Annotated in this window: 43 protein-coding genes and 2 pseudogenes; 29 read left to right on the forward strand and 16 right to left on the reverse strand. The window is 71.9% G+C overall.

The annotated features are described in order from the left end of the window. Together B1L11_RS31425 and B1L11_RS45800 are read left to right on the forward strand one after the other, a co-directional pair. A partial coding sequence (locus B1L11_RS31425) for a cellulose binding domain-containing protein (RefSeq protein ID WP_179155409.1) occupies positions 1-355 on the forward strand: 355 nt, incomplete at its 5' end. Positions 356-788: 433 nt separating this feature from the next. Further along, entirely contained in the window at positions 789-1,796 is a 1,008-nt protein-coding gene (locus tag B1L11_RS45800) for a hypothetical protein (protein WP_143737679.1), read from the forward strand. Positions 1,797-1,838: 42 nt separating this feature from the next. Here B1L11_RS45800 and B1L11_RS31440 read toward each other — a convergent pair whose 3' ends face one another. Beyond that, on the reverse strand, positions 1,839-2,192 hold the full coding sequence (locus B1L11_RS31440) for a hypothetical protein (RefSeq protein WP_079319020.1): 354 nt from the start codon (positions 2,190-2,192) through the stop codon (positions 1,839-1,841). A gap of 59 nt (positions 2,193-2,251) precedes the next feature. Here B1L11_RS31440 and B1L11_RS31445 point away from each other — a divergent pair, with 59 nt between their 5' ends. Together B1L11_RS31445 and B1L11_RS31450 are read left to right on the forward strand one after the other, a co-directional pair. After that, positions 2,252-2,563 (forward strand): hypothetical protein, encoded by a 312-nt coding sequence (locus tag B1L11_RS31445; RefSeq protein ID WP_179155410.1) that lies wholly within the window; start codon positions 2,252-2,254, stop codon positions 2,561-2,563. A gap of 122 nt (positions 2,564-2,685) precedes the next feature. Further along, on the forward strand, positions 2,686-3,996 hold the full coding sequence (locus B1L11_RS31450) for an MATE family efflux transporter (RefSeq protein WP_079319021.1): 1,311 nt from the start codon (positions 2,686-2,688) through the stop codon (positions 3,994-3,996). Between the two features lie 44 nt (positions 3,997-4,040). Here the strand turns inward: B1L11_RS31450 and B1L11_RS31455 are convergent, their stop codons facing one another. Beyond that, on the reverse strand, positions 4,041-4,679 hold the full coding sequence (locus B1L11_RS31455; protein ID WP_079319022.1) for a TetR/AcrR family transcriptional regulator: 639 nt from the start codon (positions 4,677-4,679) through the stop codon (positions 4,041-4,043). 381 nt (positions 4,680-5,060) lie between these two features. On the opposite strand from B1L11_RS31455, the gene B1L11_RS31460 reads away from it, so the two are divergent. Genes B1L11_RS31460 through B1L11_RS31480 form a run of 5 tightly spaced genes read left to right on the forward strand, consistent with a single transcriptional unit; the run spans position 5,061 to position 12,368 of the window. After that, complete coding sequence (locus B1L11_RS31460; protein ID WP_256863053.1) at positions 5,061-6,071, forward strand: MFS transporter; 1,011 nt, start codon at positions 5,061-5,063, stop codon at positions 6,069-6,071. Then, positions 6,061-7,692, forward strand: coding sequence for a glycoside hydrolase family 13 protein (locus B1L11_RS31465; protein ID WP_079319024.1), 1,632 nt, complete (start codon positions 6,061-6,063; stop codon positions 7,690-7,692). The genes B1L11_RS31460 and B1L11_RS31465 overlap by 11 nt, the downstream gene beginning before the upstream one ends. Then, positions 7,689-9,713 carry an alpha-galactosidase gene (locus B1L11_RS31470; protein WP_218671436.1) on the forward strand — a complete coding sequence of 675 codons (2,025 nt, stop codon included), beginning with the start codon at positions 7,689-7,691 and terminating at the stop codon, positions 9,711-9,713. Before B1L11_RS31465 ends, B1L11_RS31470 begins: the two co-directional genes overlap by 4 nt. After that, positions 9,703-11,388: a glycoside hydrolase family 2 protein gene (locus B1L11_RS31475; protein WP_079319026.1), complete on the forward strand. Its 1,686-nt coding sequence runs from the start codon at positions 9,703-9,705 to the stop codon at positions 11,386-11,388. The genes B1L11_RS31470 and B1L11_RS31475 overlap by 11 nt, the downstream gene beginning before the upstream one ends. After that, positions 11,385-12,368, forward strand: a complete 984-nt coding sequence (locus tag B1L11_RS31480) for a DUF2804 domain-containing protein (protein ID WP_079319027.1) — start codon at positions 11,385-11,387, stop codon at positions 12,366-12,368. Before B1L11_RS31475 ends, B1L11_RS31480 begins: the two co-directional genes overlap by 4 nt. A gap of 164 nt (positions 12,369-12,532) precedes the next feature. On the opposite strand, the gene B1L11_RS31485 is transcribed toward B1L11_RS31480, so the two are convergent. From B1L11_RS31485 to B1L11_RS31495, 3 genes are all read right to left on the reverse strand, one after another. Further along, on the reverse strand, positions 12,533-12,853 hold the full coding sequence (locus B1L11_RS31485) for a hypothetical protein (RefSeq protein WP_079319028.1): 321 nt from the start codon (positions 12,851-12,853) through the stop codon (positions 12,533-12,535). A gap of 226 nt (positions 12,854-13,079) precedes the next feature. Then, complete coding sequence (locus B1L11_RS31490; RefSeq protein ID WP_143737680.1) at positions 13,080-14,588, reverse strand: extracellular solute-binding protein; 1,509 nt, start codon at positions 14,586-14,588, stop codon at positions 13,080-13,082. Further along, complete coding sequence (locus tag B1L11_RS31495) at positions 14,588-16,384, reverse strand: hypothetical protein (RefSeq protein WP_143737681.1); 1,797 nt, start codon at positions 16,382-16,384, stop codon at positions 14,588-14,590. Before B1L11_RS31495 ends, B1L11_RS31490 begins: the two co-directional genes overlap by 1 nt. A 45-nt stretch (positions 16,385-16,429) precedes the next feature. Between B1L11_RS31495 and B1L11_RS45805 the strand changes: the two genes are divergently transcribed. Beyond that, complete coding sequence (locus tag B1L11_RS45805) at positions 16,430-16,801, forward strand: hypothetical protein (RefSeq protein WP_143737682.1); 372 nt, start codon at positions 16,430-16,432, stop codon at positions 16,799-16,801. A gap of 56 nt (positions 16,802-16,857) precedes the next feature. Here the strand turns inward: B1L11_RS45805 and B1L11_RS31505 are convergent, their stop codons facing one another. The 3 genes from B1L11_RS31505 to B1L11_RS31515 form a co-directional block, all read right to left on the reverse strand. Then, the gene (locus B1L11_RS31505) at positions 16,858-17,775 is read right to left on the reverse strand and encodes a TIGR03619 family F420-dependent LLM class oxidoreductase (protein ID WP_079319032.1); all 918 of its coding nucleotides are present in this window, start codon (positions 17,773-17,775) and stop codon (positions 16,858-16,860) included. 329 nt (positions 17,776-18,104) lie between these two features. Continuing rightward, positions 18,105-18,542, reverse strand: coding sequence for an Lsr2 family protein (locus tag B1L11_RS31510; RefSeq protein ID WP_079319033.1), 438 nt, complete (start codon positions 18,540-18,542; stop codon positions 18,105-18,107). Between the two features lie 191 nt (positions 18,543-18,733). After that, positions 18,734-19,222: a nucleoside deaminase gene (locus B1L11_RS31515; protein WP_256863054.1), complete on the reverse strand. Its 489-nt coding sequence runs from the start codon at positions 19,220-19,222 to the stop codon at positions 18,734-18,736. Positions 19,223-19,265: 43 nt separating this feature from the next. Here B1L11_RS31515 and B1L11_RS31520 point away from each other — a divergent pair, with 43 nt between their 5' ends. Continuing rightward, positions 19,266-20,045 (forward strand): DNA-formamidopyrimidine glycosylase family protein, encoded by a 780-nt coding sequence (locus B1L11_RS31520; RefSeq protein ID WP_079319035.1) that lies wholly within the window; start codon positions 19,266-19,268, stop codon positions 20,043-20,045. A gap of 37 nt (positions 20,046-20,082) precedes the next feature. Beyond that, entirely contained in the window at positions 20,083-21,150 is a 1,068-nt protein-coding gene (locus tag B1L11_RS31525; RefSeq protein WP_218671437.1) for a spore photoproduct lyase family protein, read from the forward strand. A 105-nt stretch (positions 21,151-21,255) separates the two neighbouring features. Here B1L11_RS31525 and B1L11_RS31530 read toward each other — a convergent pair whose 3' ends face one another. Together B1L11_RS31530 and B1L11_RS31535 are read right to left on the reverse strand one after the other, a co-directional pair. Next, positions 21,256-22,059, reverse strand: coding sequence for a glycerophosphodiester phosphodiesterase family protein (locus B1L11_RS31530; RefSeq protein ID WP_256863055.1), 804 nt, complete (start codon positions 22,057-22,059; stop codon positions 21,256-21,258). 82 nt (positions 22,060-22,141) lie between these two features. Then, positions 22,142-22,942, reverse strand: coding sequence for a class I SAM-dependent methyltransferase (locus B1L11_RS31535; protein WP_079319037.1), 801 nt, complete (start codon positions 22,940-22,942; stop codon positions 22,142-22,144). Between the two features lie 75 nt (positions 22,943-23,017). Here B1L11_RS31535 and B1L11_RS31540 point away from each other — a divergent pair, with 75 nt between their 5' ends. After that, positions 23,018-23,677, forward strand: coding sequence for a TetR/AcrR family transcriptional regulator (locus tag B1L11_RS31540; protein WP_079319038.1), 660 nt, complete (start codon positions 23,018-23,020; stop codon positions 23,675-23,677). Between the two features lie 35 nt (positions 23,678-23,712). Here B1L11_RS31540 and B1L11_RS52420 read toward each other — a convergent pair whose 3' ends face one another. Further along, positions 23,713-23,859, reverse strand: coding sequence for a hypothetical protein (locus B1L11_RS52420; protein WP_256863056.1), 147 nt, complete (start codon positions 23,857-23,859; stop codon positions 23,713-23,715). Positions 23,860-24,026: 167 nt separating this feature from the next. Between B1L11_RS52420 and B1L11_RS52425 the strand changes: the two genes are divergently transcribed. Then, a complete protein-coding gene (locus B1L11_RS52425) occupies positions 24,027-24,377 on the forward strand; it encodes an HAD family hydrolase (RefSeq protein ID WP_256863057.1) in 351 nt (116 codons plus the stop codon). Between the two features lie 242 nt (positions 24,378-24,619). On the opposite strand, the pseudogene B1L11_RS55355 reads toward B1L11_RS52425, so the two are convergent. Both B1L11_RS55355 and B1L11_RS31555 read right to left on the reverse strand, forming a co-directional pair. After that, positions 24,620-25,126: pseudogene (locus B1L11_RS55355) on the reverse strand (HAD family hydrolase); the annotation flags it as partial. Between the two features lie 81 nt (positions 25,127-25,207). Continuing rightward, positions 25,208-26,161: a Gfo/Idh/MocA family protein gene (locus B1L11_RS31555; protein WP_179155413.1), complete on the reverse strand. Its 954-nt coding sequence runs from the start codon at positions 26,159-26,161 to the stop codon at positions 25,208-25,210. Positions 26,162-26,345: 184 nt separating this feature from the next. On the opposite strand from B1L11_RS31555, the gene B1L11_RS31560 reads away from it, so the two are divergent. Next, positions 26,346-26,900 (forward strand): Ohr family peroxiredoxin, encoded by a 555-nt coding sequence (locus B1L11_RS31560; RefSeq protein ID WP_218671438.1) that lies wholly within the window; start codon positions 26,346-26,348, stop codon positions 26,898-26,900. A gap of 56 nt (positions 26,901-26,956) precedes the next feature. On the opposite strand, the gene B1L11_RS55360 is transcribed toward B1L11_RS31560, so the two are convergent. Beyond that, positions 26,957-27,706, reverse strand: coding sequence for a lytic polysaccharide monooxygenase (locus B1L11_RS55360; protein WP_079319040.1), 750 nt, complete (start codon positions 27,704-27,706; stop codon positions 26,957-26,959). A 184-nt stretch (positions 27,707-27,890) separates the two neighbouring features. Between B1L11_RS55360 and B1L11_RS31570 the strand changes: the two genes are divergently transcribed. The 7 genes from B1L11_RS31570 to B1L11_RS31600 all read left to right on the forward strand — a co-directional run bounded on the left by B1L11_RS31570 (position 27,891) and on the right by B1L11_RS31600 (position 33,357). Further along, a complete protein-coding gene (locus B1L11_RS31570; protein WP_079319041.1) occupies positions 27,891-28,964 on the forward strand; it encodes a cell wall metabolism sensor histidine kinase WalK in 1,074 nt (357 codons plus the stop codon). 117 nt (positions 28,965-29,081) lie between these two features. After that, the gene (locus tag B1L11_RS31575; protein WP_256863059.1) at positions 29,082-29,489 is read left to right on the forward strand and encodes a helix-turn-helix transcriptional regulator; all 408 of its coding nucleotides are present in this window, start codon (positions 29,082-29,084) and stop codon (positions 29,487-29,489) included. Continuing rightward, positions 29,482-30,627, forward strand: coding sequence for a cation diffusion facilitator family transporter (locus B1L11_RS31580; protein WP_079319043.1), 1,146 nt, complete (start codon positions 29,482-29,484; stop codon positions 30,625-30,627). The genes B1L11_RS31575 and B1L11_RS31580 overlap by 8 nt, the downstream gene beginning before the upstream one ends. A gap of 42 nt (positions 30,628-30,669) precedes the next feature. Beyond that, a complete protein-coding gene (locus B1L11_RS31585; RefSeq protein WP_079319044.1) occupies positions 30,670-31,503 on the forward strand; it encodes a glycosyltransferase family 2 protein in 834 nt (277 codons plus the stop codon). Beyond that, complete coding sequence (locus B1L11_RS31590) at positions 31,491-32,549, forward strand: glycosyltransferase family 9 protein (protein ID WP_079319045.1); 1,059 nt, start codon at positions 31,491-31,493, stop codon at positions 32,547-32,549. Before B1L11_RS31585 ends, B1L11_RS31590 begins: the two co-directional genes overlap by 13 nt. A gap of 45 nt (positions 32,550-32,594) precedes the next feature. Next, on the forward strand, positions 32,595-32,855 hold the full coding sequence (locus B1L11_RS31595; protein WP_079319046.1) for a hypothetical protein: 261 nt from the start codon (positions 32,595-32,597) through the stop codon (positions 32,853-32,855). Positions 32,856-32,907: 52 nt separating this feature from the next. Beyond that, positions 32,908-33,357 carry a hypothetical protein gene (locus B1L11_RS31600; protein ID WP_079319047.1) on the forward strand — a complete coding sequence of 150 codons (450 nt, stop codon included), beginning with the start codon at positions 32,908-32,910 and terminating at the stop codon, positions 33,355-33,357. Here the strand turns inward: B1L11_RS31600 and B1L11_RS31605 are convergent. Continuing rightward, complete coding sequence (locus tag B1L11_RS31605; protein WP_179155414.1) at positions 33,335-34,255, reverse strand: LysR family transcriptional regulator; 921 nt, start codon at positions 34,253-34,255, stop codon at positions 33,335-33,337. The genes B1L11_RS31600 and B1L11_RS31605 overlap by 23 nt on opposite strands. 106 nt (positions 34,256-34,361) lie before the next feature. On the opposite strand from B1L11_RS31605, the gene B1L11_RS31610 reads away from it, so the two are divergent. The 6 genes and pseudogenes from B1L11_RS31610 to B1L11_RS31630 all read left to right on the forward strand — a co-directional run bounded on the left by B1L11_RS31610 (position 34,362) and on the right by B1L11_RS31630 (position 40,213). After that, positions 34,362-35,744 carry an MFS transporter gene (locus B1L11_RS31610; protein ID WP_079319049.1) on the forward strand — a complete coding sequence of 461 codons (1,383 nt, stop codon included), beginning with the start codon at positions 34,362-34,364 and terminating at the stop codon, positions 35,742-35,744. A gap of 20 nt (positions 35,745-35,764) precedes the next feature. After that, positions 35,765-36,693, forward strand: a pseudogene (locus B1L11_RS31615) (alpha/beta hydrolase). A 257-nt stretch (positions 36,694-36,950) separates the two neighbouring features. Next, the gene (locus B1L11_RS31620; protein WP_179155415.1) at positions 36,951-37,442 is read left to right on the forward strand and encodes a DUF6220 domain-containing protein; all 492 of its coding nucleotides are present in this window, start codon (positions 36,951-36,953) and stop codon (positions 37,440-37,442) included. 330 nt (positions 37,443-37,772) lie between these two features. Next, entirely contained in the window at positions 37,773-39,104 is a 1,332-nt protein-coding gene (locus B1L11_RS31625; RefSeq protein ID WP_218671441.1) for a multicopper oxidase family protein, read from the forward strand. Next, positions 39,086-39,445: a multicopper oxidase domain-containing protein gene (locus B1L11_RS48840; RefSeq protein WP_218671442.1), complete on the forward strand. Its 360-nt coding sequence runs from the start codon at positions 39,086-39,088 to the stop codon at positions 39,443-39,445. The genes B1L11_RS31625 and B1L11_RS48840 overlap by 19 nt, the downstream gene beginning before the upstream one ends. A gap of 156 nt (positions 39,446-39,601) precedes the next feature. Then, positions 39,602-40,213 (forward strand): SH3 domain-containing protein, encoded by a 612-nt coding sequence (locus tag B1L11_RS31630; protein ID WP_143737684.1) that lies wholly within the window; start codon positions 39,602-39,604, stop codon positions 40,211-40,213. 125 nt (positions 40,214-40,338) lie between these two features. Here B1L11_RS31630 and B1L11_RS31635 read toward each other — a convergent pair whose 3' ends face one another. Beyond that, positions 40,339-41,163 (reverse strand): GNAT family N-acetyltransferase, encoded by an 825-nt coding sequence (locus B1L11_RS31635; protein ID WP_079319051.1) that lies wholly within the window; start codon positions 41,161-41,163, stop codon positions 40,339-40,341. Between the two features lie 117 nt (positions 41,164-41,280). On the opposite strand from B1L11_RS31635, the gene B1L11_RS31640 reads away from it, so the two are divergent. Then, positions 41,281-42,333 (forward strand): glycosyltransferase family 39 protein (locus B1L11_RS31640; protein ID WP_179155416.1); only part of this gene is annotated, 1,053 nt, incomplete at its 3' end.

Genomic DNA, 42,333 nt, shown 5'->3' on the forward strand with positions numbered 1-42,333 from the left:
GTCGCCGTCCCCCCAGCCCGTCACCGTCGCCCAGCCCCTCGCCGTCGCCCAGGCCCGGCGGCTGCTCGGCACCTACAAGGTGGTCGGCCAGTGGGGCGGCGGTTTCCAGGGTGAGGTCGCGGTCACCGCGGGCGGCTCGGCGATCAAGGGCTGGACCGTGACGTGGACCTACGCCGACGGCCAGACCGTCACCAACGCCTGGAACGCGACGGTCACCGGCAGCGGGGCCGGCGTCACCGCCCGCAACATGAGCTACAACGGCAGCCTCGGCGCCGGGGCCTCCACGACCTTCGGATTCCTCGGGTCGTGGAACGGCACCAACAGCGTTCCCACGCTGTCCTGCACCGCGAGCTGACCCAGAAGACAAGTGCGGGCCGGGTGCGACGCGCACCGGCCCGCGGCCGTGCTCGCGTGAGCGGTCGCGTCGTCCGGGCCGGAGCCATCCGCCGCCCGTCGCACGGCCGCATCAGATGACGTCCGAATCTCAAATCGGTTCGTCCCCCGCGACCTGCCGAAAGCGCCCACACCACCTCACGGCCGCGGATTTCCCCCGCATGGATTCGGCGGATATGGGGAAGGTCTCCTCAATCCCTCGGAAGTGACACAGTTTGGCAACAAAGTCGCTTCAGTCGGGTATCGGGGCAGAGCGCTCCGGTACGACCGCCGCCCCGTGCGGCGGAGACCATCGGATCGAACGATACGGAGGAACGGTGAAGCCGACCAACCCCCACCGCCCGAAAGGACTGTTGTCCGGACCGGGCGGGCCGCGCCGGCGCATCTCCCAACCCATGATCCTCGCGACCGCGTTCGTGCTGACGGCGTCGGGCGGCGTCGGAGTGACGGCGGCTTCCGCCGCCACCCCCGTCACCCCGCCGGACACCGCGGAGCCCGTCGTGACGGCCACCGTGACGATCACGCCGACGGCCGCCCCGACGGAGATCTCCACGGACTCCCCCACGGCGACGCCCACCACCGAGGTGCCCTTGGTGGGCCCGTTCCTCGGCGCGCTGCACGGCGAGGTGGTCGTGCCGACCAAGGACGGGTGCGGCACCGTCACGGTGTTCACCCAGACCGGGCAGGCCGTCGCCGTGGCGGACGACTCGATCACCGTTCGCAGCCAGGACGGCTTCGAGCGGTCGTACGCGATCGGCGACTCCACCCGGACGCTCACCGGGCGCCGGGGCGGCGAGATCCGGCAGGACGCCTGGATCTCCGTGATCGCGTCCGTCCAGCCCGGCACGCAGGCCCCCGCCCCCGAGAGCCCGGCTCCGGAGAGCCCGGCTCCGCCTCCGTCCACCACGCCGACCGTTCCCGAAACCACGCCGACCCCCTCGGAGAGCACGCCGACGCCTCCCGAAACCACGCCGACTCCCCCGGAGGGCACGCCGACGCCTCCCGCCGAAAGCACCCCCGCTCCTCTTCCGAGTGACACCTCGACGACCCCCGCTCCCCCCGCCGAGACGAACTCCACTCCCCCGCAGACCCAGGAGACGACACCCGCCGCCCCTCAGGGGGAGACGGCGACGGCCGCCTACGTCTTCGACCTCTCGCGGCCGAGCAAGCGGCTGTGGTATCTCGGCAAGAGCTCGCCGTACTCGCTGAAGTGGCGCTCGGGGAAGCCCACCTGGCGCGCCCCTGAGCCCTGTCCGACGCCGACGGCCGTTCCCACGGAACCGCCGGCCGCGACACCCGGCCCGGCCACGACCCCCACGGAGACCGCGCCTCCCACGGACAGCGCCGCACCCACCCCCGAGCCCACCGGCACGGACACGCCGACCCCGACTCCCACGTCCTGATCGATCGCAGGCCGGCCCTCGCCCCCTCGGCGAGGCGGCCTGTCACTGCTCCAGGCGGACGGTGACGGTCACGCGGCCCGCTTCGTCGCGTCTGGCGACGGCATGTCCGGTGCGCTCGACCCCGTCCAGTTGCAGCGATATCGGGCCGCCCTCGCCCAGGAAGTTGCGCCACCACGTCTTGGCGTCGGGGAGCTGGACGCCGATCGTGACGGTGTCACCCGCGCGCCGGAAGGCGACGGGCGTGCTGAAGGTGCGTCCCGAGCGGCGTCCCGTGTAGGTGACGACGGTGAGTCGCCTGCTGATCAGCCCGCCCCACCGGGGAGACGCGCGCAACGTCAGGACACAGGAGTTGAAACGGTCGATCGCTCGCCTCGGAAGCGGCCTCCGGTATCGCACAGAACCTCCATCACGACAGGTGTCTCTCGCCGCCAACGTAACCTGCTAAGTGGAGACCCTTGTCCACCAAGGCGGCCGGGCGGCTGCGTGCCGACTTCTCGCCGGACGACCTCGCCCTGCTGCTCATGGCCAACTGCGGCGTCGTCGCCGGCTCCGCAGGGGAGGCCGGGGTCGCGTCCCGGCGACTCGTGGCCTACCTGCTCGGCTCCTTCCGCGCCGAACAGGCCGACCCCCTCCCGCCGCCCGCCCGGCTCAGCCTGCACGACGTCCTGAACTCACCCACCTCCGCCACTCGTCCCGTACGGCGGGCCGGCGCCGGGCCGACCGCGCATCAAGGAACCACGGCGCCTCAAGGAACCGGTGACCGGTGACCGCAGCCGGGAAGCTTGTTGCGAACTATTCGCAATAGCAAGACAATTGCGTTCCTGCCGCCCGATGTCGCGGCGGGCCGATACGGCTCGCCGGGCGTCGGCCGGCCCCTTCTGGAGGACGCATGGGTGAGCACGTGGGCCGGGCCCCGCTGCGTCAGATACTCGCGCTCGCCGTGCCCGCGCTCGGGGTTCTGGCCGCCGAGCCGCTCTATCTGCTCGTCAACACGGCCATGGTGGGCCACCTCGGCGCGGTGCCGCTCGCGGGGCTGTCGGTCGGCGGGATCGTGCTGGCGCAGATCTCCTCCCAGATGACGTTCCTGTCCTTCGGCACGACCGCCCGCGCGGCCCGGCTGCACGGCGCGGGCCGCAGGGCCGACGCCGTGGCCGAGGGGGTGCAGGCGACCTGGCTCGCCGCGATCGCGGGACTGGTGATCACGGTGGCGGGACAGTTGCTCGCCGTGCCGGTCGCCGGTCTGCTCACCGGTGACGGCCGGGTCGCCGACGCGGCGGTGAGCTGGCTCAGGATCGCCCTGCTCGGCGCTCCGCTGATCCTGATCACCATGGCCGGGAACGGCTGGATGCGCGGCGTGCAGGACATGCGGCGCCCGCTGCGCTACGTGCTCGCAGGCAACGTCGTCTCCACCGCGCTGTGCCCGGTGCTGGTGTACGGGCTCGGCTGGGGGATCGACGGCTCGGCGGTCGCCAACGTGGCCGGGCAACTGATCTCCGCGGCTCTGTTCGTGCGGGCGCTGCGGGCCGAGGGCGTGCCGCTCGCTCCGGTTCCGGCCGCGATGCGCGCCCAACTCGGCCTGGCGCGCGACCTGGTGCTGCTCGGCCTGGCCTTCCAGGCGTGCTGGGTGTCGGCGACCGCGGTCGCCGCCCACACCTCCGCCGCGGCGGCCGGCGCCCACCAGGTGGTGTTCCAGCTGTGGATGTTCCTGGCCTTCGTCCTCGACGCGCTGGCCATCGCCGCCCAGGCGCTGGTCGGGGCCGCGCTCGGCGCGAACGACGCGGACCGCGCGCGCCGCCTGGCCTGGCAGGTGACCGGCTGCGGGCTGGTCTTCGGAACCCTGCTCGGCGTGGTGTTCGCGGCGCTGGCCGGATTCCTCCCCCACGTGTTCACCACCGACGCGACGGTGCTGGCCGAGTTGCCCGGCGCCTGGTGGTTCTTCGTCGCGCTGCAGCCGATCGGCGGCGTCGTGTTCACGCTGGACGGAGTGCTGCTCGGCGCCGGGGACGCGGCATACCTGCGTACGGCGACGGCGAGCGGGGCGGTGCTGGGGTTCCTGCCGGTGGTGTGGGCCTCGCTGCGATTCGGCTGGGGGCTGGTGGGGATCTGGTCGGGGTTGTCGGCCTTCCTGCTGATCCGACTGATCACCGTGCTGGCCCGGCTGAGGTCGGGCCGCTGGGCCGTGGTCGGCGCCGTACGGTGATCCGGCCGCGTACGGCCCGGTCTCCCGTCGACGTGCCAGGGGTGTCAGCCGCGCGAGGACACGTCGGCGAAGTAGGCCCTCAGGAGCCTGCGCCCCTGCTCGATCATGGCGGGGTCGCCCTCCGGTGAGGCCGTGAAGGCGAGCTGGAGGGCGGCCGCCGTGGCCTGGATGGCCAGCCGCATCACGCGGTACGGATCGGGCAGCGGCGGCAGCCCGGCCTCGTCCAGCGCGAAGTGGTAGAGCCGCTCGGCCAGCACGTCCCCGCCCTCCTTCGCCTCGCCTGGGGGCAGGAACGTCGCCCCGCCCGGCCGGGTGTCGGCGAAGTCGACCACGGTGTAGCCGGGGACCGTCCTGCGCATCTCGACCGTCTCGATCAGGACGAGCTCCGCCGCGCGCGGCCAGGTGAGCGCGCCCTCCGCGGCCTCCGCCGCCACTCGGCGGCGCAGCCGCACCAGCAGCAGCTCCAGGTTGCGCAGCGCCAGCTCGCGCAGCATGCCGGGCTTGCCGTCGAAGAACTGGTAGATGGTGCCGCTCGGCACTTCGGCCCGCCTGGCGACGTCGACGATGGTCAGCGCGTCGAGGCCCACCTCGTCCAGGAGACGGGCGCAGGCGTCGAGGATGCGCTCGACCCTGTCGATGCTGCGCTTCTGGACCGGCCGCCGCCGGACGCCGGGATTGTCCACCGATCAGTCTTAACATAACGCCCTGTCATGTTCTAACGTGGCACCCTCTCATGTTTTGGAACCTCGAAGGAACCGCATGGACGAGGTGCGCGTCACGCCCGTCGAACGGGTGACCACCGGATGGATGACCCTGCTGGCGCTCGCCCAGATGGGCGTCATCATGGCGATGACCGTCGGCAACCAGATCCTGCTGCCCTCCCATGTGGCGCACATCGACCCGGCGCACAAGGAGGCGTCGCTGGCGACCGTGTTCGCCGTCGGCGCCGTCTGCACGATCATCGCCAACCCGCTGTTCGGCGCCATGTCCGACCGCACCCGTTCCCGGTTCGGCCGGCGCGTCCGTGGATCGTGGGGGGAGCGCTGGTCTGCGCCGCGTCCCTGGTGTTCCTCGCCTGGCAGGAGTCGCTGGCCGGACTGGTCGTCGGCTGGGCGGTGGCCCAACTGGCGTTCACCGCCGCCCTGGCCGCGGCGATCGCCACCGTGCCCGACCAGGTGCCCGTCCGTCAGCGGGGCAAGGTGTCCGCGCTGGCGGGCGTGGGCCAGTTGACCGGGCCGCTGCTGGGCGGGGTCGTGGCCACCGTCCTGCTGACCGGCGCGAAGGCCGGATTCCTCTCGATGGCGGCGCTGATCCTGCTGCTCGTGCTGCCGTTCGGCCTGTTCACCCGCGAACCCGCGGAAATGCCTGCCGCCGCCCTTATCGTCGGAACCACCGCGCGCGCCGCCGCACCCGTCACCGCCGCCGCGGGCACGGCGGGGTCGCCGCCGTTCGGCCTGCGGTCCTTCCTGCGCGGCCTGTGGGTGAGCCCGCGCCGGCATCCCGACTTCGCCTGGGCCTGGACGAGCAGGCTGATGATCACCCTCACGCTCGCGATGGCGATCGGCTATCTGCAGTACTACCTGCGGGACGCCGTCCACTACGAGCGGCTCTTTCCCGGTTCGACCGTCGAACAGGGCGTCGTGGTCCTCGTGGCGGTGTTCACGCTGAGCAGCGTCGTGCCGACCCTGCTCGCGGGCTGGCTGTCCGACCGGTACGGCAGCCGCAGGCCCGCCGTCTTCGTCGGCGGCCTCACGATGGCCGCGTCGGGACTGGTGCTGACGATCCTGACGAGCTGGTCCGCCGCCATCGCGGCGTCCGTCCTGCTCGGCGCGGGCTACGGCATGTTCGCCGCCGTCGACCAGGCGATGGTCACCCAGTTGCTGCCCGCCGACGCCGACCGGGCCAAGGACCTCGGCATCGTGAGCCTGGCCAACTCCGCGTCCAACACGCTGGGCCCGGTGATCGCCGCACCCCTGGTCACCTCGGCCGGCGGTTACCCGCTCATGTACGGCGTGGCGGCGGGCTTCGCCACGCTCGGGGCCTGTCTGATCTGGAGGATCCGCGGTGTCCGCTGAAACCGAGAGCCCCACCCAGCCGTACGACCAGGGCGCCTGGTGGCGTGACGCGGTGGTCTACCAGGTGTATCCGCGCAGCTTCGCCGACGCGAACGGCGACGGCGAAGGGGACCTGCCCGGCGTGCTGTCCCGCCTCGGCCACCTGGCCGACCTGGGGGTGGACGCGATCTGGCTGAGCCCGTTCTACCCCTCGCCGCTGGCCGACGGCGGCTACGACGTGGCCGACTACTGCGACGTCGATCCCCGGTACGGCACGCTCGCGGACTTCGACGCGCTCGTGGCGGCGGCCGCGGCGAAGAACATCAAGGTGATCGTGGACATCGTCCCCAACCACTGCTCGGCCGAGCATCCGTGGTTCCGTGCGGCGCTGGCCGCCGGTCCCGGCAGCCCCGAGCGCGACCGGTTCGTCTTCCGCGACGAGCCGAACAACTGGCAGTCCGTGTTCGGCGGCCCGGCCTGGACCCGGGTGCCCGACGGGCAGTGGTATCTGCACTTGTTCGACTCCGGGCAGCCCGACTGGAACTGGCGGCACCCCGACGTGGTCGCCATGTTCGAGCGGGTGCTGCGGTTCTGGCTCGACCGGGGCGTGGCCGGGTTCCGGATCGACGTGGCCAACATGCTGTTCAAGCAGGACGGCCTGCCCGACGTGGTCCCCGGCAGCCAGGGCGGCCCGCTCACCCCGGGTCACGCGCCCGTGCCGTACGAACACCAGCCGGAGCTGCTGGACCTCTACCGGTCCTGGCGGAAGATCCTCGACTCCTACCCCGGGGCGCGCGGCACGGTGGCGGAGATGTGGTTCGGCCATCCCGACCAGGCCAGGCCCTACCTGTCCGGAGACGGGCTGGCCCAGCTCTTCGGCTTCGGCCTGATGCCGGCCCCGTGGTCGGCCGAGGAGTTCCGTACGGTCATCGACCGGTCGCACCGGCTGGCGCGTGAGACGGGCGGGTCGATCCCGTGGGTGCTGGGCAACCACGACGTGCCGCGCATGGTGACCAGGTTCGGCGTCGACCAGGACCTGGTCCGCGCGCCGACCCCGGAGGTGCTGCTCGGCCGGATGGACGTGGACGTGGAGCTGGGCACCAGGCGCGCACGTGCGGCGGCGCTGCTGCTGCTCGCCCTGCCCGGCGGGGCGTACATCTACCAAGGGGACGAACTGGGCCTGCCGGAGCATCTCACCATTCCGGACGAGGCCCGGCAGGATCCCATGTTCGAGCGCACGCTGCGCACGTTCATCGGCAGGGACGGCTGCCGGGTGCCCCTCCCCTGGTCCGGCGCCGCTCCGCCGTACGCCTTCGGGGGCGGTGACACCTGGCTGCCGCAGCCGGAGGACTGGGCGGCGCTGACCGTGGCTGCGCAGCGGGACGACCCCGGCTCGACGCTGAACCTCTACCGCGCCGCGCTCGCCATCCGGCGCGACCACCCCGCGCTCGGCGACGGCGACCTGACCTGGCTGGACACGCCTCCCGGCGTGCTGGCCTTCGCCCGCGACCCCGGCTTCACGCTCATGGTGAACTTCGGCGCCGAGCCGGTGCCGCTCGCCTGGCACCACGACGTGCTGCTCGCGAGCGGGCCGCTCGAGGGCGACCTGCTGCCGCCCGACACCGGAGTGTGGCTGTCGTGACCATCGAAACCGAACCGGGGTTGTGGCTGCTCACCACCCCGTCCAGCGCGTACGTCGTGCGGCTCGGGCCGGACGGCGCGCCGCGCTGTGCCCACTGGGGGCCGCGGCTCACGCTCGGCCAGGCCCGCGCGCTGCCCGCCGGCCCCGAGGAACTGCCCGTCGAGGGCGGCGGCCGGTTCGGCGTGGCGGGCCTGCAGGTCAGGTATGGCGACGCCGTACGCGGGGTCGAGTGGCGTCACGTCGGTCACGACATCGACGGCGGCCACCTGACGATCAGGATGGCCGACCGGCACTACCCGCTGGAGATAGACCTGCACTACCTGGTCAGGCCGGACAGCGACGCCGTCGACCGCTGGACGACCCTGCGCAACACGGGTGACGGGCCGATCACGGTCCTGCGCTGCGACTCGGCGGCCTGGGCGGTGCCGCGGCGCGAGGACTACCGGCTGACCCACGTCACGGGCGAGTGGGGCGCGGAGTTCCAGGTCAGGCGTACGGCCCTGGCCGTGGCCGATACCGTGCTGACCAGCAGGCGCGGGCACAGCGGCCACCACGCCAACCCGTGGGTGATGCTCGACGCGGGCGACGCGACCGAGGACCGCGGCGAGGTGTGGAGCGCGGCGCTGGCCTGGAGCGGAAGCTGGCGCATCACCGTCGAGCGCGACCACGACGGCCGCGCGGGCTGGAGCGGCGGGTTCGGGCACGAGGGGGTGACCTGGCGGCTCGGACCCGGCGAATCCCTGGAGACGCCGGCGTTCACCGGGATCTATTCGGCCGAGGGGTTCGGCGGGGTCAGTCACCGGTGGCACGACCACGTCCGCCGCCACGTGCTGCCCGCGCCCGGCCGGGTGAGGCCGGTGGTCTACAACTCCTGGGAGGCGACCGAGTTCGACATCTCCCAGGACCAGCAGATGGAGCTGGCCGAGCTCGCCGCGGGCATCGGCGTGGAGCTGTTCGTGATGGACGACGGCTGGTTCGGCGGGCGCGCCGGCGCCTTCGCGGGCCGTACGGGCGAGACGGCGGGCCTGGGCGACTGGTGGCCGAACCCCGACCGCTTCCCCGACGGCCTCACCCCGCTGATCGACCACGTGAAGCGGCTCGGTATGGCATTCGGCCTGTGGGTGGAGCCGGAGTCGGTCAATCCCGACAGCGAGCTCTACCGCACCCACCCCGAGTGGGTGCTGCGCCAGCCCAACCGGCGCGCGACCGAGATACGCGACCAGCTCCTGCTCGACTTCTCCCGGGACGACGTCGCCGAGTGGGCGTACGACCGGCTGGACGAGCTGGTGGCGCACAACGACATCGCGTTCCTGAAGTGGGACATGAACCGGCCGATCACCGAGGCCGGCGACGAGGTGTGGGTGCCGTACATCAGGAACGTGTACGCCGTGATGGACCGGCTGCGCGCGGCCCACCCGCACCTGACGATCGAGGGCTGCGCGAGCGGCGGGGGCCGTGCCGACCTCGGGATGCTCGCCCGCACCGAACAGATCTGGACCTCGGACAACACCGACGCCGCCCAGCGGATCGCGATCCAGCACGGCTACGGCCAGGTCTATCCGGCCTGCACGATGGGCGCCTGGGTGACCGACAGCCCCAACGCGCTCACCGGCCGGCCGACGCCGCTGGCCTTCCGCTTCCACGTCGCGATGTCCGGTGCGCTCGGCATCGGCGGCGACCTGCTGCGCTGGAGCCCGGCCGACCTGGAGCAGGCGAAGCGCCTCGTCGAGCAGTACAAGCTGATCCGCCCGGTCGTCCACGAGGGCCGGATGGACCGCCTCGCCGACTGGGCCGTGCAGTACACCCTCGATCCGCACGTCGTGGTGTTCTCCTGGCGGCCGACCACGCTGGTCCGCGTGACGGCCCCCGTACGGCTGAAGGGCCTGGACCCGGACGGCGTCTACCGCGACGAGGACACCGGGAAGACGCACCACGGCACGCTGCTGATGAGCCACGGGCTGCCCCGGCCGTGGCCGTTCGACGCCACCAGCGAACTGAAGAGGCTCACCCGTGTCGGATAACCCGATCCCGGAATACCCGCGGCCCCAGCTCGTCCGCGACAGCTACCTCAACCTCAACGGCCGCTGGGAGTACGCGATCAGGGACTACGCCCCCGAGACGTACGACGGCGAGATCCTCGTGCCGTACTCGCCTGAGGCGCCGCTGTCCGGAGTGAACCGGCAACTGCTGCCCGGGGAGACCCTCTGGTATCGGCGCCGGTTCGACCTGCCGGACGACTTCGCCGACGGGCGGGTGATCCTGCACTTCGGCGCGGTCGACCAGACCTGCCGGGTGTGGGTCAACGACGACGAGGTCGGCGGTCACACCGGCGGCTACCTGCCGTTCTCGTTCGACGTCACCGACGCGCTGCGCCCGTCGGAGAACGTCCTGGTCGTCGCCGTGCGGGACGACACCGGGAACGGCTCGCGGGGCAAGCAGCGGCTGCGGCGCGGCGGCATCTGGTACACCGCCCAGTCGGGCATCTGGCAGACGGTCTGGGCCGAGCGCGTCCCGGAGGTCCACGTCGAACGGCTCACGCTGACCCCGCTGCTCGGCGACTCCTGCGTGGAGGTGACGGTCCACGCACCCACGGGAGAGGCGCATGTCGAGATCTCGGCCGGAGGCGAAGCGGTCGCACGGGTCACGGTGCCGGCTGAGCGGCCGGTGCGGGTCCCCCTGCCCGAGGTTCGCGCCTGGAGCCCAGAAGATCCCTTTCTGTACGACGTCGCCGTGTCGCTCGGCGCGGACCGCGTGCGGAGCTATTTCGGCATGCGCTCCTTCTCGGTCGGGCCCGACGCCGACGGCGTCCCCCGGCTGCTGCTGAACGGCCGGCCGTACTTCCACGCCGGGGTGCTCGACCAGGGCTACTGGCCGGACGGCCTCTACACGCCGCCGTCCGACGAGGCGATGATCCATGACATCGCCACGATGAAGCGGCTCGGCTTCACCATGCTGCGCAAGCACATCAAGATCGAGCCGCTGCGCTGGTATCACCACTGCGACCGGCTCGGCATGCTCGTCTGGCAGGACATGGTCAACGGCGGCGAGCCGTACCGTCCGTGGGTGATCACCACACCCGCGTTCCTGCCCTTCGTACGGATGGACGACCGCCGCCACCGCCGGTTCGGCCGGGCCGACGCGGCGGGCCGTACGGCGTTCGAGGCCGAGACGCGCGCCACGGTCGAACACCTGCGCAACGTGGTGAGCCTGGCGGTCTGGGTGCCGTTCAACGAGGGCTGGGGCCAGTTCGAGGCAGCGCGGATCGCCGCGGAGGTCGCCCGGCTCGACCCGACGCGTACGGTCGACCACGCCAGCGGCTGGCACGACCAGCGCGCGGGCGACCTGCGCAGCCTGCACGTCTACTTCCGCCGGTTCCGCCCGCCGCGCCCGGACGGCCGGGTGCTCGTGTTGTCCGAGTACGGCGGATACAGCCTGCGCGTCGAGGGCCACGTCTGGGGCGAGAAGGAGTTCGGCTACCGCCGGTACCGTACGGCGGACGCGCTCGGCGAGGCGTTCGCCCGGCTGCACGAGGAGCAGATCATCCCGGCTGTCGCGCGCGGCCTGAGCGCGACCGTCTACACCCAGGTGTCCGACGTCGAGGACGAGATCAACGGCCTGCTCACCTACGACAGGGCGGTGCTCAAACTCCCCGAGGACCTCGTACGCTCGATCACGGAAAGGCTCAGGTTCGCATGACCACGCACGAGCGGGAGATCACCGAGCCGGTCGACCTGTGCCTGCCGGACGGGCGGCTCAACCCCGGCGCGGTGGGCTGGACCCGCCGTCCTCTGCACCGGGGCAACCTGCGCGGCTGGGGACGGCGCAAGCGCTGGGAATACTGGGGGATCGTCACCCCCCGCCACATCGTCGGCCTGGTCGCGTCGTCGCTGGACTACGCCGCGGTGAACGGGGTGTACGTGCTCGACCGGGACACCCGTGTGGAGCTCGCCAAGGACGTCGTGGTGCCGCTGGCCCGCGGCGCCGTCTTCCCCGACCGCAGCGGCGCCGGGACGGCGTCCGTACGGGGCGGTGGTGTGACGATCGACATCGAGCAGAGTGCCCTCGGCACGGCGATCCGGGCCGTGGCGCCCGGTGTCGAGCTCGATCTGGAGGTGCCGCTGCCGGAGGGTCACGAGTCGCTCGGCGTGGTGGTGCCGTGGGGGCCGAACCGGTTCCAGTACACGGTGAAGGACGTCGGCCGCCCGGTGCGCGGGCGGCTGCGGCTGGAGTCGGCCGAGTTCACCGTCGACGAGGCGGACTCGTTCGCCGTGCTCGACCACGGCCGCGGGAAGTGGCCGTACTCGATCACGTGGAACTGGGCGGCGGGCAGCGGGCCCGGCCGGGCGATCCAGCTCGGCGGCAGGTGGACCGACGGCACCGGCTCCACCGAGAACGCCCTGTTCGTCGGGGGCCGCCTGCACAAGATCGGCGACGAGCTGGAGTGGTCGTACGACCGGACCGACTGGCTGCGGCCGTGGCGGATCATCGGCCCCCGGGTGGAGGTGGAGTTCCACCCGTTCCACGAGAAGGCGGCCCGCACCGAGCTCGGCCTGGTGGGCAACGAGACGCACCAGTGCTTCGGCCACTTCTCCGGGCGGGCCCGGGCCGACGACGGCGCCTGGGTGGACCTCGACGGCCTCACCGGCTGGGCCGAGGAGGCCCGCAACCGCTGGTGATCCACCGGGCCCGGACGCCTTCGTGCCCCTCCACGCACGTCGCGTACGGGTAGTCGTGGAGGGCAGAGCCTGGGCTCCGGCGGATCGGTCGCCGGAGCCCTTGTCCCTGCTCTGCGGAATGAATCGCTTCCGGGCTTCATTCCGCAGGCCGTCAGGCCGGCCTTCTAATTGACACAGGCGACCAATTCGGGGAGTACGTTGGAGCAGTGGCCCGCGACGCAGACGTCCCAGAGGATGTCGTCGAGGTCCGAGCGGGAGCAGCTGTTCCGGAAGCACTCGTTCCGGAAGGGTTCATTCCGGAAGGGTTCGTTCCGGAAGCTGACGTTTTCGAAGGTGTTGTTGAACCCGTCGGTACACGGGTTGGTACAACCCCAGCCAGTTGGGACGGTCGAGGCGCTCGCGGCCGTGGCGCCCGCGGCGAGGGCACCACCGCCGAGCGCGGTGGAAAGTGCGAGTCCGGCGATGACCTTCTTGAGCTTGGGCATTTCGTCCCCCTCTAAAGGATCAACTGCCTAATGTGTGCGTCATCCCTAAATGAACAGGAATGTCGCATAATGACCGTTAAGTGGTCATTGCCCCGCGACGTCATTGTTTCCCGGCAGAACTAGCAACAAACGGTGATCTACGGTATTTAATGCCGCATTGTCCGATTGAGAGCCCTCACGGAGCACTTATGACGCCTTTATCCCTTAATGTCCGATTTGGACTCGCCTACTTGGGAGTGCGGCAGGCGTCGTCCGACCGCAGTCTGCCGTCCAGAGCGTCCCTGAGCGCGTCGGAGAAGTGGTGGAAGTCGGGGGCCACGGCGGACGTGGTCGTCGCCAGGGGAAGCAGGCATGTTCGGAACACCTGGCTGAACGTGGCGTAGTAGGCGGACATGGGGCGCGGCCTCGCGTGGTCCACCGCCCGGTGAACCTCACGGGCGAACCCGGCGAGTTGCTCGCCAGTGATCTCGGTGTCCCGCTCGGCGGGGTGGGCCGCACCGTCCGCATCGTCAGACGTGACCTCTCGGCACGTCCGTGCGGTCTTCGGTGTCTCGTACTCCTCGTACAGAGCCGCGACCACCGGCGGATAGCCGGCGCAGGCGAACAACCACTCCTGGGTGCGCTCGGAGATCAGGTGGTAGATGAGGTCCTTCGCCTCCTCCTTGTGCGGGGAGTCCTTGGCGATGGCGAGGTCGACGCCTCCCAGCACGCCGGTCCCCGGGAACGAGAGGACCTTGAATTTCAGGGACCCGTCGTCGTTGCGCATCAGCGGGTCGGCGGCCAGCCGGTTGAAGGCGAACGGCCAGTTGCGCATGTAGCCCACGCGGCCCGTACGGAAAGCCTGGAGGCTGCTCTCCTCTCGTAGCCTGCTCTCGTCCCGCAGCTTGGGCTTACCGTCCTTGACCGTGAACAGGGCCTCGCGCCAGGTGCCCAGCGCGTCCAGCATCTTCTTGCCGTTGTCCTCCTCGTCGAGGACGACGTTTCCCTCGTCGTCGAAGACGACGGCTTTGTTCCCCGCCTCCTCGCCCTGAGCCTCCTCGTCCTGGGCCGAGAAGATCGCTTCGAGCAGGTTGACGGTGCCGCCCTCGTAGTCGTCGAACTGCGCCGCATAGCCGTGATCCTTGGCCAGTTCGAGGAACTTCTTCGTGTCCCGCGGCGGATCCGGTTTGTCGGTTCGCCAGTACAGGAGCGGAGCGTCGGCGGCGAACGGCACCGCGAACTGCTCTCCGTCGACCTGACCGGTCTCCAGCGACTTGCGCAGGAAGTATTGCTCCGGAGGGCCGCCCAGCTTGCCGGGGTCCAGCTCGAACTTCTCGAGATAGTGGTTCCTGGCGAACTCGGTGATGTAGGCGACGTCCAGGAGGAGCACGTCATAGGCGCATCGCTTGGACTGCGCCGCGGCGGCCAGCTCGGAACGCTGCTCGTCGGAGGACTCGGAGATCTCGACCAGCGTCGCCTTCAGCGGATCCTTCTTCAGCCTGCGCTGCTCGTCGTTCCACGCCTTGATCACATTGTGGCGTACGCCGCCGGCGCCGATCTCCGCCCCCGTTCCTATGACGAGGTCGTCCGGACGGCCGGGGCAGGCGTTCTGCGAGGACGCCGGCCCGTAGTGCTGGCTGACCGCGATCACGAACAGCGCGCCCGCCAGGAAGCAGGCCACGGCGAGCCGGAGGTGGAACCTCGTGAAGCGATCGAACCATCGGTTCCAGAACGCCCCGCGGGGTCCCGCCGCCATCACGACCACTCCCTGAACTGGAAGATCATCCGCCCGAGCGCTCCCGCGACATCCGTACCGGTCGTGTCGTCGCACACGACGTGTTTGGCGGGCGGCTCGGCCGACCCCGGCGGCCCGTCGGACGGCGACGGCCGCACCGCACGAGGGGCCTCAAGACCGTCCGGACACTTCCCTCCGAACGTGAGGATGTAGAGGTTCGATATGTGCTCGGCCTTATCCAGCGCGCGCCTGATGGACTGTCCCGCCTTCGCGGGGTCGGGTTCGTCGTTGAAAGGGCCCCCGTCGGTGATGACGGCGAGCGAATTCGCCGGGTGGCCCAACCCGCCGATCACCGTGGAGATCGGCTCGTCGAAACCCGACTGCGTGTCGTCCGCGATCCATCGCAGGATCTCGCCATAACCGCTCGGGCCCGCTCCGCCGTCCGCGTCGCCCTCCCGCGCCATGGGCGCCTTCGCGATCCCCTTGCCATCGGCGAAGAACTTGCCCGCGGAGACCTGGTCGGTGTCCGTGAGGATCTGCCTTACTTCGGCCAGGGCGTCGTGCAGGTCGGAGGCGGACGCGGTGGGAGACCGTGCCATGGAACCCGATCCGTCCACCATGATCTGAAGATCGACCCGGTGACCCGGCCGGGCGGCGTCCACGGATATCCGGGCCGGAGACGACGGCTGTGGTCCCTCCCGGGCGGAATCGAACAGTTTGTTGTGCGCGAGCCACGTGGCGAAGGCGTCCAGCGCCTCCCGGCGGGCCGGATCCTCCGACCAGTCGATCTCCACGAACGGATAGTCGAGCGTGGGCAGGTCCACGGACGAGGCCGTGGTCAGCGCCGCTCTTCCCTCGATCGGATTGTGCGCGCACCCCTCTATGCCCATGTCGCCGCCACGGTTGTACTCGTCGGCGCTGTGCGACGGAACCAGCGCCACCAGCTTCGCCCAGCCCTCGTCCGTCTCCTTCTGGTCGGTGCCTCTCAGATGGCACAGCAAGGCGTTGGCGCTGTTGTCGAAGGTCGCACGCGGTGCGGTGCCGCCGGACTCCGATCCGGCCCGGTTCAGGGTCGTGGCCACGATCGCGCCGGACGTGGAGAACGCGGGCTGCGGGTAGACGAGCGACATGCCCTTGCTCCGGGCCCGCCGCACGATCTCGGCAAGCGGGTAACCCGCGCTCTCCAACTCGCTGGTGAGGAGATCGTTCCTCGCGGCGCCGAACACCGCGATCGACATGTGGTCCGTCCCCACCTGCTCGGGCATCTTGTGCAGGAGGGAATTCAGGCTGCCCGTTTTCTCGGGCCCGCTTTTCGTCTTCCCATCTCCCTTATCCGGCACGTCCTGGACGACGAGGTCGAACTCCGCGGAACTGGTGGGAATCCAGGCGTCAGGGGTCAGGCCGAGCATCCGGCGATAGGGTTCGTCGTTTTGCAGCGCGTCGTCCCGGAGCCACTCGTTTCGGAAGCCGTAGCGCATTTCCTCGATCGTCGGCGCGACGCCGACCGCTATCCGAACCGGTGCGCATCCGTCTTTCCGCTGCTCCTTCGTATAAGCCGCGGCCCTCTTGCTCAGCGCCGCCACGTTCTCGAGAGCGGTGATGACACGCAACTCTCGCGGGGGCTCACACGGGCCGGGCGGCGCGACCACTTTGACGACCACCAGCCCCAACCAGGCCGGTGAACGCCCCCAGGCCACGCGGCGATGTAGCCGACCGCCAGGGGCAGCAGCATCCGGCCCGCCCAGCTGCGCAGTCCCTGCGGCCACTGGATCCGGCGGAAAGGCCAGAGGACCACCGTGGCAACGGCCGCCGCCCACCGGCCCGACGTCCCGACCTTGCCCCGCCACAACGGATAGCAGCAGGTGATCACGAGCGCCCCGACGGACGCGGGAACGGTGATGAGCGGAGTGACCGGCGCCTGCTCGATGAGACTCTGCAGCCTGTTGGAGAAGGGCGTCGCCACCGCCGTCGCCACTCCCGTCGCCACGGAAGTGATCGCTGCGGTCAGCGCCGTGGTGATCAATCCGGATCGGCTGTTGGAGTGCTGCTCCTGTTTGTTTCGGTTTTCTCCGTTTATTTCCGGACTTTCTCCTGAGGATCGATCCGGACTTTCTCCTGGTGGGGGCACGGGGGCGGACATGAGGAAGAGCCTGTTCGACGGGCTGGGTGATCCGGCCGCCGCCGGATCACGAAAGACCGACCCCTATTGTGCGCGGCGCTGTCAGGAAATGTAACCCCTTTCTTACAAACAGCCACCGTACCGCTGCTCGCTGTCGTGCGTATCGCGGTCTCAGCCCGCGCGCAGCATGGTGACGAGCGCGTGCGCGACGTCGAGGAACCGCTCACGCGAAGAGGTCGTCGTCTGAAGATCGACGAACGCCTCATGCGCTCCGGCCTCGGCGAGGGTCAGCAGGTAGTCGGCGACCTGCCGTACGGTTCCCGCGTGCGGCACCTGGTCGGCGGGCGCCGGCGAGTCGGTGATCGCCGGATTGACCCGCACCACCATGCGCAGGGCGGACGGGTCCCGGCCCGCGCGTGACGCGGCCTCCAGCGCCAGGCCCCACAGAGCGGTCAGGTAGGGCATGGGCATGGCCGCGCTCAGCCAGCCGTCGGCCCGCCGGCCGACCCTCTCCAGCGCCGGAGGCGTGTACCCCGCGAGCAGGATCGGCGGGCGCGGCCGCTGGCAGGGCTTGAGGTCGATGTGCGACGGCGGCACCGTCCACAGCGCGCCCTTGTGCTCGACCACCTCACCGGTCCAGACGGCCTCCATCAGGTCGAGCGTCTCCTCCAGCCGGTCTCCCCTTCCCCTCCAGGGCACCCCGGTCGCGGCGTACTCGTCGCGGAGCCAGCCGAGACCGATGCCGACGTCCAGCCGTCCGTGGCTGAGCAGGTCGAGCGAGGTCAGCGTACGGGCGAGCAGGACGGGCGGCTGCCACAGCGCGTTGAGCGTGCTGGTCCCCAGCCGGATCTCCCGCGTGCTGACCGCGGCAAGCGTCAGTGCGGTGAGCGGGTCGAAGAAGGTCCCGAACGCCGGGGGGACCGTCCCGTCCCCTCCGGGGTACGGATCGCTGGGCGTCAGCGGGAGCAGGATGCGGTCGCCCGCCCACAGGCTGTCGTAGCCCATCGCTTCGAGATCCGTGCTCGCCCGCCGGATGAATTCCGGGTCGGCGAACGCGCCGTACTGAGGGACCGCGTATCCGAGCCGCATGAGTCTTTCCTTCGCAACTGCGCCGGTAGAAGATCGCCCTGATCGGGCGTCGGCGGAGACGCTAGGAAGGCCCGCTTGCGGAAAACTTGGACAAGCCGGGATTCAGGGTCCAAGAGCGTCCCAAGGCTGGGGTTACCTGTGGACCGTGGTCGAAACCGGTAGGACGAAGGTTCCCGCGCGCCGCTCCTCGGCTGCGGCGAACGTAAGGGACATCGGCAGGTCGAGCGGACGCCCGGTCCGGCTGCCTGTCACGGCGGCCGGCCGGGCCGGGCGAATTCCGATCTCAGCGCTGGAACGCCGACTCCGGGGCGTCCGCCCCGGACGTCCGCTCAGGCGCCGACGGCCGCCTCCGCGGACTTCTCCGTGTGGTCCGCGGCGGACTCACCGCGGGAGTCCTCGGCGGCGGCATCCTCGGTGGCGGCGTCAGGGTGCGCCGCGATGAACTGCTCGATGACCTCGTCGGCCATCTTCCCGCGCGCGGGCACGTCCAGCCCCTGCTCGCGGGCCCATTCGCGCACGTCCGTCAGGGTGTAGCCGCGCAGACGCGGGGAGGTGTCTGCGGCCTTCTTCGACCGCGTCGCCTGCTTCACCTCACGGGCGTTCTCCAGCACTTCCTCGATGAACGCGAGGGCCTCGCTCAGCCGCTGCTGGTTCGCGTCGGACAGGTCGATGGCGAAGGTCCGGTTCAGCAGCGGGAACTCCCGTCTCGCCACATCGTCGCCCTCGGAGTGGTCGAGGTCGTCAACCAGTATCACCTTCTGCGCCACGTGCAGCCCTTCCAGGGTGGATCTCCGTCTATCTGGACCGTGGCATCCTACTGGTGCTTCCCTCACCGGCCCGCCTTCCCGTCGACGACCAGCCTGCGCAGCTCCTCCATGCTCACCTCGGCGGGGTGGCCGGAGACGGCCAAGACGGCACCGGGAAACGGGCCCGTATCAGGATGCAGAGGAGACAGGGCTCAGGAGCCGGTGTGGAGGCGGCGGTGCAGCGCGCGGACCTCGTCCACCAGCGCGGGCACGGGCCCGGCCACCCGCACACCGGGCGCGACCTCGCCGACCGGGAGCGTACGCACCGGCGGGGGCGGCACGTCCCACTCGGCCAGCCACTGGGCGAGCTGGGCCGACGACACCACGTAGACGATCCGCCCCAGCCCCACCCACGCGTGCGCCGCCGCGCACATCGGGCAGTGCTCGCCGGACGTGTAGACCGTGGCCTTCGCGCGTTCCTCCGGCGTCATGTTCCCCGCGGCCCAGCGCGCCAGCTCGAACTCGGGGTGCCGCGTGTGGTCGCCGCCCGCCACCCGGTTGCGGTCCTCGGCCAGCACCTTCCCGTCCCCGGAGACCAGGACCGAGCCGAACGGTTCGTCGTCCGCCTCCAGCGCTTCCTTCGCCAGCTCCACACAGCGGCGCAGGTGCCGCAGTTCCTCAGATGTCGGCTCGTAACTCACGATCGAAACGGTATCTCCGAGCGGGGCGGGTAGGGCGAGGGGCATGCCGGAGGGGCATCTGGTCCACCGCTACGCGGACGAGCAGCACGAGGCACTCGCCGGGCGCGTGGTCAGGGCCACCAGCCCGCAGGGCAGGTTCGACGCGCGGCCGTACGACGGCAGGGTCGTCGAGGGCGTGGAGGCGCTCGGCAAGCACCTGCTCTACTGGCTGGAGGACGCCCCGCCCATCCACGTGCACCTCGGCATGCAGGGCCTCTTCCTGCGGTACGACGACCCGGCGGCCGAGCCGCGCAAGGGCACCCGGCTGCGGCTGGCGACCGGCGAGGCGGCGTTCGACCTGATCGCGCCCGCCCGCTGCGAGCCGATGGACGAGCGGGCGCTGGCGGCGCTGCGGGCCGCGACCGGCCCCGACCCGCTGCGCCGTGACACCGACCGTGAAACCGACCGGGACGCCATTCGGGAGGAGGCCGTACGACGCCTGCTCGCAGCCCGCACCGCGGTTGGCGCGGCCGTGCTGGACCAGAGCGTGTGGTCGGGGATCGGCAACGCCTGGCGGGCGGAACTGCTCTTCCTCACCGCCCTCGATCCCGGCGTCCGCGACATCGGCACGGAGGCCGCGGGGCGGCTGTGGGACACCGCGGTGCGCTACCTCGCGCTGGGCCGCGACGCCGGACAGGTGGTGAGCGATCCGGACGCGCCGGACGAGCGGTGGGTCTACAAACGTGCGCGCTGCCGCCGCTGCGGAGCCGCCGTCCGGACCTGGACGCTGGCCTCGAGGACTGCGTACGCGTGCCCGGCCGACCAGCACCTGCATGCCATCTGACTGGGAAGTCGCACCTTTGTCGAGTTGTTATACCCAGGTGAACGAAGGCCGGAGACTGCTGGACATCCGCCGCGTCTCCGTCGAGCCCGCCGCCGCCGAACTGCCGCGCGGCAAGGAGATCCTGGAGCGGTTTCCCGAGGCCGAGCGCGTCGAGATCGAGGCCCACCACCGCATCCCCGAGCTGTACGGGGACGAGGCGAACGTGGCCCGCTGGGTCAGGATCAAGACCGAGGCGCTGGTCCTCGGCGTCAAGAAGTCGCTCACGGCGCGGCCGAACGGCCGATCGAGCGACTTCATCGCGCCCTCGACGGCCAACGGCTGCGCGATGGCCTGCGCGTACTGCTACGTGCCGCGCCGCAAGGGCTACAGCAACCCGATCACGGTGTTCGCCAACATCGACAAGATCACGGGCTATCTCGCCAGGCACGCCGGGCGGCAGGGCGTCAAGCCCGAGCCGAACCAGGTGGACCCGCACGCCTGGGTCTACGACATCGGCGAGAACTCCGACTGCTCGGTGGACGCGACCGTCTCCGACAACGTGCGCGACCTCGTCGGCCTCTTCCGCGGCCTGCCGAACGCCAAGGCGAGCTTCGCCACCAAGTACGTCAACCGCGACCTGCTCGGCTGGGACCCGCAAGGCCGTACGCGCGTTCGCTTCAGCCTGATGCCGGCCGCCGACGCCAAGCTGCTCGACATCCGCACCTCGCCCGTCGCCGAGCGGATCGCGGCCATCGACGACTTCGTCGAGGCGGGATACGAGGTGCACGTCAACTTCAGCCCGGTGGTCGTACGCGACGGCTGGCTGGAGGACTGGGCGGAGCTGCTCGGGCAGCTCGACGACGCGCTGAGCCCGGCGGCCCGGGCCCAGCTCGCCGCCGAGGTCATCTTCCTCACGCACAACGACCGGCTGCACGAGGTCAACCTCGGGTGGCATCCCAAGGCCGAGGAGGTGCTGTGGCGTCCCGACCTCCAGCAGCCGAAGCGCTCGCAGACGGGCGGCTGGAACGTCCGCTACAAGACCGGTCACAAGGGCCGCTACGTCACCGCGCTCACCGACCTGATCGCCGACAAGATTCCGTACTGCCGGGTCCGCTACGCCTTCTGACCGCCCTCCGGCAGCGCGAGAGCGCGTCTGAGCGCCGCCGTCATCCCGCGAGTTCGCGTACGACGTCGGGTCTGTTGGTGATGACGCCGTCCACGCCCGCGCCGATCAGGCGGCGTACGGCGGCGGGGTCGTCCGACGGTCCAGGCCGAGGACCTTCATGCGCAGCCGGTGGACGCGCCGGACGTACTCCTCCGTGACGTCGGCGTACGGCGGGTTGATCTGGTCGGCGAACCGGGCCAGGCCGGGCAGGTCCGCGACCTGCGGCGTGCCGAGCAGGCCGATCGGCACCCCGGGCATGAGGCGGTGGAAGCGGCGCATCGAGTCCCAGTCGAACGATTGCACGACGACCCGGCCGCGCCAGGCCGGATCGCGCCCGATCTCCTCCGCCACCCGGGCCTCGATGCCGGGATAGAGCCGGGGCTCCTTGATCTCCAGCAGCAGCCCGAGCCCGCTGCCGCGCATCGCGCGCAGCGCCTCGCCGAGCGTGGGCACCGCCTCCCCCGCGTACTTCCGTGAAAACCACGAGCCGGCGTCGAGCTTGCGGATCTCGGCCAGCGTGAGGTCGCCGACCCGCCACGGCGCCCGGCCGGGGAAGACCTCCTCCGCGTCGGTCGTACGGCCGAGCGTCGTGTCGTGCATCAGGACCAGGTGGTGGTCCCTGGTCTCCTGGACGTCGAGTTCGAACATGTCCGCGCCCTGGTCGCGGGCCAGGTCGAAGGCGGCGACGGTGTTCTCCGGCGCGTACGCGGACGCGCGCGATGGGCCACGACCAGAGGCCCTGACGCCGCCGTGGCGGGAACGATCGAGGTGAGGGCGATCAGGACGATCGCGGCGATGAGGCCGAGTCGCCGGCGCATGGTTCTCCTCGGAGTCGGGAGCGACTACGAGGAGAACTTGACCACCCACCATTACACGCAGTTGATTTCCCGGTGGCGACCTGGTGCCGGCTCGGTGAGCATCGCCCCGTCTCCGGGCATCCCGCCCGTAACTGTCAGAGGCGCGCCGCGGTGACCACCACTGTGACGTAGGACATCGTGAAGCCGCCTCCCATCGCGTCGATCGCGGCTCCGACTTCGGAGAGCACCTCCGACAGCGTGTCCGGGGGGACCCGCGTGAGGGCGCCGGACGTGGGCATCTGGTCCAGCCACTCGTCCCGGGTGTAGAAGCGCTGCCAGTCGTATCGCCACTCCTCGGGATCGCCGAACGCCCCCACGTCCCTGATCCCGTCGGCGGCCTTGGTGAACAGCGGCCGGTAGCCGTCCAGGGCCGACCCCGCGGGCCGGTCCTGGGACGGGAATCCGGGCATCACCCGCCGGTAGACCGCGGCATGGGCCTCCGCCACAGCCGGTGGAGGCTCGAACACGTGCCAGAACGCCGCCAGCCGCCCACCGGGACGCAGCACCTCGGCCGCCTTGGCCGCTCCGATGGCCGGATCGACCCAGTGCCAGGCCGTTGCGGCGACGACCGCGTCGAACGTACGACCGGCGGGGTCCCAGGCTTCGAAGGTCGCCACCTCGACCTCGAGCCCGTCACGGCGCGCGAAGTCCGCCATCCGCGCGTCGGGCTCGACGCCGAGCACCGTGCAGCCCGCCGCCCGGAACTGCCGGGCCGCGATGCCGGTGCCGCAGCCGACGTCCAAGACGTCCGGCCCGGGGCTGGCGGCGACGATGCGCTCCACCATCGCGCCGGGGTAGGGCGGCCTGGTCCGGTCGTAACGCTCGGCGTCCACGCCGAACGACTCCGCCATTCCCCTGGCCTTGTGTGGTTCGTTCTCGGAAACAGAAGTGGGCATGCGCCCACTATGAGTGGGCAAGTGCCCACTAGTCAATTCGGATAAACTCGACGCACGGACAGGAGGGATGGAACGGTGCCGACGGGGGTTGCCCTCCGCGACGCGCGGGAGCAGTTGTTCGCCGCCGCCGAGCGGGTCCTGCTCAGGGACGGGCCGAGCGCGCTGACCAGCCGGGCGGTCACCACCGAGGCGGGCTGCGCCAAGGGCGTCCTGCACCGGCACTTCGCCGACTTCGACGACTTCCTCGCCGAACTCGTGCTCGACGGCATCGCCAGGATCGACGCACAAGCCGTCACCCTGCGTCAGTCCGCCGGAACCGGCACCGTCGTCGGCAACCTGACCGCCGTGCTGACCGACCTGTTCGGGTCGGTCGCCGTGGCGGTGGTCGGCCTGATCATCTCCCGTGACGGCCTGCGCGCCCGGCTGCGCCAGGCCAGGCCGGGCCCAGGCCTGCCGCTCCTGACCGAGGCCGCGGCCATGCTCGCCTCCTACCTCGCCGCCGAGCGCGACCTCGGCCGCATCGCGGCGGACGCCGACGTCGACACGCTCGCCCCCACACTGCTGGGAGCCTCACACCTGCTGTTCGCCGACCGGGACGGCGGCCCGCCGCAGGCCGACGCCGTCCACAAGATGGTGACCACGGCCATCGCCGGCGTCGTACGGACCGAGTCGCGAGCACCGCAAGCCGCTCCCTTCTACGCCAAGATCGCCGCGAACCGCTCCGACGAGAAGTAATCACATGAGCGCCGGAATCGGGCCGGGTAACGTGATCAGGCGTGACGAGGCTGGCGCTCTTCGATCTGGACAACACATTGGTCGACCACGACGAGGCCTTCCGCAGGTGGGCCGAGGAGTTCGCGGACGGCCACCGCCTCGATGCCGAGGCGGTCGAGCGGCTGGTCGCCCTCGACGGGCACGGCTATCTGCCGCGCGAGACGCTCTTCGCCCAGGTGAAGGAGGACTTCGGGATCGACGGCCAGGTCGAGGACCTGTGGGCCGCCTACCGGCGCCGTATGCCGGACCTCGTCCGCTGCCCGCAGGAGGTGCGCGACGGCCTGACCCGCCTGCGTACGGCGGCTGGCGGGTGGCGATCGTCACCAACGGGCGGGCGGACAACCAGCTCGGCAAGATCCGGCGGACCGGCCTCGACGAGGTCGTTGACGGGTGGGCCGTCTCGGAGGCCGAAGGCGTCCGCAAGCCCGACCGGGGGCTGTTCGAGATCGCCGCGACCCGCGTGGGCGCGAGCCTCGGCGCGGGCGGATGGGTGATCGGTGACCACCCGGTGATGGACGTGGCGGGAGGACGGGCCATCGGATTCGCCACGATCTGGATCGATCGGGGGGCCTGGGCGGGCCGGGAGCCCGCATCGGACCACACCGTGACCGACGTGACCGAGGCGATCGGCATCCTGTTGTCCGACGCGGAAGGCCGGTAGCCGCGTGGACGACAGCGACCGCCCCATGCTGGGCAGGAAGCCACAGAGGTGCCGCATGACTCGCACGGGCTGAATCCCCGGCTCTTCAGGCCGGGGAGCGCGTCAACGCCTGCGGAGAGGCTCGGCCGGGGGTCAGTCCAGCAGCGGCGCGAGCGCCGTCTCCAGGTCGGCACGCCGGTGAACAGGACGGCCGTCATACCGAGCGCCCCGGCCGCCTCGACGTTCTCCGCCCGGTCGTCGACGAACAGGCACCGCCCGAGTGGCACACCCGCGCGCTCGGCGGCGATCTCGTAGATCCGGGCGTCGGGTTTGACCACTCCCACCCGCGCGCTGCTGACCACCTCGTCGGCGAAGTGGCTCAGGCCCAGCCAGGCGAGGTCGTCCTCCAGATCCAGCGTCGCGTTGGTGACCAGCACGACGGGCACGTGCGCCTGGGCCCGGCGCAGCAGGCCGAGCACGTCCTCGTCCGCCCGGGCGGGCGCCTTGACGAACGCCGTGAGCAGCGCGCGGGCCTGCTCCCGCGGCACCTGGAGGGCCAGGGCGGCCTCGGCCGCCTCCATCCACTGCTCGACGGTGATCTGCCCCAGCAGCGCCGGCCGGTCCACCTCGGGCGCGAAGACGGCCTTCGCCGTGGTGCCCTCGGCCAGGCCCATGGCCCGTTCCAGCTCGGTCAGCTCCGACTGGTCGTGGAAGCGGATGACACCGTCGAAGTCGCACAGCACCGCGTCGTACGGCCGGGGGATCGTCACGGCCCATGCATACCATGCGTGGCCCTCCCCCGAATGACAGCGCCCTGACCCCGGCCGCCCCGGCAGCCGGGAGACGGCGCGTCAGCGCAGCATGTCGAGGGACCGGGCGGTGCCGAGGGAGTCGTCGGCCGCCGTGTGCCGGGGCTCGGCCTCGCCGCGCAGCACCTCGTGGATGTGGCGGATGCCCCAGGAGAACGCGGTGCCCTCGCCCGGCTCGTGCCGGGCGACCATGCGTCCCTCACGCCACACTTCGAGCCCGTCATGCGGCCTGGGGTGGAACGGGTTGGTCAGCCGGATCTCCCCGCCGGTGCCGACCAGGCGGGTGTACGTCGTGAACGGCAGGTCGAAGCCGCAGCTCAGCATCAGGCGGCCGGAGCCGAACTCCAGGATCCCTGCGGTCTCGATGTCCACCCCCGCCTCGCCCTTGACCGCGACGGCGTGGCCGGCGACTGCGTCACCGCCGAACAGCAGGTGCGCGAGCCGTACGGGGTAGCAGCCCACGTCGTAGAGCGCGCCGCCGCCGAGGGCCGCGTCGAGCCGGATGTTCTCGGTGCCCTGGATGGTGAAGTGGAAGGACGACCAGACCTCCCGCAGTTCGCCGATCGCGCCATCGGCGAGCAGGCCGCGCAGCCGGTCCGTCTGCGGGTGGAACGGGAAGACGAACGCCTCCCAGAGCGGGCGGGCCGACCGGCGCGCCACCTCGATGACGTTCCCGGCCTCCTCGGCGGTGAGGCACAACGGCTTCTCGCACAGGACCGCCTTGCCCGCTTCCAGGGCGGCGATGGTCCACTGCGCGTGCAGGGCGTTCGGCAGCGGGACGTAGACCGCGTCGATCGACGGGTCCTCGATGACGGCCTCGTAGCCGCGCACGGCCCGCTCGACGCCGTTCCGCGCGGCGAACTCCTCGGCGCGGGACAGGTCACGGCCCGCCACGAGGGCGGCCGTACCTCCACCGGCCTCGCGCAACGCGGGCAGGAACGCCCGCGCGGCGATGCCCGCCGTGCCGAGGATCCCCCACCGGACAGCCCCACTCATAAAGAACCCACTCCTCGCCGTTGTTGCCGACATTTCACCATTCAGAGGGGAATGCCTGCCGGGACCGTAGCACAGCGATGCTGATGAGAACTTTTGCCCCTGGAGTCCGATATCGGGCAGCTCAGGGGGTACGTGACCCGCCGATCCCGACCGGGACGCGATGCGAGCGGACGAGGGATGCGCGATGAGCGAGGAAACACGGCGATTCACCCATCTGCCGAGCGACCGGGCGCCCGGGCCCGACTACTCGGGGCCCGGAGTCGAGGCGGAGCTCACCGGGCGGATGCCCGAGGGCCGCCCCGCCGAGCGCCCCCAGCGAGGCGGCGAATCGTACGACGACCTCTACACGGCCCGGGCCTCGTCCGTCCTGGGCAAGGTGGCGTCGGACGACGGCATGCTCGACGTACGCATCAAGGCGCCGGGGGAACTCGGCGGCCCCGGAGGGGGGACCAACCCCGAGCAACTGCTCGCCGCCGCCTACGCCTCCTGCTTCCACAACTCGCTCACGCTGGTCGCCGGCCGGCAGGGCGTGCGCACCACCGACGCCTCCGTGGACTCGGCCGTGACGCTGCGCAAGCGCGGCACCGCCGACGACTACAGGATCGCCGCCGACCTGACCGTACGCCTGCCGGGGGTCGAGCCCGAGGCGGCCCGCAGGCTGGTGGAGCAGGCCCACGGGGAGTGCCCGTACTCGCGGGCCTTCATGCAGGGCGCCGAGGTGCACGTCCACCTCGTCTGACCGCCGGCGCGCCCCGGACCGGCCGGGACGGGCGCTTCGAGCGGTGCGCGGGCGCCCTAGATCTTCTGCCACAGCGCGGGGACGTTCGGCGGCTCCCAGCCCACGATCGCCGTGTGGGCCTGGATGCACCGGTACGTCGCCCCGCCGTAGGTGACCTGGTCACCCGCCTTGTACGCCGTACCGGCGGCCCAGGTGCCACCAGGGGTGGGCGTGGGGGTACGCGTCGGCGAGGGAGACGGGCTCGGACTACGCGTCGGAGAGGGAGAGGGACTGGGCGAGGGGCTGGGCGTCCCGCCCCCGCCGATCTGAAGGTCGACGCAGGCGTAGAACGCGTTGGCGGTGTCGGCCACGTTCCAGATCGCGAGGACCTTCTGCCGCCCCGACCATCCGCTGAAGTTCACGGTGTGACTGACGGTGGCGGGGGGCTGCGCCCCGTGATCGTCGAAGACGGCGACCCGGGTGCCTCCGATGTAGTACTCCCACGTGCTGGTCGCGTGGCGGGCGGTCAGCGACCAGGTGAAGGTGACGGAGTTGCCGACGCTGGTGGCCGGCCAGGACTTGCTCTCGTCGTCGAGCTGGGCGAATCGGGCGTTGCCGCCGCTGCAGCTGCGCAGCCCCTTCGGTCCTTCCACGCTCTGGGGCTCGTAGATGATGTCGCCGCAGTTGGGGACGCGGCCCTGGGCGCACATCGCCTGGCGGCTCGGGGGCGACGAGATGTACCCGTGCGCCTGAGCCGGTGAGGCGATGAACACCGTGGCGCCGATGCCGATCATCGCCGTCGCGAGGAAGGTCAGCGTTCTTCGCATGTGTGCTCCTCACTGCTGGGGGGTGGCGCTAATATAAAGGAAAGTTTCCTAACAATGAAGGCCCAATGACTGTGGCGGTCAGAGGCCGCAGACGGATCGGTCCCGCGCGGCAGGGGCCTTGGCGGGGCCCCCGAGGGGCTGCCCGCACGCCCTCGTGGTGCACTGAAGCCAGGGGGATGTGCGCATGCCGCAGCGTTCGTCGATCACGGCCCGGCCGGCACCGGCCCACGGTGTCGCCGTCGTGGCGCTGTGCCTCGCGGGGACGTCGATCCCGCTGCTCACCGGTCACCCATCCGCCGCCGGCCTGGCCCCGTACGACGACCGGATGCTCCACACGCTCGAACCCGGGCCGCAACCGCCGGCGTACGCGCACCCGGCGTTGCTCCTGCTGCTGTTCTGCGGGGCGCTCCTGCTGGCCGGAGCGATCACCTATCTCGGCTTCCGCCTGGCCGGCAGCGCGATCCGGCCGCCGCCCGCGTCCCCGGCAGAGCCGGAGGAGGAGGTCCAGGCGGCCGGCGAGATCGACGCCCTGGCCCCGGGCGTGGACCGTACGCTCGGGCGGCTGGAGGAGGCGCTGGAGCGCCAGCGCCGTTTCAGCTCCGACGCCTCCCATGAGTTGCGCACCCCGCTGACCGCCATGCGGGCCCAGATCGAGGACGCGCTCCATGCGCCGCAGGAGACCGACGTGGTCACCCTGGCCAGGGCGCTGCTCCCGAGCCTCGAACGGCTGCAGCGGATCGCGACGGACCTGCTGGCGCTCTCGCGGCTGGAGAGCGAGGCGCTCCCCATCCGGCGGCAGCGGGTGGATCTCGGGAGACTGGCCGAAGGCGAACTGCAGATGTCGCCGATCACGAAGCGGATGGTTCCCCGGCTGGGCCCGGACGTCGTCGTGCTGGGCGACCCCCACTCGCTCGGCAGCCTCATCAGCAATCTTCTCGGCAACGCGCAACGCCACGCGGTCAGCACCGTCACGGTCACCGTGCGGCGCGAACCGCGAAGACCCGGCGGGCCACCCGACGGAACGGCCGTGCTCGAAGTGGCCGACGACGGCCCCGGGATCCCACGCGAGCAACGGGAGAAGGTCTTCCAGCGGTTCTGGCGGCTCGACTCGGCCCGCAGCAGGGACGCGGGAGGAGCCGGGCTCGGCCTGCCCATCGCCCGCCAGATCGCCGAGAACCACGGCGGCCGGCTGACCATCGAAGACAGCGCCGAGGGGGCGCGTTTCGTGCTGCGGCTGCCGCTCGCCCCCCTGCCCTGAACCGAGGCCCGCCGCCCATGCCTCCCACGGGTCCGTACGAGTCGCGCGGGCGGGTTCCGGCAAGGAAAGGAACAGGAACACGTTGACATGTGCCGCCCACGACCTACACTCACACACGTGAACGATCGTTCAAGTGTTGTGGATCTCGTGACGGCCGATTCCTGCGCGCTCCCGGTGGTGGACGCCCAGCGGGTGGAGACCGTCAGGAGAGCCATGCCGTCCCAGGAGACGGTGGAGGACCTGGCGCAGGTCTTCGGCCTCCTGGCCGATCCCGGACGGCTCCGGCTGATCGCGGCGCTGCTGGAGGGCGGTGAGATGTGCGTCTGCGATCTCGCGGCGGCGACCGGGCACAGCATGTCCGCCGCGTCCCACGCCCTGCGCCTGCTCCGCGTCCACAACGTGGTGAAGGTGCGGCGGGCGGGAAGGATGGCCTACTACCGCCTCGCGGACTCGCACGTGCGACTGCTGTTCGACCTGGCGATCACGCACATCGGACATGAGGAGAAGGACCGGGACGATGGGTGAGACCGGCAAGGAGCACGGGCACCGCACCGGGACGGGTGACGACCGCGAGCAGGAGCGCGGGCACGGTCACGGCCATGGGCGCGGGCATGGTCACGGTCACGGGCACTCGGTCAGCGCCGAGGCCGACCGGCGTCTGCTGACCGGCGCGCTGGCGCTCATCCTCGGCTTCATGGCGGTCGAGGTCGTCATCGGCGTCATCGCGCACTCCCTGGCCCTGGTCTCCGACGCCGGGCACATGCTCACCGACGCCATCGCCATCGCCTTCGCGATCATCGCGATGCGGATCGCCGCCCGCCCGCCGCAGGGCGGCTTCACCTACGGCCTCAAACGCGCCGAGATCATCAGCGCCCAGATCAACGGCATCACGCTGCTGCTGCTCAGCGTCTACTTCGTCTACGAGGGCGTACGCCGGCTGATCGAGCCTCCCGAGGTCGAAGGCGCGTACGTCGTCGCCACCGGCATCGCCGGGATCGCGGTGAACCTGGCGGCCACCTGGCTGCTGAACAAGGCCAACCGCGCCAGCCTGAACGTCGAGGGCGCCTTCCAGCACATCCTCAACGACCTGTTCGCCTTCATCGCCACCACCGCCGCCGGAGTGGTGATCTGGCTGACCGGCTGGGGCCGGGCCGACGCCCTGGCCGCCCTCGTCGTGGCCGCCCTGATGCTCAAGGCCGGATGGGACCTGGTGCGCGAGTCCGGCCGGGTCTTCATGGAGGCCGCCCCCGCCGGGATGAACCCCGCCGAGATCGGCCGCAAGGCCGCCGCCCTGGAACATGTGGTGGAGGTGCACGACCTGCACATCTGGGAGGTGACCAGCGGCTACCCCGCCATGTCGGCGCACATCCTGGTCGCCCCCGGCGCGGACTGCCACGCCGTACGGCAGGCGGCGCAGCGGATGGTCCACGACGAGTACGGCATCGACCACACCACGCTGCAGGTCGACCACGCCCCACCGGAGCTTCTCGCGATCGGCGAGGCGGTGGCCGAGGCGGCCGAACCCCACTGTGCGGACGCGCACGGACCGGCGCACGTCAACGGGCGCGTACGGTCCGGGGACGAGCGCGGATCGCAGGGCTGTCCCGGCCGCCGGCACATCAGGTTCCCCGGCGCCAAGCGCCTCTCCGACCGCCGCCCCTGACCCGCTCCGTTTGCCGTACGACCTCAGGGGTATCAGGCGCGCATGTCCGCCCCGTCTGACCTCGATGTGCTCGTGCCCACCAAGGACCGCCCGGGCGCGCTGGCCGTCACGTTGACGGGCCTCGCGGCGCAGACCGTGTCCGGGTTCCGCGTCGTGATCTCGGACCAGTCGCACGAGCCGGTCGCCGGCGACCCGCTGGTGGCGGCGCAGCTGCGGATCCTGGACCACCGCGACAGGCCGGCGGCCGTCCACCGCCACCTGCCCCCGCAGGGCATGGCCGAGCAACGCGCGTTCCTGCTCGGCCTGGCCGAGCGGCGGCTGGCGCTCTACCTGGACGACGACGTATGGCTGGAGCCGGAGGCGATCGAGGTCCTGCTGTCCGCGATCGGCGAGCTGCGCTGCGGCTTCGTCGGCTACGCCCTGCACGGCCTGTCCTACCGCGACGACGTACGCCCCGCCGAGCTCGCGCCGTACGAGGAGTGGACGGACGGCGTGCGGCCCGAGCGGGTGCGCCGGGAGTCGCCGGCCTGGCGGCGCCACACCCTGCACAACGCCTCCAACCCGCTGCATCTCGCGCGGAAACACCTCGGCTCGCCGGGTCACCGGGAGTGGCGGCCGTACAAGGTGGCCTGGATCGGCGGCTGCGTGCTGTACGACCGGGAGCGGCTGCTGGAGTGCGGCGGCTTCGACTTCTGGCGGTCGGTGCCGCCGCAGCACGCGGGTGAGGACGTCGTGGCGCAGCTGCGCGTCATGGAGAGGTACGGCGGCGCGGGCCTGCTGCCGAGCCGCGCCTACCACCTGGAGCTGCCCACGACGGTCACCGACCGCAGGGCCGAGTGCTACGACTACGTGTTCGAGGCGGCATGGGCGCGCTGATCGAGGGCGTTCGACGCATCGCGGTGCTGCGGGCCAACGCCCTGGGCGACCTGGTCCTCGCGATGCCCGCCCTGGAGGCGCTCCGCCGGGCCTACCCTCAGGCGCGGCTGACCCTCCTCGGCATCCCCTGGCACGCCCGCTTCCTGGACGGCAGGCCGGGACCGGTCGACGACGTCATCGCCCTGCCGCCGATCTCCGGGGTGTCGTCGGCGGACAGCGGCCACAAGGCTCCGGACAGCCTGTTCGAGGAGCTGCGCGAGCACCGGTTCGACCTCGCCGTGCAGATCCACGGCGGCGGGCGCAACTCCAACCCCTTCGTCAAGAAGATCGGCGCCCGGGTGACGGCCGGTCTGTGCACGCCGGACGCGGAGCGGCTCGACCTGTGGGTGCCGTACGTCTACTACCAGCACGAGACGCTGCGCTACCTGGAGGTCGCCGCGCTGGTCGGCGGGACGGCCGAGGCGTACGAGCCGAGGATCGCCGTGACCGCCGCCGACCGCGCCGAACTCGCCCGCGCGTACGGCGAGCCGCCGCGCGGCCTGGTCGCGCTGCATCCGGGGGCGAGCGACCCCCGGCGGCGCTGGCCTGCGCGCGCCTTCGCGGAGGCGGCCGACCGGCTCGGCCGTCCAGTCGTGATCACCGGCATCGAGAAGGAGCGGGAGGTGGTCGAGGAGGTCGCGGCGGCGATGCGCCGGCCCGCCGTCACGGCGGTCGGCACGCTCGGCATCGGCGGCCTTGCCGCGCTGTACGAGCGGTGCGACCTGGTCATCTCCAACGACACCGGCCCCCGCCATCTCGCCGCGGCGGTCGGGACGCCCACCGTCGGCATCTTCTGGGGCGGCAACCTCATCAACGCCGGGCCGCTCACCCGCACCCTGCATCGGCCGCTGATCTCCTGGACCGCGCGGTGCCCGGTCTGCGGGGTCAGCGGGCACGATCCCCGGGCAGGGCGGTGCACGCACGACGAGTCGTGGGTGGCCGAGGTCCCGGTCGACGACGTGGTCGAGCAGGCCGAAGACCTGCTTCGTGGCCGCCGCGAGATCTGACGGGAGCAGACTCCTCCTCGGCGTACCTATGGAGGAGGAAGCCGCGTGAGAGACGACATCTGCCCCAAGTGCTCGTCGGGCGCCGTCATGGCCGGAGTCGAGGTGCGCGACCGGGGCCCGAACGGGCCGCAGCCCCTTCGGGTACGCGTCGAGGAGCCCCTGCCGGAGAAGGTGCCCTTCTTCTACGTCCAGGGCGAGGCCTTCGGCACGGTGCGCGCGTGGATCTGCGCCTCCTGCGGCTTCACCGAGCTGTACACCGACAACCTGAACGCGCTCTACGAGGCGTATCGCAAGGGGACGCCCTGACGACCAGCGGAATACAAGGTCCCTCCAAGTCGCCCGGCCTACGTTCGGCGGCATGAGAAAGAACCTCGTCATCGGCGGCCTGCTGGCGTTCATGATCGCCGGGAGCCTGCCGGCCGTCCCGGCAGGGGCCGCCACCGCCTCGCTGATCCACTGGGGACCGGTGCAGTCCCGGAGCGGGCACCACGGGTACGCCAAGGCCGACGTGTGGATCACCCGCTTCACCGCAGAGACGTTCGTCGTCTCGGGCGCGCTGTACGACCGCGACACGCACAGTGGACACTGCGCCTACGTCCGGGCCCGCTTCCACTACGCCGGCGGCGGCACCGGGTGGGCCCTGCCGAAGACGACCTGCGCCTCGAAGAAGCCGATCCGGCTGTCGTCGGACGGCCGGATCACGCGGGTGGACGTCAAGGTCTGCGTGTACGACCGGCCGCGGCGTACGACCCTGAACTGCTACGCCGACGCCATCACCCCGGCGATCATCGCGAACTGGCCGCAGTGAGGCGGTCACCGGCGCTCGGGGCCGGGCCGAGGTGGGCGAGAAACCGGCGCAGCGCGGGGTTGGGGTTGTCGCGGCGCCAGGCGACGTCGACCGGGACGAGGGGCACGGGGTCGGCGAAGCGCCTGACCGCCACCCCGGGAACGCGCAGCGTGGCGGCCTTGCCCTCAGTGATGAAGGTGATGCCGCGATCCCGGGCGACGGCATGCAGCATGTGTTCCTCCTCGGGCTCCCAGTGGGCCACGGGAGGGCGCACACCCGTGCCGAAGATCTCGTCGAGCATCCGGTCCCACATCGCGGGGCCGTGCTCCCGCGGCCACCACACCATCGGCTGACCGGCCACGTCGGCCCTGCGGAGACGCCGCCTGCGGGCCAGCGGGTGAGCCCTGGGAACGGCGGCCACGATGGGCTCGACACCGACCGCACGGGTCGCCAGGTCGTCCCCAGGGTCGTCGAGGAGCCGGACGAAGGCCAGGTCGATGGAGCCCTCACGCAGGCGTTCCTCGTCCCGCGCGGTGAAGCCGCTGGTCACCGTGAGCTCCACGGCAGGGCAGGCGGAGCGGAAGCCGTCGAGAAGCGGGGTCACCACACCGCGCGGCGCCGACCGGGTGACGCTGACGACCAGCCGTCCCGCCTGCCCGCCGCCGTAGGCGCGGGCGAGCGCCACGGCGGCGTCGGCGCGGGCGAGGACGTCCCTGGCCGCGGGGAGCAGGGCGGCACCGGCCCCGGTGAGCGCCACGCCCCGGCGGTTGCGGACGAACAACTCCACGCCCAGCTCGCGTTCGAAGGCCTTGATCTGCTGGCTCAGGCCGGGCTGGGCCACGTGCAGGCGCCGCGCGGCCCGCCCGTAGTGCAGTTCCTCCGCGACGGCGACGAAGTACCGCATGTGGCGCAACTCCATGCGCCTCAGGTTACCTCTGTGATAAGTGGGACTTTTCACAGAGGAAGAGGCCGGACTTGGACACCGGCCACGCCGAACTGGCGAAATAGCCGCCATGGTCGCATTGATGACAAGGCCGGGGACCCGCACGGAGGCGGCGGTCGGCACCCGGCAGTGGATCGCGCTCGCCTCGGTGCTGCTGGCGACGTTCATGGGGCTGCTGGACGGCAGCATCGTCACGGTGGCGGTGCCGTCGATCCAGGAAGATCTGAACGCCTCCTTCGGCGAGGCGCAGCTCGTGATCGCCGGTTACACGCTCGCGTACGCGGTGGGGCTGGTGACCGGCGGGCGGCTGGGGGACCTGTACGGCCGCCGCCGCCTGTTCACCGCCGGGGTGGCGGCCTTCGTCGCCGCCTCCGCGGCCTGCGCGCTGGCCCCCGCGGCTCCTGTGCTGATCGGGACCCGGGTGCTCCAGGGCCTCGCCGCGGCCGTGATGCTGCCCCAGGTGCTGTCGATCATTCAGGCGTCCTTCGCGGGCCCCGCGCGGAAGACCGCGCTGGGCATGTACGGTGCGACCGTCGGCCTCGCCGCGATCTCGGGCCAGATCGTCGGCGGCGGGCTGCTGACCTGGAACCTCCTCGGTCTCGGCTGGCGGTCCGTCTTCCTGGTCAACGTCCCTGTCGGCGTGCTGGCGGTGGCGGTCGCGCGCCGCACGGTCGCCGAGAGCCGTGGGCCGCGCACCCGGCTCGACCTGGCCGGGGCCGTCCTGCTCGCCGCCGCGCTGGCCGGGCTGCTGCTTCCGGCCGCGCTCGGCTGGCCCGCGTGGGGATGGGTGCCGGCGGTCGCGGGCGCGGCCGCGCTGGCCGCCTTCTGGTTCGCCGAGCGGGGCCGGGTCCACGCTCTGGTGCCACTCCGGCTGCTCGGACGAGTCGTGCCGGGCCTGCTGACCGTGCTGGCCTTCTACGCGGGTAACGCCGGCTTCTTCCTGCTGCTCGCCTACCACCTGCAGGCGGGCCTGGGACTGAGCCCGCTGGCCGGTGCTCTGGTGTTCGCCCCACTCGGCATCGGGTTCGCCGCTGCCAGCGTGGCGGGCAGGCGGTCCGGCAGGATCGTCACGGGCGCCGCGCTGATGACGCTGAGCCTCGCGGGCGTGGTCGTCGTCGCCCTCATGGTGCCGCAATCCGGGCAGGTGGCGTGGCTGGTGCCCGCGCTGGCCCTGTCGGGCGTCGGGGAAGGACTGGTGGCCGCACCGCTGATCGGCGTCGTTCTCGCCCAGGTCGCTCCCGGCGACGCCGGCGCGGCCGGCGGGATCCTGCTCACCGCCACTCAGGTCGCCAACGCCTGCGGGGTGACGTTGATAGGCGGCCTGTTCGCCGCCGTGCTGGGCGGCGCTCCGGGAACCGCCGGCGTCGGCTTCCCCCACTACGCGCACGCCACCGCGGTCACCGGCACGGCCGTCCTGGCCCTGGCCGTCCTCACCGGCATCCTCACCCGCACGACCACCCGCTGATCTCTCGGACAGGACCTCACATGGACTATCGCCTCGACCCCGAACTGGCCGTCGTCGCAGCCGGGCTGTCACGCACCGATTTCACCGATCCCATCGCGGCGCGGACGGCCGCGTACGCCGTGGCGAGCGCGACGGTCGCCGCCCTTCCGCCCGCCGGCGACGTCCAAATCACCGACCACCACGCGGACGGCGTTCCGGTCCGGATCTACCGGCCGACGACGGCGGCCGAGCCGGCGCCCGTCCTCCTGGACTTCCACGGCGGCGGCTTTGTGATGGGCAGTCTCGACAGCGAGCACCGACGCGCGCTCGACCTCGCCCGCAGGGCCCGCTGCGTCGTCATCTCCGTCGACTACCGGCTCGCGCCCGAGCACCCCTTCCCCGCCGGCCTCGATGACGGCTACACCGTGCTGGAATGGACGTCGGCGAACGCCGCGTCGCTGGGCGTCGACCCCGCGCGCGTGGCCGTGGGGGGCGGCAGCGCCGGGGGCGGGCTGGCGGCCGGGCTCGCGCTGCTGGCCCGCGACCGCGGCGGCCCCGCCATCGCGTTCCAGCTCCTGCTGTGCCCCGCGCTGGACGACCGTCTGCTGACCTGGTCGGCGACCCGGTTCACCGGCGCGCCCGCCTTCGACTCGCGCGCCGCCGCCCAGATGTGGCCGCTCTATCTCCCGGCCGGCCGGTCTCGCCGTACGCCGCCCCGTCTCGCGCCGACGACCTGACCGGCCTCCCGCCCGCCTACGTCCTCACCGCCGAGTACGACCCCCTCCGCGACGAGGCCGTCGACTACGCCGTCCGCCTACTCCAGGCGAATGTCTCGGTAGAGCTCCACCAGACCACCGGGACGTTCCACGTGTTCGACCACGTCGCTCCGGACGCCGCCGTCTCGCGCCGCGCGCGCGCCGAGATGGCGCACGCCCTGGCCCGGGGCCTGGCGGCGCCGTTTCCCTCATGAACGCCATCCCACGCTCCGCCCCGCGCGTGCCGTCGCCGCGGCGGCCGTACTCCTCCGGTCGTAGCGGCGTACGGCGCTGATCCCGTGGCGGTAGGCCCGAGAGCCTCCTCACGTGCGACGACTCCGGCGGCCCCCGGCGGCACCATCGAGACACCGCCAGGGGACGCACGGCGCGCACGCCCGCGTACTCCCCCAGCGGTAGCCGACGTGTCTCTCGACGAGGGACGACGCGGCCGGCCACGTGGGACAGGATCCCCGTGACCCGCAATCCGCTGACCGAAGGGAGCAAGAGCGTGCGCAAGGTCTACGCCGTTTCAGCGGGACTGCTGCTCGCCGCCGCCGTGGTGCAGATGTATCTCGCGGCCGTCGGCGCGTTCGACAAGCCCCAGGACGACTCCTCGTTCGCCCTGCACAGCATGAACGGCATGATGGTCATCCCGGTGTTGTCGCTGGTCGCCACCGCCGCCGCGGCGGCCGCCAGGGCGCCGGGACGCCAGATCGGGCTGACCGTCCTGCCCGTCGGGCTGGTCATCGTGCAGGCGCTGATCGTCGCGCTCGGCGGCCTGTTCGACGACAGCACCGGCAACACCACCCCCCTCTCCCTGGCGATCCTCGGCCTGCACGCCCTCAACGGCATGGCGGTGATGGGCGTCTGCGGCATGGTGTTCCGCAACGCGCGGCAGCTCGCGTGGGCCAAGCCCGCCTCGTCGGGGACCGCCGCGGAGGGCCGTCCGGTTCGCGCCTCATGACGACCGACCGGCTCATGGCGCTCGACCTGCTCGTCTCGGTCCTGACCGTGGCGGCGTGGGTGAGCGCGGGCGTGGCCGCCGCGGCCCGCCGTACGAGGACGGCCGGGGCCCTGTTCGCGGTGGCCCTGGTCGCGTCGCTGGTCCGGGTCTGGTCCGTCCTCGCCCTGGCGGGGGCCGGCTGGTGGTTCGTGCAGGAGAAGATCACCCTCGCCCTGCCGCTTCTCGTCGTGGCGGGCGCCGTCGCCACCGCGCTCGCCGGGCCGCGCCTGCTCCGCGCCGCCCGGCGAGCGGACGCGGCTTCGCGGGGACGCCGTCAGAGCGCCGGCGGTCGTGGTCCCGCTGCTCGGCGCCGGGTACGCCGCGGCGGCCGGGATCGTGCAGACCTTCCTGATCGGATACCCGGCGGATCCGGGCACCGCGCTCCTCCTCCTGGCCGTCGCCGCGGGGGCCGTCCTGGGGACCTGGAGAGCGATGAGCACGCACGTCCCCGGGCTGCGGACGGCGACGGCGGCGACCGCCGTGGCCGCCGTGCTCGGCGCCACGCTCGCGTTCGTTCCGCTGTCGGAGGAGACCACGGCGGAGGGCTCCGCCCCCGGAGGCGCCGCCGCCATGGGTGCCATGGGCTCCGCCTCCCACGACCACTCCGCCTCGGGGGGATCCGCCTCCGTCACGGCGGGGACGACCCGCGCGGTGACCGACCTGCGCGGCCCGGCCGTGCCTCCACCGGGCGGCGCCGTACGCCGGTTCGAGCTCACGGCCCGTACGGCGACCGTCACGCTGTCCTCGGGACGGAAGGTGCCGGCGTGGACCTTCAACGGCCAGGTCCCCGGACCGCCGCTCACCGCCGACCAGGGCGACCTCGTCGAGGTGCGGCTGCGCAACGCGGACATCACCTCCGGGGTGACGCTGCACTGGCACGGCTACGACGTGCCCTCGGGCGAGGACGGCGTGCCCGGCCTCACCCAGGAGGCCGTGCCGCCCGGCGGGGAGTTCGTCTACCGCTTCGTCGCCGCCCAGGCGGGCACGTACTGGTATCACACCCACGAGGTGTCCGACCTCGGCGTCCGGATGGGGCTCTACGGCACGCTCGTCGTCACGCCGAAGGGAACCGCGGCCACCGGGCTGGACCTCACGCTGCCCGTGCACACCCTCGGCGGCGCGACGGTGACGGGCGACCGCGACCAGCCCCTGGTCCGGCAGGCCGCGCCCGGCACGCCCGTGAGGCTGCGCCTGATCAACACCGACAACACGCCGCACCGGTTCACGCTGGCGGGCACGCCCTACCGGCTGGTGGCGGTGGACGGGACGGACCTGAACGGGCCGGGCACGCTCGCCCGTGCAGGTCTGCGACTCGCCGCGGGCGGCCGGTACGACCTCGCGTTCACGATGCCGTCGGGCCCCGTGCTCCTGCGCATCGACGACCGCACCGACTCCGTACGCCTCACCCCGCCGAGCGGACCGCCCGGTGCGGGCGAGGACACCGGCGCCGTTCCCGCCGCCGACAGCCCGACGGCGGACTGGCCGGAACTCGACCTCACCCGGTACGCGCCCCGGCCCCCACGCCGTACACGTCCGGTAGTCGCTTCGACCGGGACTTCACGCTCGTCCTGGACAGGGGGTTCGCGCTGCCGAACGGGCGGCCCATGTACGCGCACACGGTGAACGGCCATGCCTTCCCCGACATCCCCACGGAGGTGGTCAGGGAGGGCGACCTGGTCCGGCTCACCGTGGTCAACCGCGGCCGGGATACCCATCCCTGGCACCTCCACGGCCATCGGGTGCTCGTGCTCTCGCGGGACGGCCGCTCCGTCACCGGCAGCCCTCTGTGGCTCGACACCTTCGACGTACGGCCCGGCGAGGTGTGGGAGGTGGCCTTCCGCGCCGGCAACCCGGGGCTGTGGATGAACCACTGTCACAACCTCAGCCACGCCGACCTGGGGATGATGCTGCACCTGGCGTACGAGGGGGTGACGACGCCCTTCCACGGCGCGCACAGCGGGTGACTCATCCCCTTCTCCCCGGTGTGTCGGGTAAAAAATCCAGGCGGGAATTCAACCGAGGTGTAAACGCTCGGTAATCAGATCAGAACTTCGGGTGAGCATCACTGGCCCCGGGTCCCCCCGGCCGGGCGTGGGCGATGCCGACCGAAGGGAGAGATCGTGACAGTGGCGAAGAGCATCGTTCCCGCGCTGGCGGCGCTGGCCGCCACGGGGTGGCTCGTCGCAGCCCACCCCGCGCAGGCCGCGGTCCGGCCGCCGGGTCCCGGTGAACCCACCGCGTCGGGTCCTTACGGGCAGGTCGTGCACGAGGCCATGCAGGGGCCCGGTCTCGTGTGCGCCTACCGGCTCCGGCACGTGCACAAGGGGGGCTTCCTCAACGTCCGCGAGGGCGCCGGCGTCCACCACGCCCCCGTCGCCAAGCTGCGGCCGGCCGACGGAGGGTTCTCCGGCGCCTGCACCGCCACCAACGGCTGGATCGCGGTGAAGACCGCCGGTGGGACCTCGGGCTTCGCCGCCGCCCGTTACCTCCACCGGCTCGACCTGAGCGGACGGCCCTCGATCTCGTGCGCCTACCGCCTCCGGCACGTGCACAAGGGCAGCTTCCTCAACGTCCGCGAGGGTGCCGGCATCCACCACGCCCCCGTCGGCAGGCTGCGGCCGGCCGACGGGAGGATCCCCGGAGGCTGCGACGCCACCCACGGCTGGGTCGCCGTGGACACCGCCGACGGCATTCCCGGATGGGCCTCCGCCCACTACCTGCGCAGGCTGTGACGGCCCGGGCCGCAAGGCCCGTGCCGCGCCGGCCGGCACTCGCCGGACGCGGCGAAGCCGCGCTGCCCTCGTCCCCGGTGTCCCCCTGGCCGGGGACGAGGGCACACGTCCTAAGGTCACACTCCCTAGCCGAGGTCCGGGTGTGGCGCGTAGCAGTCGAGCCGCATGAAGTCCTCGCTGGTCAGCAGCGTGTCCATGTCACCGATGCGCCAGCCCGCGTCCAGCAGCAGAGCGAGCAGCGGATGCGCGCCGGGCACCGCCACGTGCACCGGCCCGGCGCCGGGATGGGCGTTCGCCGCCTCCAGCACGATGTCGGCGCAGTCCTGCGGGGTCGCGCCCCCGGCCGGTCCGATGACGACCTTGTCTCCGGCCGTCCGCACGAACGCGTAGCCCGAGCCGCCGACGTGCAGGGTCACGCCCGGCAGCCCGGCATACCAGGTGAGTGTCGAGGTCCGGTCGCCGCCGGAGACGTGGGCGTCCATGGCCGCGGCCGCGTGGACGTCCGCCTCCCCCGGCGCCTCCTGACCGCTCTCCCGCCGTACGGACCGGTCGCCGAGCGGCCCCCGCTTCAGGTAGAACAGCGGGCAGCGCGGGCGCATCCCGTTCCTGACGTACAGCGCGAGCGCCCTCTTGTCGCTCGATGCGAAGGTGACCTTGGGTGCGTCGCCCGGCAGCAGGCGGGACAGGATCGTGCGGCCCACCATCGACGACTGGTGGTCCGGCAGGACGAACAGGTCTCCGAGATGCGTGACCGTTCCCCGGCGCAGCGTGCCGCCGTAACCCACGATCTCGCCGTCCACCTCGCCGACGAGCACCTCGCCGAACGCGCGCTCGGCGTCCACGAAGTCCGGCTGCTCCGGCCACATGCCCAGAAGGCCGAAGTGGTTCGCGACGGCGCGAAGACCGGGCATGTCGGCGTCGGCGGCGGGACGGACGATCGGTTCCGCCATCGGTGCTCCCCCTGCGAGTTCTTCCCTTGTTCCGGTCACCTTAGGGCGCGTTCACCCTCCCGTTCCCCGCCGGGGCATCGAACCGGGACGTACCCGGGCGGAGCAGGCGGAGGACATGTGAGGATCGGCGACCGGGCCGTACTGATCGTCCCGGCCCTGGCCGCGCTGCTGGGCGGTCTGTGGGGCGTCCGGCGCGGCTCGATGTGGCAGGACGAGGCCACGACGTACGCCGTGGCGGGGCGGGCGCTGCCGGACCTGTGGCGCACGCTGGGGAACGTCGACGCCGTCCACGGCTGCTACTACCTGCTGCTCCACCCGCTGATCCGGCTCGTGGGGGACGCCGTCCCCGCGGAGGTGCTCATCCGGATTCCGTCCGTCCTGGCCACGGCTGCCGCGGCGGCCGGTCTCGCGGCCGTCGGGCGACGGCTGGTCTCGGCCCCGGCCGGCCTGTACGCGGGCCTCGCGTACGCCGCCGCCCCGGTCGTCGTCTACCACGCCCAGGAGGGCAGGCCGTACGCGCTGGTCGCGGCGGCCGTGGTGGAGGCCACGCGCCTGCTCGCCACAGCGCTGTGCGATCCGTCGCGGCGGCGGAGCTGGGTGCGGTACGGCGCGGCGGTCGCGGTGGCGTGCCTGCTCAACCTGTTCGCCGTCCTGGCCCTGGCGGCGCACGCGGTCACGGTGCTCGTCGCCGTCGGGCGAGGTGGGGGCAGGGGCGTGGCGGCGCGCTGGGCCGGCGCCACCGCGGCCGCCCTGCTCGCCGTCCTGCCGGTGGCGTGGACGGCGTTCGGCCAGCGCGGCCAGGTGGCGTGGCTGGAGCGGCCCGGCCTGCCGGAGGTGAAGGCGCTGGTGACGCGGTTCGCCGGGTCCGGCGTGCTGCTCGCGGCGACCGTCGTGCTCGTCGTGCTCGGTCTGACGACGAGTCGTGCGGGAGACCTGGCCGGAACCACCGCAGGACGAACACCCGGCGGGCCTGGCCGGCCGCCCGGGATCGCCGCGTTCGCGGTGCCGTTGGCGCTCCTGCCACCCGCCCTGCTGCTCGCCGTGTCGCAGACTCCACCCGCTCTACCAGGACCGCTCATGTCCGTGTCGGCACGCCGTTCCGACCGCCGCTCTATCTCGGTGACGACCAGGTGGGACAGGTCGACCTCCTCCCGGGCGGTCTCGGGAACC

Source organism: Microbispora sp. GKU 823 (genome assembly GCF_002027145.1).
Lineage (GTDB): Bacteria > Actinomycetota > Actinomycetes > Streptosporangiales > Streptosporangiaceae > Microbispora > Microbispora siamensis.

Bases quoted from the DNA above. Each gene is read 5' to 3' on its own strand.
- B1L11_RS45800 (WP_143737679.1), top strand. From the start codon at position 789: ATGATCCTCGCGACCGCGTTCGTGCTGACGGCGTCGGGCGGCGTCGGA.
- B1L11_RS31450 (WP_079319021.1), top strand. From the start codon at position 2,686: ATGGGTGAGCACGTGGGCCGGGCCCCGCTGCGTCAGATACTCGCGCTC.
- B1L11_RS31480 (WP_079319027.1), top strand. From the start codon at position 11,385: ATGACCACGCACGAGCGGGAGATCACCGAGCCGGTCGACCTGTGCCTG.
- B1L11_RS31485 (WP_079319028.1), bottom strand. From the start codon at position 12,853: ATGCCCAAGCTCAAGAAGGTCATCGCCGGACTCGCACTTTCCACCGCG.
- B1L11_RS31490 (WP_143737680.1), bottom strand. From the start codon at position 14,588: ATGGCGGCGGGACCCCGCGGGGCGTTCTGGAACCGATGGTTCGATCGC.
- B1L11_RS31505 (WP_079319032.1), bottom strand. From the start codon at position 17,775: ATGCGGCTCGGATACGCGGTCCCTCAGTACGGCGCGTTCGCCGACCCG.
- B1L11_RS31520 (WP_079319035.1), top strand. From the start codon at position 19,266: ATGCCGGAGGGGCATCTGGTCCACCGCTACGCGGACGAGCAGCACGAG.
- B1L11_RS31530 (WP_256863055.1), bottom strand. From the start codon at position 22,059: ATGGTGGGTGGTCAAGTTCTCCTCGTAGTCGCTCCCGACTCCGAGGAG.
- B1L11_RS31535 (WP_079319037.1), bottom strand. From the start codon at position 22,942: ATGCCCACTTCTGTTTCCGAGAACGAACCACACAAGGCCAGGGGAATG.
- B1L11_RS31555 (WP_179155413.1), bottom strand. From the start codon at position 26,161: ATGAGTGGGGCTGTCCGGTGGGGGATCCTCGGCACGGCGGGCATCGCC.
- B1L11_RS31560 (WP_218671438.1), top strand. From the start codon at position 26,346: ATGAGCGAGGAAACACGGCGATTCACCCATCTGCCGAGCGACCGGGCG.
- B1L11_RS55360 (WP_079319040.1), bottom strand. From the start codon at position 27,706: ATGCGAAGAACGCTGACCTTCCTCGCGACGGCGATGATCGGCATCGGC.
- B1L11_RS31570 (WP_079319041.1), top strand. From the start codon at position 27,891: ATGCCGCAGCGTTCGTCGATCACGGCCCGGCCGGCACCGGCCCACGGT.
- B1L11_RS31580 (WP_079319043.1), top strand. From the start codon at position 29,482: ATGGGTGAGACCGGCAAGGAGCACGGGCACCGCACCGGGACGGGTGAC.
- B1L11_RS31585 (WP_079319044.1), top strand. From the start codon at position 30,670: ATGTCCGCCCCGTCTGACCTCGATGTGCTCGTGCCCACCAAGGACCGC.
- B1L11_RS31590 (WP_079319045.1), top strand. From the start codon at position 31,491: ATGGGCGCGCTGATCGAGGGCGTTCGACGCATCGCGGTGCTGCGGGCC.
- B1L11_RS31600 (WP_079319047.1), top strand. From the start codon at position 32,908: ATGAGAAAGAACCTCGTCATCGGCGGCCTGCTGGCGTTCATGATCGCC.
- B1L11_RS31605 (WP_179155414.1), bottom strand. From the start codon at position 34,255: ATGGAGTTGCGCCACATGCGGTACTTCGTCGCCGTCGCGGAGGAACTG.
- B1L11_RS31610 (WP_079319049.1), top strand. From the start codon at position 34,362: ATGACAAGGCCGGGGACCCGCACGGAGGCGGCGGTCGGCACCCGGCAG.
- B1L11_RS48840 (WP_218671442.1), top strand. From the start codon at position 39,086: ATGTACGCGCACACGGTGAACGGCCATGCCTTCCCCGACATCCCCACG.
- B1L11_RS31635 (WP_079319051.1), bottom strand. From the start codon at position 41,163: ATGGCGGAACCGATCGTCCGTCCCGCCGCCGACGCCGACATGCCCGGT.